This window comes from Shinella kummerowiae, from assembly GCF_009827055.1.
In the GTDB taxonomy this organism is placed as follows: domain Bacteria; phylum Pseudomonadota; class Alphaproteobacteria; order Rhizobiales; family Rhizobiaceae; genus Shinella; species Shinella kummerowiae.
Window position 1 is genome coordinate 1 of record NZ_WUMK01000018.1, and the last position, 56357, is coordinate 56357.

The following is a 56357-nucleotide window of genomic DNA, read 5'->3' on the forward strand; positions in this document are numbered from 1 at the left end:
AGCGCAGAGGATCAGGGTCAAGGCGGACAGCACCGAGCCAATCGCCATGACGGTCGCTGCGCCGACGCCATCCATCTGCCGGCCGATATAGGGTGCCGAGAGACCGCCGACGAACAGTGACGCGGAGAAGATGGCAAACACCTGCGCGACGCTGATGCCGAGATCCGTCGCCATGCCGGGCGCCAGAATACTGAAGCTGTAATATAGTGTGCCGTAGCCGATGATCTGGGTCAGGCCGAGCGCGGCGACAACGCCAACGGGAACGCCTGGATTACGCAACGATGTCGCCCTCGCTCCGGGCAGCATCCGTCTTGCAGCAGCCAGTGGGGCGCTCAACGCCTTCACGAATGATCGGATGCCCTGCGCAGCAGTCGTCCATCAGGAATTTCACGAGATCGGCCAAGGTATCGTAGCTGGCGCTATAGACGATCGAACGGGATTCCCGTCGCTGCGTGATCAGGCCCGATCGCTCCAGTTCCTTCAGATGGAAAGACACATTCGACGGCGAGACGCCCATGCGCTCGGCGATCAGGCCGGCGGCAAGTCCTTCCGGTCCGGCGACAACCAGTGTGCGGACGATGGCGAGGCGCGTTTCCTGCGACAGGGCCGCGAATGACGTAAGGGCTTGACGCTCGTCCATATTTCAATAATCCTTGAATCATTGAACAATAGGAGTAGCGCACATGACCGCAATCGACAAGGCCGTTTCCTCCGATGTCACGCTTGGCCAGCTTCTCGATGGGCTGGCGACCGCGCCGGAAGCGCCGCTGGTGTTTCTGTACGAAGGGCAGCCAGTGAAGGCAGGCTACCATGTCACCGAGGTCAAGGCGGGCGCGTTCTCGGCACTCGACTGTGGCGCCAACCCGGAAGCTTGGTCGGAGATGTTCATCCAGCTCTGGGATATCGATGAGGACGGCCGGAGCCATATGCCAGCGGGCAAGTTCTCCGCGATCATCCGCAAGGTTTCCGATCACGTTCGGCTCGATCCAGCGGCCAAGCTGACCTTTGAAGTTAGTGACGGAAATCGACCGATGGCCCTCTACTGCGCATCGTCGACGCGCATGGTCGAGGACAAAATCGAGGTGACGCTGGCCGCACGACCGGCAAGCTGCAAACCCCGTGATCGGTGGCTGACGGAGAACTCCGCAGCAACAAATTCCTTCTGCGGTCCGGCAACAACCAGTTCCAAGTGTTGCGCCTGAAGAGCAGAAAAGCTCTTGAAGTGATACGAACCGAAAATCCACCAGTTCGGAAAAAACCTCGATATCTCTGATCAATAGCAGAGTACGCTCATCCAATTAGCGTTGGCTACTAAAGCACCGATAAACTGTTGCCGAGACCACGCTTGTGCTTGCCCAGCATTAACGTATCGCTGTCAGGGGCGATAAGTGCTGAAATCGGCAATGTGGCCGCTCCAACGGGAGAGGCCGTCGCACCGAACTGCCCGCTTATGATCTCGGGCGGAACGATGCCTACGGCACCAGCGCGTGTGAATTCGCGCTGAACCCTGCTCAGCAGATCGAGATGTATGGTTCTAGGCAAAATACTGTCGAGAATGATCGCTTCGAGGTCGATTATCGAAGTGATGGCGATGATCGCCTCAGCCAGCGCGCCGGCGCAATCGTCCATCCACTCGACGAGCGGTTCACGGGCCAAGCTTGCCAAGGGCTCCAGCTCGCGCACCCGGTTAATCTCAACGCCGTGAGCGCGCAGATGGTTGACCAGGACATAGATGGATGCTCGGTGCAAGAGGCTGCGAAAGCGAGTGTGCTGTCCGGCCACGGAATTTAGGTTTGAAGCTGAAACCGGCAAGGGGCCCAAAGCTGCACTATTGCCGTGCGCTCCAGTGTGAAGTTGACCGTTCTGAACGAGACCCCCGCCAACGAAAGTATCGATCGAAATATGCATGAAATCCTTGAAGCCGGAACCGACGCCGAGATTGAGTTCGGCCAAGGCCGCAGCCGAGGCATCATTTTCGACGAATACAGGGAGCTTTTTATCGACTTCAAAAAAAGCTGCTAGATCCACGCGAGTCCACCGAGTATCCAAATCTCCAGGAAAGCCAAGCTCCTCGCTCCAGCCGCCAAGAAAATACGGCGCCCCGATACCCAGCCCAGCGATTTCCGTTTCCATGGACCGATCTGCCTGATGCATCAACGTTGCGAGCGCAGCATTTCCAACCTTCAAGACAACAGTTGGATCGGGAAAGTCGTATTCATGCTCCTCCCAACCCTGAACCTCGCCTTCCAGATCAATCATGACCGCCTGCAGCGCCCGGCGGCCAATCTTGATGCCGATACTGTTGAGACGCTTGGGATTAAGCCTGTACAGGATCGAGGGCGTGCCACGCTGCCCAAATCTTTTGCCAACCTGCTTTACAAATCCGGCGGCCTCCAGCCTATCGACGATTGCGGCAACGGCGGCCGGCGTCAAACTCGCGGCGCGCGCCAGCTCAGATTTCGAGGCCTCGCGCAGACGGCGAATGGCATCGAGAACGAACCGCTCATTATAGTGTCTGAGCTTGACGGAATTGCTTCCTTTTCCCGACAAGTTGGCACTCCCTGCATGCTCACGCCCGTTGCGCACTCGGCACGCGGCACGACTATCGGCGTAAAGCGCCATACGGGTCAAGGCTTGCTTGTTCCTCGGTCAGAACGCAGCACAGAGAATGTTGGCAGCTGTGGCTTGACAATCTTTATTATATCAACTTAAAAAAATATTGCCTAGCAAGAGGAGATCGACGTACACGCGTTGAGCTGGGCAGCCATTTTTAAAGGGAGGGTTCATGCAAAATGCGCCTATAAACCTGTCTCAGGCATCAACCGATGCGGTTGTGAGACTTGATGGCATTTCGAAAATATTTGGCGGTACAGTTGCTGTGGAGGGCGTGAGTTTCAGCTTGCGCGCCGGCGAGGTCCTCGCCCTGCTTGGGGAAAACGGCGCGGGAAAAAGCACCTGCGTTAAATTGCTGGCCGGTGTCTATTCCCCGACCATCGGCACAATCGAAGTCGATGGCAAAGCGCAGGTGTTTAATTCACCCGCAGATGCGCAAAAGCTCGGTATCGCGGTCATGCACCAGCATCCGGGCCTGTTTCCCGACCTCTCGGTCGCAGAGAACATCTTTATTGGACATATGCCCAGGGGCCGCGGCGGGATCATCGATCTGTCGACTATGGTGTCGGAAGCCCGGAAGGTCCTCGCGATGGTGGGGCTGCGTGTCACAGCGGAGACCAGGCTCGGCGAGCTCAGCACTTCCGAGCAGCAACTCGTCGAAATCGCTCGTGCGCTTTCACTCAAAGCGCGTGTCCTGATCATGGACGAACCAACAGCAGCCCTTTCACAGCGCGAAGTAGAACAACTCTTCGAAGTGGTCGACGACCTGCGGACCCGTGGCGTTGCCATGATGTTCGTCGGCCACCGCATGGACGAGATCTATCGCGTTTCCGATCGCATTGCTGTTCTGCGAGACGGAAAAATGGTCGGCGTCGAACACATCTCGGACGTGAGCCGTGAGCGCGCTATCAAGATGATGGTCGGGCGAGAAATGAAGGCAATCTACCCCGACCGGCCTTCCAAATTCGGCGACGTGGTGCTGGATGTGCATGGACTGACCCGCGCCGGCGCTTTTCGCGACATCAGCTTCCAGGTTCGCGCCGGCGAAATTGTGGGGTTCGGAGGTCTGGTCGGCAGCGGAAGAACCGAGATCGCTCGCGTCCTTTTTGGCATCGACCACGCGAGTGAGGGCACGATAGAATTTTCCGGGCAGAGCGTGACCTTTGCGGCACCGAAAGAGGCAATCGCAGCAGGCATCGCCTACGTTTCAGAAGACAGGCTCGGCCAGAGCCTTGTTATGGACTTCTCTATTCTCGACAATGCCAGCCTTGCGGTGCTCGATCAGGCTTCCCCGCGTGGCTTCTACAGCCGCAGATCGGCCATCGAGCTGGTTGGCGATGAATTGAAACGGCTTTCCCTGCGCTTTCGGAGCTTCGATCAGCCTGTAAAGGAGTTGTCCGGAGGCAACCAGCAGAAGGTCGTGCTGTCCAAATGGCTCGCGACGAAGCCGAAGCTTCTCATCCTCGATGAGCCGACCCAGGGCATCGACGTCAACAGCAAGGCGGAAGTACAGGCGATGATCGCTAGCCTCGCTTCAGACGGCATTGCTATTATTCTCATATCCTCGGAAATGCCGGAACTGCTCGGCATGTGCAACCGAATCATCGTGCTACGCGAAGGCCAGCAGACAGCGGAGTTTGTGGGTGGAGAAGCCACGCAGGAATCCGTACTGTTGGCAGCGACCGCGGACGAAACGGGCACCGTAACCCAAAACCAGGTCACTGCCCGGAAACACGCTAACCACTGGCTCGATATTTTCAAGCGCCGTGAAATGGGCCTCGTCGCCGCCATTGCCGCGATCGTTATCCCGGTGGCAATGATCAATCCCCGCATCTTCAGCACAGCGAACCTGACCGCAGTATCGATGGATGTCAGCCTGCTCATGCTGGCTGCGCTTGGACAAATGCTGATTCTGCTGACGCGGAGCATCGATTTGTCGATCGCCTCCACGATCGGCCTCGCAGCCTATGCATCCGCAAGCACGATAGCAGCCTACCCGGAAATCGGCGTTGTTGGTGGCGTCCTCACAGGAAGCGCCGTTGGCATCATAGCGGGATTGTTCAACGGCGCTATCATCACCTTCGGACGGATTCCCGCAATCGTCGCGACACTCGCCACGTTATCGCTTTACCGAGGTTTCAACAGCCTGTGGGCAGCAGGCGACCAGATCAGTGCCGATGAAGTGCCCGCCGCGTGGCTCGCAATGACCGGCTACAAGCTATTCGGCGTTCCGCTCGTTGTCATCATCGTCCTTGTTATCATGCTCGTGGCCTCATTTCTTCTGAACCGCACGACGATTGGCCGTGAGCTGTTCGCCACGGGATCAAACCCGGATGGAGCCGCACTGATCGGTATCCCAGTCAAGAGAAGGATCTTCCTTGCTTTTGGCTTATGCGGTCTGCTTGCCGGCATCTGCGGAGTCCTTTGGGCATCCCGCTACGCGACGGTGGATGCGCGTGTCGCAACTGGTTTCGAACTCACGGTGATCGCGTCGGCAGTGGTCGGTGGGGTCGCAATACGAGGAGGAGCCGGTTCCCTGTTCGGGATCGCCCTTGGCGCCATAACCCTGCTCGTCATTCGCAACGGCCTCACGCTGGTGCGTGTCGATCCTCTTTGGTTACAGGGCATCTACGGTCTGGTCATTCTGGTTGCCATCAGCATCGACGCTGCGATCGTCAAGCGGTCGCGACGCGCCGGGGCGCATTGAGGAGGCGAGAAAATGGGAAAACTGTTCGCATTCATCGACCCGTTGGACGCGCTTCTCGCCACCGTCTGCATTCTGGTCGTCGTCTTTGGCGCACTCTTCGTGCCGAACTTTCTCTCGGAATTCAATATCTCGCAAATGATGGCAAGCGCGGCCGAGAAGGCGCTGATCATGTTGCCGATGACACTGTTGATCATAACTCGCGAAATCGATATTTCTGTCGCATCAATCCTTGGCCTGACCAGTGTTCTCTTCGGCCTCATGATCCAGGCCGAGCTCCCGCTGGTGCTCGCCCTGCTGCTTACCGTCGCCTGCGGCGCGGCGCTCGGGCTGCTTAATGGATATCTGGTCGCCTATATCGGCCTTCCATCCCTGGTGGTGACGCTCGGCACCATGGCGATGTTTCGCGGCGTTGGCTACATCCTGCTTGGCACAGGATCTATCAACGTCCTTCCGGATGCCCTTGTCGACTTCGGCATCAACAATGTTCCCGGCACGCCCATTCCCTGGGTGCTGACACCGTTTCTCGTGCTCGCGCCCATCATGGCAATCGTTCTGCAGCGCATGGCCACAGGGCGTCGCATCTATGCAGTCGGCGGAAATCCCGATGTCGCCATCTATTCGGGTATCCCTTCACGGCGCTTGATCACAGCTTTGTTTATCGTAACAGGTGCCATCTGCGCCATCGCGGCGATCGTCTACACAGCCCGTCTGTCGAATGCACGAGCAAACAACGGACTGGGAATGGAGCTCGACGTCATCACGATCGTGCTTCTCGGCGGGGTCAGTGTCTTCGGCGGAAAGGGAAAGCTCACCGGCGTTCTGCTGGCACTGATCCTAATTGCCGCGATCCGCAACATTCTTGCGCTCAACCAGATCGGCGGCGACATCCAGGGCATGGTGATCGGCATTCTTCTGATCGGTTCACTGCTGCTCGGTAATTTCTCGACCGCCGTCATGTCGGTCATCGCGCCGCCGGCGCGACGGGAAAACAAGGTTGGCGCTGAAATATCATCACATTGATAGCGCCCCGACAAAGCTCACAAACCAAGGAGGACTGACATGAATGCAATCAAGCTTGCACTGCTCGCAACCGCTTTGCTCATACCCCAGGGCGTGACGGCTCTGGCGCAGGAATGCTCCAGCGAACCCGTTACGGTCGGCTTTTTGCCGAAACTGGATACGGACCCCTACTTCCAGGTCGCGAAGACCGGCGCAGAGGAGGCGCAGAAGGAAATCGGGGGCAACCTGATCCAGGTTGCCCCCTCACAGGGCACGGCGGAAGCGCAGGTTGAGTTCATAAACAGCCTCGTCTCCCAACAGGTCGGGGTGATTGCGATCTCCGCTAACGACGCCAACGCCGTCGCCCCTGCCCTCAAACGCGCTGCAGCCAATGGCGCTCGTGTCATCTCTTACGATTCCGACGTCCAGACGAGCGCCCGATCGATCTTTGTGAACCAGGCCAAGGGTGACAGTCTTGCGGAAATGATGCTCGAAAGCGCCTACAATCTCATAGACGGCGAAGGGGAGTTTGCGATTCTCTCTTCTACACCGACCGCGACGAACCAGAATGCCTGGATCGACCTGATGAAGTCGAAGATTGCAAATGACCCGAAATTCGCCAAGCTGAAACTTGTACAGGTCGCCTATGGCGAAGAAAGCGAGCAGATCAACCAACAGCAGGCGCTTGCATTGGTTCAGGCCTTCCCGAACCTCAAGGCAATCATCGTTCCCGCCGGTATCGGCCTTCCGGCCGCAGCACGGGCGCTCGATGAAGCTGGCCTCATTGGCAAGGTGAAGTTGACAGGGCTGGCACCTGCAACCCTAATCTCGAAATACATCAAGGACGGCTCAGCGCAGGATATCTGGTGGAATGTTGCTGACCTCGGGTATCTGACTTACCACACGGCCCAGGCCCTCGCACAGTGCAAGATCACCGGCAAGGAAGGCGAAACCTTTGCCGCCGGACGCCTTGGCGAATATACGATCGGCGCCGACGGCGAACTTGTTCTCGGACCAGCGAAGATCGTAACGCCTGAGAACCTGGCCGAGTTCAAGTTCTGAGCGCGAGAACGCTTACGCGTCAGCATTTCATACGTCGTTCTGCTTCAATTTGCTAAAGAGGCGAATGTGGCACCTCCCGAACAATTCGCCTCCTGGGCGGCCGCAAGGCCGCCCAGCCAGTTTGACATGGTCGAAACAGCCAAACAGGTGGTCGGTCGATACGTCTTCGCCGCATCCCGGATTGCAAATAATCGCAACAAAGACAGCGTCATCAATTTCAGATTACCCATTTACCCGATCACAATTTTTCGCCTGCAGAGTAGAACTAGCGTAATTTGCAGTTCATCCCTTATGCTATCGGGCGGGAGCCGAAATCATTTCATGGTTAGGCGAAAAGCGATTGATACAAGGAATACTCCAGAGCACGGGAACATCATACATCACGACGCGCCGGAGAGAGCAGGGTTTCGCACAACCAGACAACCTCATCCTTTGTTCATGAAGTACGAAGAATCGTTTCTCATAAGACAACTGATCGATAATGCTCCTGATTATCTGTTTATCAAAGACACCGAAAGCAGGTTCGTCATTGTGAACGACGCTATCGCAACGGATCTTGGCCTCAAGAAGATTGAAGAAGCCCTCCGCCACCGCATTGTCATGGCAGTTGCCGCGTCGGCTCATCGAGTGAACCAGATTGCGGTGCTTGAGGAACGAGGCCCAGTCCATGCTGGTGAACTGCGTACCCTGATCCGAATGAACCAGCACTTTGTCCTTCGGCTTTCGATTCCCCACCGCCATGAGCAGAGCCTTCGATACGACGTCCGTGGTCTGGCGGCTCTGCATCGCCCGGCCGAAGACCCGGCGAGAATAGAGGTCGATGACGACCGCAAGGTAAGCGAAGCCCTCGCAGGTTCGGATGTAGGTGATACATGTCCGGCCGTCAGCGATGTGCGCGCCCTCGCTTACGGGTTCACGGCGGGGGCGTGCCATGCTTCGATTTTTCAGCGAGATATTCCGCTCGCCGACGATGCAAATCGCAAATGATCGTAGGATAACACCGGGTTAAGTTTCCCCGCGCGGGCGTTGAACCGAAGACGTGGTCCGCCGACGGCCGCCGCTCCCGTTCACCGAAAGATTTGGAATAGAGCTCCCTAAGCGGCTGTCGGGTCGTCTGATGCGAGAGCTGCGCCGTGCGGGTCGTTTCCGACAGGGCGTTCACCTCCACGGCCGGAAGCGGACGACCCGGATACCACGCTGACGTGACAAGCCGTCCCGTTTAGCGACTTTGTACTGGAGGCGTAGGCGGATTATGGTGCGTTGACCCCTGCAAACCGAACGCCGACCGCTTGCGCACACCGCGCTCGCCGTGGCCTTTACTTATGACACACGGCCTAGAGAGGGAGCGGCCCAAAAATGCGCGGCAATGGCGCCCTTGTTGACTTTGATAGGAAACAGCAGCCGCTCACACGGCTGATGCCAAGCAGGTATGGGCGTCGCCGCTGACGAAGACACTCATATTTTCGTTACTTCACCATCGGGGCCGAGTGGGTCGCAGCAACGGAAATGCCCTGATGCAGCTGGCGAAGCCATTCTTCCTCCTTAAGAAGGTGCGCCTGCGCCGCCACCAGGATTTCATCGGCAATGTTCAGCGGCACGACGACGACACCGTCATCGTCGCCCAAAACGATGTCCCCCGGCGAAACGGCGACACCCCCGACCGAGACCAGACCGTCGACGTCACCACCGAAGCCGGTATGCGGCCCGCGTGGCACGATTGCCCGGCAATACATGGCAAAGCCGCGCTTGCGCATGTCAGCGACATCACGGATCGCGCCATCGACAACCGCACCGCCGAGATTGCGCAGGAAGGCTTCCTCCGCCATCACGCCGCCCCAGACGGCCGTGTCCTCGACGCCACCGGCATCGACGACGATGACTTCACCGGGCTGAGCGGTGGCGATGAGCACGCAGATCGCCACACAGTCGCCGGCCATGGTGGAAACCGTGCGCGCCTGACCGCACAAGGTTGCGCCTTGCGAGATGGACTTGATCGCCGCCTTCATGACCTGGGTACGGTTCATGCAGTCGGATGCGACGGCGGGTGGTATCTTGCGCCAGGCATCGAGTTCGTCGGCGCTCAGCTGGCGGAAAGTGACATCATTCTTTTTCAGGGCCATGGTTCTGGTTCCAGATTGCAATGGGTGGTGAAGGGGTCAGGCTGCAGACCTGTCCCAGCCCGGATTGACGTTGTTGCGTAGCCGTCCCGTCACGAGATAGTCGCGCAGGATTTCCGCGGCGAAGGTCCGCATGTCGATGTAGCCGGCCTCCGAATAGAAGGCGGCGTGAGGCGTCACAATGAGGCGGCCGGCCAGCCAGTCGGCATTGCTCTGCCAGGCTTCGACGAGCTTCGGCGGCGGGAACGGCGGCTCCTTGGGCAGCACGTCGAGACCGGCGGCCGCGAGATGGCCGCTCTTCAGCGCCGCGTAGACCGCGTCGACATCCACGAGACCGCCGCGGGCGATGTTGAGGAGGATGCCCCCCGGCTGCATCGACGCAAGCTCGACCGCACCGATCAGGTTGCGCGTTTCTGCCGACAGGGGGACGTGCACGCTGACGATCTCCGAGCGTTGCAGAAGCTCCTCCTGCGACTGCACCCGCTCGATACCCAGCCCCAGTTCATGACCTTCGGAAGCGAAGGGATCGTAGTAAATCACCTTCATGTCGAACGCGGCAGCCCGGCGTGCGACGGCAGTTCCGATGCGTCCCATGCCGATCGCGCCGAAGGTGGTGCCACGGATGCGACGCACGACCGGAACATTCTCCGCAAGGAAGCCGGCAACGAGATCGGCCTTCAGCCGGTTCTCGTAAGTGCCGAGGCCGCGCACGAGATGCAGCAGCATGGCAAGCGCATGGTCTGCGACCTCCGTCGTGCCGTAGTTCGGAACGTTGGAAACCGGGATGCCGCGCTCGCGGCAGGCCTTACTGTCGACATTGTCGAAGCCGACGCCGACGCGCACGACGAGACGGCAGCGATCGAGCTTGGCGACGACATCCGCCGTCAGTTTCATGCGGTGCCAGATGAGGATGGCATCGCAGCTTCGCCACATCTCGTCGGGGATTGTGGCCGGATCGATCTCGTCGAAATGGACGAAATCGAGCTGGTCGCCGGTGACGCTGCGTTCGAGGTCGAGATCGCTGATATGCGCGTCGGGCACCAGTACTTTGAATCGGGTCATTTCACTGCTTCCTTGTGTTCACAGGACCTTATCGAGGAAGTCCTTCAGTCGGGGATCGTTGGGGGACTGGAAAAGCTGTTTCGGCGGGCCACGCTCCACGATGACGCCGCGATCTGTGAAGAAGACCTCGTCGGCGACCTCCTGCGCGAAGCGCATCTCGTGCGTGACGAGCACGCAGGTCATGCCCTCGCCGGCAAGGTCGCGGATTACGTTCAGCACTTCGCTCACCATTTCCGGATCGAGCGCCGCCGTCACCTCGTCGAAGAGAATGACGCGCGGCTGCATGGCGAGCGCACGAGCGATGGCGACACGCTGCTGCTGTCCGCCGGACAGCTGGCTCGGATAGGCGTCTTCCTTGCCGGTCAGGCGCACCTTGGCGAGAAGCTTCAACGCACGTTCGCGCACGTCGGCCGGGTTTTCCTTCAGGACCTGGATCGGCGCCATCGTCAGGTTCTGCATGACGGTGCGGTGCGGAAAGAGATTGTACTGCTGGAAGACCATCGCCACCTGATGGCGCAGGGCGATCAACTCGCGGTCCGTCTTCATGGCCTCGACGGCAAAATCGCCGACGCGGATCGTGCCGCTGTTGACGGGGATGAGCCCATTGATGCAGCGCAGGATCGTGGATTTACCCGAACCGGACGGGCCGATGATGCAGACGACACCTCCCTCCCGCACGTCGAGCGCGATGCCATTGAGGACGTCATAGGTTCCAAACGACTTGCGCACGTCGCGCATCTCGATCAGGGGCTTGGTGGTGCTGGTCGTGGTCATGGATGGCTGGTTCCTACGCGATGCTCCAGACGGCGCGTCAAAATCGCGATCGGAAAGCAGAACAGGAAGAAGAGAAGGAGGACGAAGATGTAGATTGCGGTCGCTACCGCATCGCCATCGACGGCGATGATGGTGCGGGCCACCGACAGCACATCATTGGCGCCCGTGACGACGACGAGGCTGGTGCCGATGAAAAGCATTGAATACATCGTCATGAGGTTGGGCACCATGAGCGGCAGCGCCTGCGGAATGACGACGTGGCGCAGGATCTGGAGCCGGCGATAACCGAGCGAGCTTGCCGATTCCCACTGGCCGCTCGGAATAGCCTGCACGCCGCCGCGGAAGATTTCCGCGATGTTGGCGGTGACGGGAAGCGCCAGACCGATGACCGCCTTGACCGCCGGAGAGAGCGAAACGGTAAACCCGAAAATCTCGATTTCGAACGGCAGCAGGTAGAGCATCGCGAAGAGCACAACGAGCCATGGCGAATTGCGCAGCAGATTCATGACCAGCGAGGACGGCAGCCGCACGAAGGCGCTGCGGGCAATGAGCCCGGTCCCGAGCATCGCACCCGTCACGATGGCAATCGCCATGGACCACAGGCTGATCAAGATGTTGGCGACGAAGCCGCCTTCGAGACTGCTGAAATCGGCAGAGCCGGTGAGGAGCATCGGAACGCGCGGCAGGATGCGTGCGATGATCGCGCCCGCTTGCTCGCCGTAGACGGTGAGGAAGACCAGTGCCAGCAGGGCGGGCACGCCGATCATGCCGAGAATGAAGGTGCGCATCTGCATGCTCATGCCACGGCTCCGTATCCAGGGATGCGGATCAGCCGATCGATATAGCGCATGGCGACGACGGCAAGGCTGGACAGGGCGACATAGACCACCCAGACGAAGATCATGACTTCGAGATTGCGGAAATTCTCCAGCATGATCTGCGTGGCCGTATACATGATGTCGGCCACGGCCACGAGCGCCGCCTGGTTCGACGTCTTTATGAGGCTGACGACATTGTTGGTCATCGCCGGCATCGAAAGACGCAGGCCGATCGGCAGCTCGATGTAGCGAAACGTCTGGACACGGGAATAGCCAAGCGAACGCGCGCCCTCGACCGTCTGCGAAGGCACTGCTAGCAGTCCGGAACGGATGATCTCGATTGCCAGCGCACCATTGTAGAGACCGAGCGACAGCACGGCGCAGGTGAAGCCCGAAAAGATCGGGATCCTCTGCCCGGTGGCCGGATCGGTCAGCGTCAGCCCCATCTCCGACAGCATGAAGTAGAGAAAGAACAGCTGTACGAGCGGCGGCGTGTTGCGGAACATTTCCACGAAGAGCGTGGTCCATGTCGCCAGCACCGGCACCCGCAGATGGATGATGAGGGCGCCAGCAATGCCGATCACCATCATCAGCACGAGACCGAGCACGCTCATGAGGATCGTGGTGCCGAGCCCTCGCAGCAGCCAGTACTGGTAGTACGGGTCGGCAAGCCAACTGAAATCGAGATTCATCTTTGCATCGTCACGGTTGAAGGCCGAATCGTCACCGGATCAGGAGACGGAGCCCCTGACCCGGCCTGTCGATAGCGGGCGTCAGTTCGCCTTGGCTTTTGCCTCTTCGGCGCGCTTGGCGACATACTCCGACGCGCCCATGTTGAAGGTCTTCTCCGATGCGACGAGCACACCTTTGGCCTCCGCATCCGTGATCGCCTTGTTGACGGCTTCGAGGAAGGCCACTTCGCCCTTGCGCACGCCGCCCGCGATGGGATTGAAGGCAAAGGCCCCGACGGCGATCTTGTACTTGTCCTTCCAGCCGTCTTCCGCAACCTTCATGTTAAGGATCGGCCCGTCGAAGGCGATACCCTCGCAGCGGTTGTCCTGGAATGCCTTAAACATTTCGGCCGTGCCGGCAAACAGCACCGTCTCAGCGCCGAACTTCTCCGTCAGGGTGCGGTTGTAGAGGTTGCCCTGGATACCGCAGAGCTTCTTGCCCTTCACCTCTTCCCAGGCCGTTATGGCGCTGTCCTTGGACGTCAGCAGCACCATGCCTTCCATCTGGTAATATTCATGCGTGAAATCGATGATCTTGGCACGATCGGGATTGGTGCCGAGCGTTGCGAAGATGGCGTCGATACGGCCGGCATTCAGAAGCTCGATACGGTTGGAGGCCACGACCGGCACGAGCTCGATCGCGTCGGCCGAGCCCAAAAGCTCCTTGGCGACGAACTTGGCAATATCGATCTCAAAGCCCTTCACCTGGCCGTCCGCGCCGAGGTAGCCGAACGGCGGGTAATCCGTCTTGATGCCGACGACGAGCTTGCCGCGCTCCTTAACCTTCTCCAGCTGGTCGGCCTTGGCCGGTATCGCCGTCGCACCGATGGCGCAGGCGAGCGAGACGAGGGAGGCGAGCTGCCATTTCCGCCGGGACTTCGGCGCATTGACCCGGGTGACTGCGGTGACCATTGGAACCCCTTTATTTGATGATGTTTTCGACGGGCTTTCCCTGCCCGTTCGCTTTTACGGAGGCCAGCATCACCGCGATTGCCTACATTTTCAAATAGATTATCATAGCCCCAGCATAACTGAAACTTATGAAAGTACGGCAATGAATGCGCGCCAGATCGAAGCCTTCCAGGCCGTGATGACGACGGGAAGCCTAACGCGCGCCGGTGAGCGCATGCTCATCTCCCAGCCGGCGGTCAGCCAGCTTGTCGCCCAGTTCGAACGAAGCTGCGGCTTTTCGCTGTTCGAGCGCACGGGCAACAAGATCGTCCCCACGCGGGAGGCCGAGGCGCTCTTCATCGAAGTGCAGCGCATGTTCACCGGCGTCGGCCAGATTTCACGAGTTGCGACCGCGCTGCGCGACCGGACCTGGGGATCGCTCAGCATCGCCGCCTTCCCCGCGATCGCGCGGCGCGTCGTGCCAGAGATCATGTGGGGCTTCTGCAAGGACCGTCCCGAGACGCGCATTCGTGTGGAAAGCATGCGCTCACGCGGCATGATCGATGCTGCCGCAGCGCAGCAGATCGACATCGGCCTCAGCGTATTGCCGAGCGACCGCCCGGAGGTCGAATGCACTCTGCTGCACAGCCTGCGCGGAGTCTGCATTCTGCCCCTGGGCCACCCGCTCGCGGCACAGGAGACGGTGCGGGCGACGGACATGGCCGATCAGGATTTCGTCTCCCTCGGCCCGCAGGATCAGACGCGCTTTATGGTCGATCGCATTTTCGATCAGCAGGGCCTGTCGCGCCGACTGCGCATCGAGGTAGGACAGGCCGAAACCGCCTTCACCTTCGTGGCGGCCGGCGCCGGCATTGCTGTGATCGATCCCGTCAGCGCCTACAACAACCGAGGTGCCGGAATCGTCATCCGCCGCTTCGAGCCGGCCGTCCATTTCGACATCTGGCTTCTCAGGCCGAAAGTTGTCCGGCCTTTCAACCTCATCGACGCCGCTCTCGATTTCATAGTCGAGCGCCTAAAGCAGTTTGCGGTACTTTGCGAGGCGCTCCCAGACCTCCCCGTACCGGATCGCCCGCCGCTCTTGAGCGAAACCTTTCTTCACCTTCTTAGAAGGCAAAATCACGCGCCTTGATGAGAGCCGAACCCTCGACCCTTACATTCGATCACGCTTGTCTTAAGACTGGGCCTCAAAAGACAACTAACTCCCGTTTCTTATTCGTCACCCAACGATTTCGGCTTCTACGCGCCGCGCTCCGTCCCGGTCCATTCGCGCCAGTGCCCGCGCACGGCGCGAGCTGCCATTGAGAAACTGGCGACCTGTCGATCACCTGGAAAGGCATCAATTTGCCAATGATTAGAGTCGCGCATCGCCCCGGTAGACGTTCGGCTTGGCGCCCGTCAGCCGGCCAAATATCTTCCGAAATGCGGCTGGATCTGAATAACCGACTGTATATGCGATGCTCTCGACCGACGCATTTGTCGTCTCAAGCAATTGCCGCGCCTTCATGATGCGCACGTTTTGCAGATATTCGGTTAGCTTCAGCCGCGTCGCACGGTGGAATCGTCGCTGGAGCGTCCTCTCTGAAAGATGCACGCTCTCCGCCAACTCGCCAATCGATTTCTGTAGCTCTGGTCTCGCGTGGAACTGGTGCTGGATCTGCACGACCTCTTTATCGCCGTGATCGAACTGCGGCAGAAAGGCCTTGTATGGGCTCTGACTGCGACGCGGCGGATCGACGACCAGAAAGCGAGCCGTTTCCAGCATCACGGCCTGTCCGAGCAGCTTCTCGACAAGCAGCAGGCCGAGATCCGCCCAGGCGAGAATGCCGCCCGCGGTGATCACGTCACCATCTTCGATAATCATATTGTCCGGTGAGACGTCGATATTGGGAAACTGTTCGGCAAGCCTTTTGGCGAAAGCCCAATGGGTGGTGGCGCGCCGGCCGTCGATGAGGCCCGTCTCGGCAAGGACAAATGCTCCGGCACAGATCGAACAGACGGTGACACCGCGTGCGTGCTGGTGTGCGAGCCATTGCGACGCGAGGCTCATGCTCTGCATTTTCTCCGGCATGATGATGCTCGGTGGCGCGATAACGTAGCTCAGAGCGTGAGGGATTCCAGGGTGCGTATCCCATGTGCACGACACATCACCGTCCTCCATCTTCCAATAGCTGACGCGGATATTGCGAAGGCTTGTCGGCATCTGCAGACCCGTCGACCAGTCGCTGGCGACGCGGAACAGATCCGTCAATCCGTAGACAGCAGCCAATTGGCAGTCTGGGTAGATCAGCAACCCTACCTCTATGAACTCAGCTTCTTTGCGTTTTGCCACTTTTGCCTCGGATAAAGTCATTTCCGCCACGTGCTTATGTCAGAAGATGGCGATACTTTCTCTTTATCAAATACGACTTCGCAAACACAGCGCGACAGGAGAAATGCAATGGCATCCGATACAGATCAGTTCTTCGTGTCGAGACGCAGCGTACTGATCGGAGGCATCGCACTTGCCAGCGTGAGCATTCCAGCGCTTGCCTTCTCACACAACTCTTCCACAAACAGTTCATCGCAAGGAGATATCGACATGGGCTTTGTAACAACCAAGGACGGCGCTGAAATCTTTTACAAGGACTGGGGTCCGAAGGACGCACAGGCGATCGTCTTCCACCACGGCTGGCCGCTGTCGTCGGACGACTGGGACGCACAGATGCTGTTCTTCCTCTCCAAGGGATATCGCGTCGTCGCTCACGACCGGCGTGGCCATGGCCGCTCTGCCCAGGTCGCCGACGGTCACGACATGGATCACTATGCAGCCGACGCATTCGCCGTCGTCCAGGCACTCGACCTGAAGAATGCCATCCATATCGGCCATTCCACCGGCGGCGGTGAAGTTGCCCGCTATGTCGCAAAGTTCGGCCAGAAGGCCGGCCGTGTTGCCAAGGCTATCCTCGTCTCCGCCGTCCCACCGCTGATGGTCAAGACCGCCGCCAATCCTGAAGGCCTGCCGATCGACGTCTTCGACGGCTTCCGTTCAGCGCTTGCCGCCAACCGTGCGCAGTTTTTCCGCGATGTTCCGGCCGGCCCATTCTACGGTTTCAACCGTGACGGCGCCAAGGTTCAGGAAGGCGTGATCCAGAACTGGTGGCGTCAGGGCATGATGGGCGGCGCGAAGGCTCATTATGACGGCATCAAGGCCTTCTCCGAAACGGATCAGACCGAGGACCTGAAGGCGATCACTGTCCCGACACTCGTCCTCCATGGCGAAGACGACCAGATCGTGCCGATTGCCGATGCAGCCAGGAAGTCGATCAAGCTTCTGGTGAACGGCCAGATCAAGACCTATCCGGGCTTCTCGCATGGCATGCTTACCGTCAACGCCGACGTGCTGAACGAGGATCTGCTGGCATTTATCAAGGGCTGATCCGAATCTGGCGTGGATGAACCATGCCACGGCCGTTTGTGGCCGATCGACAGATAAAAGGGGCGTCTGCGCCCCTTTTTCCGATCCTCGCCCCGCAGGCCGCGCTCGCCTCGCAATGTTCTCCGTACCGATTGCTACGCATAACCGGCGCAGTCGTGGAGGGGCTTACATCGTTGAACGGGCCTTCGGGGTTGGTCCAAACGCTATCCGAGGTGGTGGTAATGCTCGAAGAGAACTTCGATGCCAAACCCGTCTGATCGCACCCTAGAAAGCTTCGTCGCTGCCGTCTGAAATATTTGCGACAGAGGCATCGAGCCTGCCTCATCCTCCTTGCGCAGTATGAGTATTCCGCCAGCAGACGGGCACTGCGAGCATCCTGACTATGGCGAGGCACCCGCACCCACAACCCGTTTTCTGATCTCATTTTCCGAATTGTGAGGACACGACGCGATTGGGATTGACACCAGCCTAATCGTAGATATTTTATATCCATGATTAGGAGATGCAACATGAAACTGAGCGAAGGCGTAGAGCAGGCTATCCACTGCACGGCGTTCCTGGCGGGATTGTCTGAAGACGGCGTCCTTTCGGCGGCAGCTCTGGCCGAACTGCACGGCGTATCGACGAGCTATCTGCTGAAGCACCTGCAGGCGCTGTCCGGCGCGGGCATTGTTGCGACGACGCCGGGGCCGAAGGGTGGCTATCGGCTGGCCAAGGCGCCTAAGGACATTAGCTTTCTCGACATCGTCCTTGCGGTAGAAGGACCGGCGCCAGCTTTCCGCTGCGCGGAAATCCGCCAGCGGGGGCCGAACCCGCTGCCGCAGCGCTACTTTACCAAGCCCTGCCAGATCAACGCCGCGATGCTGAAGGCTGAGAAGGCCTATCGCGCAGAACTCGCCAATGTGTCCGTTGCGGACCTTCTGGCGGATCTCGGTGCAGACGACGACGGCGGAATCGCCGCACGAGGATGCGCCTTCCTCGAACTCCACGAACGCAAGACGGGCAATCGCGCCTCGTCATAGGAGAAAGCACCATGACCAAGATGAAGAAAGTCGTCGTCATCGGCGGCACGGGCCTGATCGGGTCGAAGGCAGTGAAACTGCTGCAGGACGCCGGTCACGAAGCCATCGTCGCAAGCTCCCGCAACGGCATCAACGCCTACACGGGCGAAGGACTGGCTGAAGCCCTCGCGGGCGCTGACGCCGTCATCGACGTGTCGAACATGATGTCCTTCGACAAGGCCGTCATCACCGACTTCTTCGACACGTCGAGCCGCAATCTGACGAGCGCCGAACAGGCCGCGGGCGTGCGTCATCACGTCGTCCTCTCGATCGTCAACGCGGACCGCCTGGCCGCTAACCCATACATGGCCGGCAAACTCGCCCAGGAAGAGGCCGTCGCAGCATCGGGCCAGGCCTACACCATCGTGCGTGCGACACAGTTCCACGAATTCACGGAGACGCTGGTGGGCGCGTACTCGGCCGACGGCGCGGTCAAAGTGCCGGATATAGACTTCCAGCCGATCGCGGCCGACGACGTCGCCGCCGCTTTGGTGGAAGCCGCGCTCGGCGAGCCGAAGAATGGACCCGTCGATCTTGCCGGACCCGAACGGGGACCGTTCGGATCCTTCATCCGGGCCTATCTCAATGCCAAGGGCGACACTCGTCCGGTCGAGGCCGACGCGGCCGTCGAATACTTCGGCGCTCCCGTTGTCACCGGCTCACTGGTTCCCGGCGGAGACTCCATCAAGGGCGCGATCACGATCGCCGAGTGGCTCAGAGCATAGGAGGGAAAGAATGATGAAAGCCATGCTCTATGCCGCTACAGCACTTGCGGTCTCTCTGGCCACAGCTTCCGCTCATGACGTCGCCAATCCTGGACTTGCATATGACACGAAGGACGCGAAGGTGAGGCTGGTTTACGACCATCCCCTCCCGGACGTTCCCGGCAAGAGCGTGAAGGGCGTTCTCGTCGAGTACGGCCCCGGCGGCTACAGTTCCGCTCATACGCATGCAAAATCCGCCTTGATCTATGCGACGGTTCTCGAAGGTGCGATCCTAAGCGCCGTGAACGGTGGCGAGACGAAGACCTTCACTGCCGGCCAGAACTTCACAGAGCTGCCGGGCGACCGCCACGACGTCAGCGCCAACGCCAGCAAGACCGAGCCGGCGAAGCTGCTCGCCGTCTTTGTCGTCGATACCGATGACACCGCCCTGACGACGCCGCGCAAGCCGTAGCGCTACCTACCAGATCCACCCCCTCACCTACCGCACAAGCAACGACGGTTTCTCCGGCGAACGGAGAACCGTGTCCACGAGAAAGGAAAACAATATGTCCCGCATGAACTGGTCCGAAGTCGCCCCCGAGGGTGCGAAAGCGCTCTTCGGCGTCCATCACTACGTCACCAAGAAAACGAACCTACCTGAAGAGCTGATTCATCTCGTCTTCCTGCGCGTGTCGCAGATCAACGGCTGCGCCCATTGCATCGACATGCATAGTCGCGATCTGCGCAAGACGATGTCCGTAGACAAGATCACTCTGCTGCCGGTCTGGGACGAGGTGCCTCACCTGTTCAGCGAGCAGGAACGAGTAGCGCTGGCCTGGGCTGAAGAAGTCACGAATGTCAGCCAGACCCACGCCTCCGACGAGGCCTATGCCGCCGCCGCCGGCGTATTCGAACCGAAGGATCTCGTCGATCTGACGATCACCATCGCCGCGATGAACGCCTTCAACCGGCTCGGCGCCCCGTTCCGGCTTCCGGTGGCGGCCAAGGCCTGATCGCGCTAGCAGCGCAACGCATAGACACCTCCCTGCCGGGCCGTCGAGGTCCGACAGGGTGTTTCGGCCTGCAGTGGCGATGCGACCATCCGCGTCGCCATCTCCTAGAGGCGAAAAGGCATTATCCGGATCGACCACGTCATTAGGTTTTTGAAGGTAAGCCGCTGTTTTACCTTTGCGTGATACCGACCGACCAGGACGTAGCCGGTCTTCGACAGCCCGAATTCCTCGCCCTGGCAACCGCAAAACGCTCCTGTGCCGATATGTGCTCAGCCTCGACGATCACCTACTGACAAGCCGGTCAACTGTTCCGAAAGCAGCCACAGCCGTTCAGCAGCCTGTGGATCCATGACCCAAGGTGCCACACCTCTAGTCCCATCCGTCTCCTTCTGCGGCAGGGCGACTTCGCAATCTTCGCAGTAGACGCCGCCGATACCGTCGAGTTCGGGCCGCGTTGCTGCCCACACGCTTGTTGCTGCGCCTTGTTCCGGCGTCTTGAGGTCAAGTGCGGGGTCGACCCGACGATTGCCATTCTCGTCGTAGACATCAAAAGAGTTGATCTCGTCTTCGGTAAGATGGCGGGCGAGATCGGTCAGGATGACGCCGGGGTGCAACGAAAATGCCCGCACGCCAAGCGCGGCTCCGCGGCGATCAAGTTCCAGCGCGAACAATGCATTTGCCGTCTTTGCCTGGCCATAGGCCTGCCACTTGTCATAGGCGCGCGTCCGGAAATCAATGTCGTCGAAATCGACCGGCCCGATTTGGTGGCCGCGCGATGACACAGAGACCACCCGCGCGCCGTCTGCCTTGACAAGTGCTGGCCACAGGCCTGCAACCAACCGGAAATGACCAAGATGATTGGTGGCGAACTGGCTTTCGTGGCCGTCCTGATCGCGCGCAAGCGGCGTTGCCATGATGCCGGCGCTGTTGACCAGAATTGAGATCGGCATGCCCGCCGCAACGATCCTGCCGGCAAAGGCGGCAACCGATGCGGGATCCGCAAGATCCATCGCTTCGATAACGACATTGTCGATACCGGCAAGCGTGCGTTCGGCCTTTTCGCGATTGCGAGCCGGTACGATGACACGAGCGCCGGCACCAGCGAGCGCCCGCGTCGTCTCGACGCCGAGACCGGAATAGCCGCCCGTGACGATCGCCGTCTTGCCGGAAAGGTCAATACCCTCGGTAACCTTGCGTGCCGCGCTGGATGCGCTGAAACGAGATCCAATAGGTTTCTGTTCGGACATGTTGTTACTCCTTCATTTGTGACGCTGGTGTCCGTCCCCTATATCGGGTAGTTTCTCGGAGCCCCCAGCCTGCAGGATCCGGATTTCTGTCGTGATCGTCCAAAACGTACAGGATCCCTTGTCCGACGTGCTCAGCGCCATCGATGCGCGCGCGCTGTTCTCCGTGCGTTTTGCAGCCGGAGGCGCGTGGTCTGTTGCTTTTCCACCACCGGGCTACCTCAAGTTCAATGCAGTCCGTGAAGGCTTTGCCTGGCTGATCTCGGAGGGAGACGCACCCTTGCGCATTGAAGCCGGCGACTGTCTTGTGGTCAGCGGCAAGGCGTTTACGCTTTGCAGCGATCCCAACGTGAAGCCGATAGCGGCGGCAGAGGTATTCGCTGGGGGCAATCTCGATGTCTCAGTGGGCGATGGTCGGGATTTCGTGCTCCTCGGCGGCAGCGTCAACCTCGATACCGTCGATGGCTCACTCCTCACCGACGCCCTGCCGCCTGTTGTAGTGATTGAGCACGAAGAGGCCGGACCGATTGGCTGGCTGCTCGAACAGTTGGACCTGGAGTGGAACAGCGCAGCACCGGGCGCCCGCGTCGCCTGCAACGACCTGCTGCGGCTGGTCTTTATCCATGTACTACGTGCTTACATGGCACGCCAGACAGCCCAGCATCCCGGCTGGCTCGCCGGCCTTGCGGATGCCCGTCTGGCGCCGGCACTGCGGGCCATCCACGCCGATCCATCGCGCCGCTGGACAGTGGAGGCGCTGGCGTCTCTTGCCGGCCAGTCCCGCTCCGGATTTGCCGAAAGATTTCGTGCCACCGTTGGAGCATCGCCGATCGACTATCTCGCGGGTTGGAGGATGCGGCTTGCCGCAGCTCGGCTGAGGCGTGGCAACGAGCCGGTGCCACGGATTGCACAGGCGCTCGGCTACGCGTCCGACAGTGCTTTTGCAGCCAGCTTCCGCCGCGTCCTAGGGCAATCGCCCGCGCGTTACCGCAGTCTTTATCGTGACAAGATGCGGAGTGAGGTTGCCAACTCGTGATTGCTGCCTTGCCCCGTCGAATACAAAGGCAAAGCAAGTCGGCACTATCCGTGACCGCTTCCGGTCCGAAACCCGTGCCGCCACATAGGCACTGGTATGAACCGAACCGCTGGACATCGACCAAGTCTCCGACTGCGATACCACTGCCCGCCACAAGACTCTTTTATGGCAACCAGTCCACAAGCGTTCCGGAGCAGGCGTGGCAGGCTTCCAGAACAACCAGATTCCGGCGCAAATCGATGGATGCTAAAGGGTGAAGCTTCCAGCAACCAGTACGGCAGTTGCCGGAAGCCAGCGGCGTTTTACTTCGCGACCTTGCGATCAAGGAAGCTTCGAATGAGCGGCGCCATCTCGTCCAGCTTGTCTTCAAGCGCAAAATGTCCCGTGTCGATCAGATGGAACTCAGCTTCAGGAAGGTCACGCAGATAGGGATGTGCGCCTTCTTCCGGGAAGATCTGGTCGTTCTTGCCCCAGACGATCAGCGTCGGCGGCTTACGGTCGCGGAAGAAGGCCTGGATCTGCGGATAAAGAGGCAGGTTGGTGCGGTAGTCATAGAACAGGTCGAGCTGGATATCGTTGTTGCCAGGCCGGTCAAGTAGAGCCTGATCATGGACCCAGTTGTCGGGGCTGACGCGGGTCAGGTCCTTGACGCCGTCGGTGTACTGGAATTTGGTCGTTTCAGGTGAGACAAGCACGGAGAGCGCTTCGCGGTCCTTCTTCGCGCCCGATTTCCAGTAGGCGCGGATCGGGTTCCAGAAATCACGAATGCCTTCATCATAGGCATTGCCGTTCTGGACGATCAGGCCGGTGACGCGGTCCGGGTGCTTGAGCGCCAGCCGGTAGCCGACAGGTGCACCGTAATCCATGACATACATCGAATATTTGGCAGCACCGCGCCTGGTCAGCAGCGTATCGACGATATCGGCATAGTGGCCGAAGGAATATTCGAATTTTGTGTGGTCCGGCGCATCGCTCTGGCCGAAGCCCGGATAGTCAGGGGCGATGACGCGGTAGCGATCTGCGAGCAACGGGATCAGGTTGCGAAACATGTGGGACGATGTCGGAAAGCCGTGAAGCAGCACGACGACGGGGCCATCGGCCGGGCCGGCTTCGCGATAGAAGACGTTGACGCCATCGATCTTCATGGAGCGATAATGGATCGTTGCAGGCGCCTGGTGCGTGATGGCGGGTGTTTCGGCGAAGGCTATCGTGGCTGGAGCGAAAGCAAAGATGCTGGCGGATGCGAGAAGCAGTGCGGCGAGAGTCCGAGACATTGTGGTTCTCCTCAGGAGTGATTGCGGGCGGCTTGTTGCCTGCAGCCACCATCGCTCTTTCGGCCTGGAGGGAGAATGCTCGTACTCGACAAGGGATTATTGCATCACGTGATATGAGTGCGGCGCAATGGGCGTGGCACGGGCAACCCGAGCGGCGACTGTTTGACCCAGAATAGGCAGATATCAATTCAAAAGCCGGTTCTCGCGTAATCTGCTTGCCGCCATGTCAACGAAGGCGCGGACCTTTGCTGGGGCATGCCGTCCTTCAGGGTGGAGTATATGAATTGGCAAAGCGGGTTCTTCGAACTCGCTGAGGACGATCTGCAGTTCTCCAGCGACGAGGGCTGGACCAATCTGGTAGTTGAGAACCCTGGTCAGCCCCCATCCCTCACGTGCGGACTGTATCGCCGCTTCGTTCGTGTTGCATTGCAGAGCCGCATCGACAAATACGCGCAGATCGTTGCCAAAATTCCACTCAGGTGAAGCCCATGCCGCTGTCGATGCAGCGATGCGATGGTCTTTCAGATCGTCTGGCGAATTCGGAACGCCGTAGCGCTCGAAATATTTCGGCGAACCGCACATGACGCGTCGGACACTTCCGACCTTGACGGCAGAGAGATTTGAATCCGGGAGATGGCCGATACGCACAGCGACATCGATCCCCTCCTCCACGATGTTGACCGGTCGATCGATGAAGAGGGTCTTGGCTTTCATGGTCGCGTATGTGTCGAGATAGCTCGTCACGATCGGGAGGACGTACATTTGGCCGAACAGCGCTGACGCGGTTATCGACAGAGTTCCCGTCGGCGTAGCATAGGAGCCGCCGGCGGCGGCCTCTGCTTCAGCGATATCGGCCAAAATCCGGCGGCAGTCTTCGAAATAACGAACGCCCGCTTCGGTCATCTTCACCGAGCGGGTGGTTCGCACAAGAAGTCGCGCGCCAATCAGGTCTTCGAGCGAGGCAACCGCTCTAGTGACGGCAGGCGCGCTCATGAACATCTGGCGAGCGGTGTCTGCGAAGCTCTCGGTTTCGGCGACCTTCACAAAGATCCTCATTGCCTGCCACCGATCCATCCGCATCCCCAATCACGTTTGTTTCCAGCACCTTAAGTGCTCGGAACCGAAGCCTCAAGAGGCAACTGACGTTCAGGCGGTCTGCGCACGAAGAGAAAGTGCGAGGCATTCTATTTCCTCACAGGTTTCCTTGGAAAAGCCGGCGTCTCGCGCGCGCTGGCGCGTTTCGCGACAGGCATGCAGAGCAAGTGACACAGCGATCGATGTATGGAAGTCGAAGCTTGAACCGCGCCTTGCCACGTCCATCTCGGCGCCAGTCATGCCAAGGGCACGACCGGCTTCTTCTTGTTTCGCGAATTGGCTCGGCATCGCATTGTTTGCGGTTAGGGCGAGCTCTATCGAGAGCCTCACGCGAGGATCGATTGGCGACCTGCCCATTGTTTCATCTCCTCGAGTTAGGCCTTAAAAGCCGAAATCGCTGAGGCCAGGGTGATCATCAGGCCGGCGGCCCAGCGGCCAACGAAACTTGCGATCGGCTTCCGCGATCGGGTGTTCGTTGATGCTGGCGTGACGTTCCCGCATCAGGCCGTCTTCGGCGAATTCCCAGTTCTCGTTGCCATAGGCGCGAAACCACTGGCCGCTGTAATCGCGATACTCATAGGCATACCGGACGGCAATGCGATTTCCAGTGAAGGCCCAGAGTTCCTTGATGAGACGATAGTCGAGTTCCTTGTTCCACTTGCGGGTCAGGAAGGCCTCCGCCTCGGCGCGGTTCTTTGCGAACTCGGCGCGGTTGCGCCAGCGCGTGTCGAGCGTATAGGCGAGCGCTACCTTGGCAGGATCGCGACTATTCCAGCCATCTTCGGCAAGCCGGACCTTTTCGATGGCACTCTCTCTGGTGAATGGGGGAAGCGGCGGACGAGACATGGAAAAGTTCCTCTGGGGTTGATGGTTGACCTTCGGGCCGGAGGCGGTACGTCTTGCATCGCCTCAAGGCCAGACGTCAGGCAGCCGCGCGATTAATGCTAGGGAAGTCGATTTCTGTGTCGAGGGCCTCGTTCACATAATTCGTGAAGGTATTGAGGGCGACATGCGCGATGATCTCGACGAGCTCGGCGTCGCTGTACCCTGCATCACGGACCTTGGCGATTTCTGCTGGCGCGACGGAACCGCGAGCCACTGTCAGTGCCCGGGCAAATTCGACGGCAGCCGCCGCCTTGGGGTCGTTCGACGTGCCGTTGCGGTTGGCGGCGATCTCGCTCTCGTCGAGCTTGGCGAACTTCGTGCCCGTGAAGGTGTGGGCCGAGAGGCAGTAGTCACAACCGTTGGCTTCCGCCATGGCGAGCGCAATGCGTTCACGGGTGGCCGGCGGCAGCTTGCCCTTGCCGAGTGCCCCCTGGAGCGACGTCAGGCCCGTCAATGCGGCAGGGCTGTTGGACACCAGCCGGAAGATGTTCGGAACGGAGCCGGTCTGCTTCTGGATGATCTCGAGGATCGGACGGGACGCTTCCGGAGCGTCTTCGATGGTGGCCGGGGTAGGAATGCGTGACATTGTAATCTCCTTTTTCGGTTGAGAGAGACGTTGCTCTCTTGAGATTGAATATGATCCGGTGGCGCAACTTGCTGAAGATCGAAAGGAAACAAGGAACTGTTACGCTGGACGCAGCAATCGCCTCTCACACAGCAAGCTGCAGGCCGCCTCCCTGTTCGGCTGGAACGGCGCAGCAGAGCAGCACTTCGTCGGTGTCGATCTTCGCGGTGGGCTGCTTGACATAAGCGACGGCACCCTTGACGACCTTTGTCCGGCATGTCCCGCAATTGCCTTCGCGGCAACTGAATTCGGGCTCGAGGCCTCGCGCCTCGGCGAACTCCAGGAGAGTGCCGGAATCAGGTGTCCACCGTGCTTCTTTCAGGGAGTTCGTGAATATGACGGGCACGGGCTTTTCGGACGGCTGCGTGGTGAAAGACACGGCTGCTGGTGTGGGTTGCCCCGTGCGGATCAGCGACGACGGACCGAAGGCTTCAGCCTGGATGCGATCATCAGCAATGTTGAGAGCCCGCAGCCCGTCATAGAGGCCTTGCGTGAACTGGGCAGGTCCGCAGATATAGAAATCATAGTCGTTGAAGGGGAGGAACCGCGTCAGCATCGCCATATCGATCCGACCTGCGGCGTCGTAATGCCTGCCCTCTTCAGCATCCGTGGCGTCGCTGAGGACCCTGATCAAGCGCACGGCGCCTTTTGTCGCACCGATAAGGTCGGCGATCTCCTTGTCGAACGGTCGATCGGCCTTGGAGCGAGCCGCGTAGAACAACGTGACCGGGCGAACACGCTGCTTGCGCAGCCCCTCGTAAACGATATGACGGAGCATTGCGAGCAGCGGCGTGATGCCGACGCCGCCTGCGAGAAGAACCGCCGGACGGGTCGACCGGGCGTCAATGCTGAAGTCGCCGGCCGGCGCGCGCACCTCGATGACATCGCCGACGGCAACCTTATCGTGCAAGAACTGCGAAACCCGGCCGTCGCGTTTGACGCTGATGCGGTAAATCCCGTCTGATGGTGCGACTGAGAGCGTATAGGTGCGGATGATCGACTTATCTTCGCCTGGCAGCTTTATGCGTATGGGGAGATGCTGACCGGCCACGTGAGGTAGTAGCCCTGCGCCATCGCCGGGCTGCAGATGGAAAGACTTGATCGTCGCGCTTTCATCGACAATCGCGGTGACGGTCATTGGCCGCCAGCTTGTGGCAAGCTCTGTCGCACGGAGACGGTCGGCCGCTTGGCTCCAGCTGCCTGTCATGAGGGAGCTCGGCGACCACCCGTCCTTCTGAAATGCCCATCTCAGAGCCAGGGCATTTCGGCGACGGACGATACGCGTCGGTTTGAATGTCCAAAACCGCTCCGCGCCTTGGAAGGCCGCGATCTCCGGCGAGTCAAAAATGAGGTCGGCTTTGCCCGTCATTTGCAGCATGTCGCCTGTTGCAAAATTTACGAACAGCAGCCCGGCCTTTCCATTCAGCAGGATGTTGCCAAGCGTGGCGAAGAAGAGATTTCCGTCGAAGTCGGGGATCGTCAGGACGCCGTCGTTGCCGACGCGAACAAATCCGGCATTCCCGCCACGGTGGGAGACATCCACCTGGCGCCGGTCTTCGCGATCGACGTAAGACGCAACGAAAAACGCATCGGCTTCCTGGATGATCGTGCGTGCCTGATCGTCGAGCACAGGCAGTTCTTCCACCTTACCTTGGAACGGTGTTCCCGGCTGATGCTCGAAAGCGAAGTCGCGCAGCTGAATGTAGCGCGGGCAGTTTCCAAAACTCTGGTCAACATCGACGCGGAAACCGCCCTCGATCGTCGAGACAAAACCGTTCATACGGTTGCGGCGACGCGTGTGCATCTCGATACCCAGGAGACCGATCGGCATGCCGTCCGCCATTCCTTCGCTTGCCGGGTCGCTCGGATCACGGTGTGCGAGAATGTCCAAGACAACAGGCGAAGGCGACGACATGAACCCCGGCTTGCCTTCGACGAACGTCGCCCAGGCGTCGCCTGCCGGATCGACGCTTCCCAGGACAATGAAGGGGAGCTGAGCGTAAAAATCCCGGTGCTGGTCCGGCATGTAATCGCGAATTACCCGCTGGCCGACTGAGGCCATGCGTTCCTTTACGCCAAGCTTTTCCTGGATAAAGGTCTCGCCTTCATGCCACGTCGGCAGTTTTGTGAGATTCACGGACATCTGCGTTCTCCAGGGGAAAGAGGCGAAGGGCGCGCGATGCATCGCACGCCCTATTGGGCTCAGGCGGCAAGGCCGACCGGCGTCTTGACGAAGTCGACGAAGCCTGGAAGTTGTTCGACCCGGCGAAGCAGAGCGTTGACGGACGGATAGGCGCTCAGATCGACATTGCCTTCCGGAGCACGCGCGACATAGCTGTAGATTGCGACATCGGCGATCGTCGGGTGATTGCCCACCAGCCATTCCCGCCCTTGCAGCTGGCTCTCGATCCGGCCGAGAATGGTGTGTGCTCGGCCAATGACCTCTTCCGGATTGAACTTGGCCCCGAAGACCGTCACCAGGCGGGCAGCTGCCGGGCCGTAGGCGATCTCACCGGCTGCGACCGAAAGCCAGCGCTGGACATCGGCCGCGCCTTTCGCATCTTCCGGCAGCCATTCGGTCTGACCGGATTTCTTGGCGAGGTAGACCAGGATCGCGTTGGAATCCGAGATGAACACATCGCCATCCGCCAGCACTGGCACCTGCCCGAACGGGTTCATCTTGAGGAAATCTGGCTGCTTGTGGGCTCCAGCTTTCAGATCGACTTCCACAAGCTCGTGGGGAAGCCCGATCAGCGAGATAAAGAGCCGGGCACGGTGCGCGTGGCCCGACAGCGGATGGTGATAAAGTTTCATGTGATCGCTCCTGATTGAAGGTCGGGTCCGTTCCCGATCCCATGCCCAAAGGATGCAACGGACGATCAGCGGGCTGAATACTCATGTTTGACAGTGCAGCGTTACGCTGGATGCAACAGTGCTTGGAGCCGCTTCGCGTGGTGAGCTCACTTCGCAAGCATCGCATAGACGGCTGGGCCTGCTAAAGCCTCCGGGTTACGGAAGCCCTGGCGAGACATTCATCAGTCCTGAAGCGGGCTCTCACCGTGGCTGCCGTGCCGAACGTCCTTGATGAGATCGACGAACCGCCGCAGTTTGGCGGGGATATTTCGTCTTCCGGGATAATAAAGGCAGAGTCCCGGATAGGGCGGGGTCCAGTCGGCGAGGACCTGCTCCAGCCTTCCAGCGGCAACGTCGTCTGATACCTGCCATTCATTCAGATAGGCAAGTCCGGCTCCGTCCCGGGCCGCCCGGAGCATCAGGTCGCTGTCGTCGAGCGTGAGCTTGCCGGGAACGTCGAGCGTGAAGCTCTCCCCGCGCTTTTCGAACTCCCAGCGATAGAGTGTGCCACTCGCCATTCTGGCCCGAATACACTCGTGGTTTTGAAGATCTGCCGGGACCTGCGGCTTTCCATGCTGGCGGAAATATTCGACCGAACCGACGATGGCCGGACGGACGCTGTCGCCGATTGGAACAACGATCATGTCGGGGGGAACGGCTTCCCGAATCCTTATCCCTGCGTCAAAGCCCTTGGCATTCACATCGACCAGCGCACCCTCCGTGACAATCTCCACCGCCATCTGCGGGTTTCTCTGCATGTATTCCAGGATCAGCGGCGTGAGGATCATCCGGGTCGCACCCACCGATGTGTTGATGCGCAGAGTACCCGTGGCTTCGGCACGATGCTCGTCGACATGCTCAACGGCGTTGCGAATGGCCTCCATCGCCGGACCGACGCTCGCCACGAATTGCTCGCCCGCGGCGGAAAGGACGACGCTCCGCGTAGAGCGGTTGAACAGTCTGACGCCCATGCGCGTCTCTAGCGCGGCGATCTGTTGGCTGAGCGACGACGACGAGACCCCCAACTCGCGCGCTGCGGCCCGAAACCCGCCTCTGGAAGACACCGCGAGAACTGCTTCGAGTTCGGCGAGCGAGCCACGCATCATTGTCCGTAATCCCTTATTAGGCTGAGCGCTTTTCGCGAGCTTACCAGGACAATGGAGAAATGCCAGATAAGCCTGACAGTCGAAAGGAGTTTCAAATGCGCAACATCGACAAGATCTACCTCGATGGCCAATTCGTCACGCCAAAGGGCACCGAGATGGCCGATCTCCATAATCCGTCCACGGAAGAGAAGATCGGCACGGTCCGGCTTGCCGGCGTCGAGGATACCTGGGAAGCCGTCGCCGCGGCAAAGCGCGCCTTCCCCGCCTTTTCCCGCACGTCGAAGGCCGAGCGCATCGACATGCTGAAGCGCTTGAACGCCGCGGTCGCCGCGCGCGTCTCAGATATCACCGAAGCGATGGCGCTCGAATATGGCGCTCCGCAGACCTTCACGAGCTTTGCTGTTCCTCATGCTGCGTCGAGCTTTCTCACCATGGCGTCTGTTCTGGAGGACTATGAATTCGAGCGCCAAATGGGCCGCGCCCGCGTGGTCATGCAGCCGTCTGGTGTCGCCGCGGCCATCACACCCTGGAACAGCAACATCGGCTTCATCACCTCGAAGCTCGCAACCGCCATCGCCGCTGGTTCGACCATCGTCATCAAGCCAAGCGAGATGAGCGCGATCCAGACGCAAATCCTCACCGAGTGCCTTCATGAAGCGGGTTTGCCGAAAGGTGTGTTCAACGTCGTCAACGGCTATGGCAATGTCGTCGGCGCGGAACTCAGCCGGCATCCAGACATCGCGAAAGTGACCTTCACGGGCTCCACCGCGGTCGGCCGCGAAATCCTGCGCAGTGCAGCCGATACCTTCAAGCGCGTCACGTTGGAGCTTGGCGGCAAGGGTCCGAACATCATTCTCGACGACGCAGATCTTGACGTCGCCATTCCCGCCGTCTTGCGGATGGGTTTCATCAACAGCGGTCAGGCCTGCATCGCCGGCACCCGTATTCTGGTTCCAGACCAGTTGCTCGACGACGCCCTGGTCAGTCTGAAGAAGGAGATCGAAACGTTCAAGGTGGGAGCACCCAACGATCCGGACGCGATGATCGGGCCGATGGTCAGTCGCAAGCAGTACGATCGTGTCCAGTCCTACATCGAAATGGGAACACAGGAAGGCGCCCGCCTCCTAACGGGCGGCATGGGGCGGCCCGCTGGCCTGGATCGCGGCTGGTTTACGAAGCCGACGATCTTTTTTGGCGTGGAAAACCAGATGCGCATCGCGCGCGAAGAAATCTTCGGTCCGGTCCTCTCGGTCATCGGCTACGGCGACGAAGAGGAAGCCGTGTCCATCGCGAACGACACCCAATACGGCCTTCAGGCCTATCTGCATGGCACCGACGCCGCACGCATGCAGGCGCTTGCGGATCGTCTCGATTGCGGGCGGGTGGTCATCAATGGCGCTCCGCATGAACCACTCGCTCCCTTTGGCGGGTTCAAGCAGTCAGGGATCGGTCGCGAATATGGCGTGTTCGGCCTCGAGGCGTTTCTGGAACCGAAAGCCGTTATCGTCTGATAAGCTGAGTTTCAGCGGACCGCGTCACGGATTCCGAATTTGCACGAGGACCTTTCCGACAGCCTTGCCGCTCAGATCACATAGGTTTCCAGTGTGGACGGGTGGAACAGTTCCTCGATCGCCACCATGCGGGCAGACAGGCTCTGACGGTGATGGGAAGCCGTAAAGTATTCCAGCACATGCCGGTTCGGACCGACGCCGTAGGGCCAGAAATCCCGTCCCATCAGGGAGATTGCACGGCGCAGTTGCTCTTCCACGAAGGGCAGCGTGATCTTGGTGGCCGAGGTTTCCGAAAGATGCTCGAGCGCGATCGCCTTGGACTGGGCGAACGCCTTGTAGACCGCCATCGGCAGCCAGGGATGTTGTTCGGCAAGAGCCTTGCGGATGCCGATGACGTGCATGATCGGGAAGATCTTCGTTTTCTCGTAATAGGCCATCGCCTCGGCGGTCGGGTCGGCAAAGAGCCAGCGCAGGCCCTTGTTCGATGGAACGAACGTGGTCGGCGCGCGCGGTCCCATGAAGGCGTCGATCCGGCCATCGGCCAGCATGTCGCGTAGCGTGTCTGTCGCCCCGATTTCCTCGATCCGCACCCCGTCCGGCAGATCGAGCTTGACCTTCTCAACCCGCCCCGCCTCTTCCAGTCCGCCGCGCACCCACTGGATGTCCTGGGGTGCCACGCCATATTCGTCCTGCAACAATGCGCGGATCCAGACATTCGCCGTCAGCTGCCATTCGGGAATACCGACACGACGTCCCTTAAGCTGGGACGGTTCGGTAATGCCGCTGTCAGCGCGCACGATGATGCCGGTATGTCGGAAGGCACGGGAGACGAAGGCGGGAACCGCGATATAGGGCGCATCCCCTCGCGCCGTGCGCAAGGTATGCGAAGACAGCGACAGCTCGCAGATGTCGAAGGCCTCGTGCCGCATGGCGCGGAAGAACATTTCTTCCGGCGTCAGCGTCATGACGATCGGATCGACGCCATCGATTTTGGCGCGCCCGTCGATCAGCGGACGGTTGCGGTCATAGTCGCCGATGGCGACGGAAAGCTGCATCATTTCTTTTCTCCCGCATGGCGGTTCAGCGAGGCCGTCATGGCCGGTGTGTAGCCCGGCTCGACCCGCACATCGACGACGGCGACACCGCCCGCCTCGACATGGGCGAGCGCCTTGGCGAAGACCTCGACCAGTTGATCTGCCGATTTCACAGGCCCGAACCCGGCAGCACCCTGCGCTTCCGCTATGCCGGCGATGCTGATTTCCGGATCGTCCATGCGCATTCCGATCCACTTGTTCTCCACCGGCCGCCCGCGCATCCGCGCCACGCGCTCCTGATGCACCTCGTCGTTGAAAAAGGATTGGTTGTTGCCGACGATATACAGCAGCGGGATGCGGTAATGCACGGCTGTCCAGATGGCGGTTACGCCCATCAGGAAGTCGCCGTCGCCGCCGACGCAGACAGGCAGTCGGTCCATGTCCTTGAGCGCCAGCGCCGCCCCGACCGCAATGCCCGGACCACCGCCGATGCCGCCGCCGCCATCCGAACCGAGAAAATCAAGCGGATGGCGAAAATGCCAGAAGGCGCCATCCCATCCCAGCGGCAGATGCACGAAGGAAACATCATGCCGGGCGGTCACCTCAGCCAGGGCATGAGCGAGTTGTCCCATGATGATCGGCCCGGCAACGAGTGCCGGATAATCCGGCGATGGCTTCGTCTCCGTGACGATGCCGGATGTTTGCGTCACACCCAGCGCCTTGCAGAGACCGCCGAGAATTTGATCCGGATCCGCTGACAGCATCAGATCGATCGCCGGAAGGGCCTGATAGTCCATGTTCCAGCCACGATGCATCATGTGGTCCTGCGAGATCTGGATGACTTTGGCCGTGGGCGCACTGCCCTGAAAGGCTGCATCCAGCGTCCCACCCAGATCGACCCAGTCGAGCGACAGGATCACGTCCGCTGCCGCAATCGCCGCGCGGGCTTCCGGCACGGCATAGATGCCCGGCGCGCCGGCGTGAAGCGGATGGTCCGTCGGAAAACTCGCGCCGATCTTCAGGTCGGTCACTACCCTGGCGCCTAGCGCTTCGGCCAGCGTCACCCGCTGCGCCCAGGCCTGCGGATCGCGCGATGCACGGCCGGCGAGTATCACCGGATTTTTCGCGCCGGAGAGAATATTCGCCACTTCGGCGAGCTGCGCCTCGTTGGCCCCCGCGCTGACCGGCGGCCGAAACCGTGCGCCCGGCGTTTCGGCCGAAGGCGCGGACAGTTCGGCCTCCTGCAGGCCGGCATCCAGATTGACGTAGACAGGCCCTTTTGGCGCCGTATTGGCGATCCAGTCCGCGCGGAAGATCGCCTCGCGCGAGGCGAGCGCCGAACCCGGCTGGTCGTCCCATTTGGTGTAGTCGCGCACCAGCGCGCCCTGATCGCGCGAGGTGTGGATCCACTCGATCCACGGGCGCCGCTTCGAGGCATCGACGGGGCCGGTCGCGCCCAGCACGACAACCGGCATCCGGTCGCACCAGGCGTTGAAGATCGCCATGGTCGCGTGCATCAGGCCGACATTGGAATGCGCGATGGCGGCCATCGCCTTGCCGGTAACCTTGGCCCAGCCATGGGCGATAGCGACGGCATGCTCCTCGTGCAGGCAGAGCAGCATCTGCGGCCCCTTGTTGCCGAGATAGTTGACGAGGCTGTCGTGGAGCCCGCGATAGCTGGCGCCGGGATTCAGCGCGACATAACGGATGTCGAGGTCCCGGATGGCATCGGCCATCACGTCGCTGCCGAAGATCGCGTCGAAGCGCTCCTGCAGGACGGGCTGTTCGACATCGGACGGTGATCCATGAGCCTGCAGGCCTGTGGGCTGATCCTTCATTGCCGGGCTTCCTTCCTTATTTTTCGTCTTCTATGTCCACCGGCAGACCGGTGAGTTCAAATACCGTCGCCTTGGGCCAGCGGTAGCGTTTGCTTTGGGCTCCCTTGGCAGGAGCATGGGCGCAGGTTTCCTGGCGTCGTCCCGTGAGACGACGCAGGTAATGCAGAGCCGACAGGGTTTATTGCTCGTCGAACACTTCGCGGTTGCGGCGGAAGGTCGGCAGCGTCACCACGGCGATCAGCGCGACGATCAGGAGCATGATCGTCAGTGAGATCGGGCGGGTCACGAAGACCGTCGCATCGCCGCCCGAGATCGCCATGGCCCGGCGCAGGTTTTCTTCCGCCAGCGGTCCGAGGATGTAGCCGAGCAGCAGTGGCACCGGTGGGAAGCCGAAGGCGACCAGCAGCACGCCCGCGCCGGCGAAGGCCGAGAGTGCCATCAGGTCCACCGCCGAGAACTCCAGGGAGTAGGCGCCGATGCAGCAGATCGTCAGGATGACCGGAAACAGAATCCGGTAGGGAACGCGCAGCAGCTGAACCCAGAGCCCGATCAGCGGCAGGTTGATGATGACCAGCATGACGTTGCCGATGAGCATGGAGGCGATCAGGCCCCAAAAAAGGTCCGGCCGCGCCACCATGACCTCCGGGCCCGGCTGGATGCCCTGCATGACCATGGCGCCCAGCATCAGCGCCAGTGTCGGCGTCGTCGGAATGCCGAGCGTCAGCAGCGGAATGAAGGAGGTCTGCGCAGCGGCATTGTTGGCGGCCTCGGGAGCAGCCAACCCTTCGACTGCGCCTTTGCCGAAGATCTCCGGTGTCTTGGAAATCTTCTGCTCGAACATGTAGGCGACGAAAGTGGACAGGACAACGCCGCCGCCCGGCAACACGCCGAGAAGAGAGCCGATCAGCGTTCCGCGCGCCGCCGCCGGCGCCGCCCGCCCGGCTTCCTCGCGGGAAGGCCAGAGCCGACCGATCTTCGCCTGCATCACCTCGCGGCTGTCGGACTTGGAGATGTTCATGATGATTTCCGAAAGGCCGAAGAGCCCCATCGACAGCGCGACCATGCCGATGCCCTCGCTCAGTTCCGGCAGGCCGAAGGTAAAGCGGGACGCGCCCGTCTCGACATCGGTGCCGACACAGCCGAGCAGAACGCCGAGGCAGGCCATCGCCAGCGCCTTGGACATCTTGGCGCCGGAAAACACGACCGCCGCCATCAGCCCGAGCAGCATCAGGGCAAAATATTCCGGTGCGTTGAAGCGCAGGGCGAAATTCGACAGGACCGGCGCGAAGAGCGCGATCACGATCGTGGCGCAGACACCGGCAAAAAGCGAGGCGAGTGCGGCGACGGCGAGTGCCGCCCCGGCCCGCCCCTTCCGCGCCATCTGGTGTCCGTCGAGAACCGTGACGACGGCCGAGGCCTCGCCGGGAAGATTGCACAGGATCGCCGTGGTGGAACCGCCATACTGCGCGCCGTAGAAGATGCCGGCCAGCATGACGAGCGACGACAGCGGGTCGAGATAGATCGTCATCGACAGCAGCATGGAAATTGTCGCAAGCGGACCGACGCCCGGCAGGACGCCGATCAGTGTGCCGAGCAGACAGCCGACGAGCGCGAAGCCGAGGTTCTGCCAGGTGCCGGCAAGGCTGAAGCCGTAGAGAATTGTGTCTTGCATAGGTGTCTCCTCCCAATGCGCGTCCGTCCGGTCAGAAGGCCGGGATTGCGACCCCGAGGAAGTCGATGAAGATGAACACGCCGACGGCTGCGAGGCCGATCGGCACGAGGACGAGGTCCCAGCCCCACTTCAGCGGCTCGGCCATGCGTGCGAGAACGGCCGTGACCAGAACCGTGGGCACCATGCCCGCCCATTCGATCATCAGCGAAAAAACGATCGGGCAGGCGATGACGACAAGAAACGGCCGCAGCTTCGGCAATTCGGGAACGGCCGTTTCACCTTTGAGCCCTTCCAGCGCCACCACCGCGCCAAGCACGACCAGTCCGATCGCGGCGCACACGGGCAGAAAACCCGGCCCCATGCGCGTCAGAGAGCCGAATGTCAGCTGCGATCCCACGACAAGGAACAAGAGGGCGATGAGGATCATCGCCCCGCCGGCCACAACATCCCAGCGGAAGTCTTCGAATTTCGATTGCATGGTATCCTCCCCGATCTCCGTCAGACGGCGCGCTTGCCGTAACGGATATGGATATTCTTCTCCCGCGTGAAGCTCATCAGTTCGGCAAGGCACTCCTCCCGCCCCAGACCCGAGAGCTTGACGCCGCCGAAGGGCGCGCCAAGGAAATGTCGGCTGACCTCGTTGACCCAGACATAGCCGACCTCGACAGAGGCCGAGATTCGCAGCGCCGCCGCAAGATCGTTCGTCCAGATGGCGCAGGTCAGGCCGACCTCCACCGCATTGACGTCGCGCAGCATGGCCGCCTCGTCCGACCATTTCAGCACGGAAAGGATCGGCCCGAAGATTTCTTCGCGCGCGATGGTCATGTCCTGCGTCACGTCGGTAAAGACCGTCGGCTCGATGAAAAGCCCGTCTTTCGTGTCCTCGCCGGATGGGATCTTTCCGCCGGTCACGAGCGTCGCGCCCTCCGACTTGGCGGTCTCGATATAGGTGAGAATGCGGCCGTGCTGGACCTTGGAAATGATCGCACCCATGGTGGTCGACCAGTCCTCCGGACGGCCCGGCTGGAAACGGCTGATCTTCTGGACCAGCGCCTCAATGACCGCATCGTGCAGGCTTTCATGCAGGAAGGCGCGGCTGGTCGAGCCGCAGGACTGGCCGCACCATGCGAAGTTCATGCCGGCGATCATCGCATCGGCCACCTCGGCGGGATCAGCGTCCGGGAAGGCGATCAGCGCATTCTTGCCGCCGAGTTCGAGCAGCAGCGGCTTGACCCGATCGGCAGCACTTCGCATGACGCCCTGCCCTGCGCCGACCGATCCGATCAGCGCGACGCTGTCGGTGTCCGGATGCGCGACCAGCGCCTGTCCGGTTTCTCGTCCCGCCCCGGTCACGACATTGAAGACACCCGGCGGCAGCACGTCCTCGAGCAGTTCCGCCAGCCGCAGCGCCGAGAGAGGCGCCTGTTCGGGCGGCTTGACGACGATCGTATTGCCGGCCGCAAGCGGCGCCGCCGATTTGCCGGCTGCGAACATGAAGGGATGATTGAACGGCACGATGCGCGCCACGACCCCGAGCGGCTCGCGCACGGAGGTGTTCAGCCGGTCCGGACCCATCGGAATGGAAGCGCCCTTCATTTCCGTGACCAGTCCGGCGAAAAAATCGATCTGCGCTGCCGCGATCGCCGCATCGCCCACCATGGCCGCCGCCGGATTGCCGCAGTCCAGCGCATCGAGCAGGGCGAGCTCGCGGGCATTGTCGCGCACGATCTGCGCCATGCGGCGCAGGAGGCGGGCGCGCTCCAGCGGCGCCGTGTCGCGCCAGCCCGGAAAGGCGGCGCGTGCGGCAGCGACGGCGGCATCGACATCCGCCACGGACGCATCCGCGACCACACCCAGCGACCGGCCGTTACCGGGGCTCTTCACCTCGAACGTCCGGCCACCCACGGCCTTGTGCCAGGCGCCGCCGTAGAAGAGGCCGCGCCTGTCCGGCAGGACCGACTCCGGGTCGATCCGCGGCGCGTCCTTGATCGCAGTCAGCTGTGCCATGTGTTCCTCCTCATCATTGGCATTGAGGTAGGCCAGTCCCGGCCAGCCGTCCAAAACTGCCTTTTTGGCTCAGCCATAGCGGAACGGTCTGACAGGCGCGGCCAACGGAAATGCTTGGACAGGCAAGCTGAAATACACTTGGACCGGACCGAAACGCTGCATCATCCTTTGCTTGTGAAGGGCGGATGATCGCGAGGAGGAACCGACGGTGCGGCCGGGCGGTGGTGCGCTTTCCTGCCCTATTTTCCAAGGGAGGATATCATGAGCATTTCCAGCCTGACCCGACGCGGTTTCCTGTTCACGACGGCGGCTGCCGGCGCGACACTCGCGTCGCCTGCGATCCTGCGGGCGCAATCCTTCGCCACGCAGCCGATCACCATCATCGTCGGCAACGCCGCCGGCGGTGCCAACGACACGCTCGCACGCCTCATCCAGCCGACTCTGCAGGCCGAACTCGGCCAGCCCGTTCTAGTCGAGAACCGGCCGGGCGCCGCCGGCAATATCGGCCTCGGGCTGGCACTGAAGGCGAAGCCGGACGGCCACACCCTGTTCTGCTCCTCGTCCGTCATGCTGGCCACGGCGCACACGCATATCAATGCGCCCGGCAATCCGGTCGAGGGGCTCGAACACATCACGATGATCGGTGACGGCAATTTCACCTATACGGCGCCGGCCGCGACCGGCGCGAAGAACTACGAGGAGTTCAAGGCGCTGGTGAAGGCCGGCCCCGGCAATTTCCGCCATGGCACGCCAGGCGCCGGCGGCAACATCCATCTGTCGGCAGAACTGCTGAAGCTGCGCGAAAAGCTCGACATGCCGGCGATCCACTACAAGGCTGCCGGAGACCTGATCACCGATCTCCTGTCGAACCAGATCCAGATGGCGATCAACGCCATCCAGCTCACCGAACCACATATCCGCTCCGGCAAGCTCGTCCCGCTGTTCACGGCTTCGAAGGTCCGCGAGACAAGGGTCGAGGGCATCCCGACCTCCGCCGAACTCGGCATCCCCGACATGGACCGCATCACCAACTGGTTCGGCCTCCATGCTCCGAAGGGCACGCCGGAAGACATCATGGCGCAGCTACACGCCGCAGCGGTCAAGGGCGTCAAGGCGCAAGCCGCCGTCGAGAAGATGACGGCCGGCGGCTGGACGCCGATCGGCTACAGCCGCGAGGAATTCAAGGCGCGCCTTGTGTCGGACGACGCCATCTTCGGCGAGGTCGCGCGCGAAACGGGCATCCGCATTGGCTGACGCGGCCCTCGTTGCCCGGCTTCGGGCCATCCCGGTTGCGGAAATGAGCGACACGCTTGCCGCAGCCGGCCTGCCGGATCAGGTTCTTTCCTCTGAATTCAGGCCGGTTTCCACACCATTCGCCTTTTCCGGTCCGGCCGTCTGCCTGAAAGGCGAAGCCTCGACCGACGCCGGCCTGAACATTACCGCGACCGATTCAGCGATCCTGCCCGGTTGCATCATCATCGTCGGCCCCGGCTGCGCCTGTACCGGCGCCCTTGTCGGCGGCAACATGATCACCTCCTGGCGCCGGCTGGGATGCGCCGGGGCTGTCATCGACGGCCTCATCCGGGACAGTGCAGCCTTCGATGGCCTGCCCGCGCTCGCCAGCGGACAGACCCCGATGAACAACAGGGGCCGCTGGCGTTTCGTTTCGGTTGAAGAGCCAATTGATCTGCCGGGCCAGACTGCCCCCGTGACCGTCCATCCCGGCGACTGGCTGCATGGCGACGCCGACGGCACCGTCGTCCTGCCACAGGACTATCTGCAACAGATCGTCGAGGATGCCGAGGAGCTTGGCCGCATAGAACGGCGGATGCGTACGCGCATTCTTGCCGGCGATTGCCGACAGGCGGTCTATGACGGACACGACCGCTTCGGCCACGTTCGTTCGGTATAGTCGGGCTCCGCAGCCTATTCGCGGAAATTGCGGGCGTCGGGCCGCGGGAATTCGCTGAGCGGCCGATCCGTCGCCAGAAAGTCGAGGCTGGCGCGGTCGGTGACGACACGCTTCAGCACGCGCCGCGTCACCTCGTCGGCCAGGGCGAGCGGAATGATGCAGACGGCGCTGTCATCGGCGCAGACGATATCGCCGGGATGAACCGGAACGCCGCGAATTGTCACCGGCCCGTTGATCTCCACGGTTTCCTGCCGCCAGCGGCCGGTCCGCGCCGTGATATCGCTGCACCAGACCGGATAGCCGATGCGGCGCGAATGGCGCACGTCGCGGATGCCGCCGTCGATGACTGCACCGAGCCCCCCTTGGCGCTTGCCCATGGTCGCGGAAATGCCGCCGAGATTTGAAATGCCTTGCCGGCCCTCGATCACCAGTACGTCGCCCGGCCTTGTGAGATTATGCGCCTCGAAATCCGCCTGCCGGTTCATATGACCTTCCCGCGCCACGACGAAGGGATCGGCCTCCAGCGGCCGGTTGCGCAGCGTGATGGCCGGCCCGACCATGGTCGCCCCGGCGATGGTCGGTCGCAGGACGGAGGCGGCAATGACGCCGTCGAAGCCGAGATCGTCCAGCGCGTCGGAAACCAGTTCGCAGGGCCCGTCGATGGCCGCCAGCGCCACCACCACGCCCTCGGGCGCTGCCGGCAGATCGAAAAGCCGGATCAGGCGCGGATCGATCCGGCCCATGGTTTCGCGTGTCATGCGCTCGCCTCCGCCTGCAGTGTGGCTAGAAAGGCTTCGGTCTCGACGCGGGCGATGCGCGCCCTTTGCGCCGGCGGCAAGCCTGCATAGACGGTGTTCGGCGCTTCCACCTCGACCTCGATGTCCCGGGGAAGCGCCCGCAGGAGACCGGGCAGGTCGAATACACCCTGCCCCGCCATCAGCCGCCCGCCCCGCATCTCCGCATAGAGCGCATCCCCGACAGGCGCCTGCGACGGGCCGTCGCAGAGCTGAACCGACAGGAGCAGCGACGGATCCACGGTTTCGAGATCGACGGGCGATCCGCCCGAGCGCCAGAGATGCAGCGCATCGATGACCAGCCCGACATTGTCGCGGCCGGTCGCCCCGGCGATCCGTGCGGCCTGTTCCAAGGTCTTGACGGCACTGACGGGGATGAATTCGAGCGCCAGCCGGATCCCGAACGGCGCCGCCAGATCGGCAATGGCCGCGAGCTTCGATACGATCACCGCCTCCTCCGTCGCGGAGGAGTTGCAGATCAGCGTTGCGATCCCAAGCGCGCTGCAGGCCATCAGCACAGGTCCGTAGGCAGCCGGATCGACATCGGCGGTGACACGGTAGGTACAGGCGTTGACGAGCCGGACGCCGGCTTGTTCCATGACGGCGCGCATCCGCGTGATATCCGCCTCGCTCTGCGGATCGAACGGCCACGAATCGCCGGGCCGGTGGCCGGTCAGGCGAATGCCGCTGGCCTTGAAGCCGCCCTCTCCGGCAGCGCGCACCATCTCGAACGGGTCGAGATCGCCGAGCATCAGATAGCCCATCACGAGATCGCTCATGCCAGCGGCCTTGCACCCGGCACGCCGCCGAACAACGCCCATGCCTGGCTGATCGTGGTGCCGGTATCGACCAGAAGATTGGCGCCGGTGATGCCGGAGGCCTTGTCCGACAGCAGGAAGGAAACGGCATCCGCGACCTCCTGCGAGGTCACCAGCCGGCCGAGCGCCGTCATTTCTATCGGGTTGGTTGTGTAGCGCGTGCCGGTCCGGATCCGCTCGGCGACCCGCTCGGTCATCACCACGCCCGGCGAAACCGCATTGAAACGGACACCGCTCCGGCCCCATTCCATCGCCATGCCTTCGACCAGAAGGTTCACCGCCGCCTTGGAGCTGCAATAGGCGTGCATCCGCGCCGACCGCAGCCCGTTCCAGGACGACAGGGCCACGAAGGAACCCTGCCCCCTTGCGGCCATGCGTTTGGCGAAAGCGACCGAGACGAGATAGGTGCCGCGATGCACGAGCCCGGTGATCCTGTCCCAGTCTTCGACGGAAACCTCCTCTGCCGGCTTCAGTTCGCCGAACGTCGCAGCTGAGTGCACGACGCCGGCAACCGGTCCGATCTCGGCGTCGATGGCGGCGGCAAGATCCTCGATGCCCTTCGGGTCGGTGATGTCGAGAAAGCGGGCATGGCCGCGAACCTCGGCCGCCACCGTTTTCGCTCCCTCGACATTGAGGTCGCAGACGACCACCGTCCATCCCTCTTGTGCCAGTGTTCGGCAGATGACCTGGCCGATGCCGCCGGCCCCGCCGGTCACCACTGCTATCCTCCTCATGAAGTCCTCCCTTTTTGTCTGGCTGGCGCTCCGGCTCACGCCCCGGCGCGAAAATCGACCGGCGACAGCGCCATTGCCACGGCGTCCAGCGCCATCAGATAACCGCCCGGCCCGAAACCGGCTATCACGCCTGTTGCGACGGGGCGCACGAGGGAGACGTGGCGATTGGTCTTTGCCGGATCGCGGTGCACATTTGCGAAATGCAATTCGATCACCGGGCATGTCAGGATGCCGAGCGCATCCGCGATCGCGAGCGAGGTCTGGGTGTAGGCCGCCGGGTTGATGATCACACCCGCGACCCGTTCGTGCGCTTCATGGATCCAGTCGACCAGCACACCCTCATGGCTGGATTGACGGAACTCGAGATCGATCCCCATGCTCGCGGCCTTGGCCCGCATGACGCGCTCGATATCGGCCAGCCGCGCCCCGCCATAGGCCTGCGGGTTGCGGATACCAAGCATGTTGAGGTTCGGGCCGTTCAGGACCAGGACAACGGGATCTGGCATGTCTCCTCCTCCGCCGGATTGTGTTCCGGGCTCGATGAAGGATTAGGCAGCGGCAGCCTCCCTGTCCAAAGCCGCTTGTCTTCGCCAGACCAAAGCGGAATGGCTTACCGGCGGCGGCGGAAACCAGCGGCGCCCGTGCCGGCGACGGCAAGGCCGAGCAGCAAGAAGACGGCGCCGGCCTGCGCGGCCGCGATCAGCCCCGCGACAAGCGGAATGGCAAACTGCCCGGCGCGGTTTATCGCCAGCCGCAGCCCGAGGCTGGTCGACCGCGCACCCGGCGGCGCGAGGCGCATCGTCAGCGCGACGGAGGCCGTGATCGCGAAACCGAGACAGAAGCCGGAGGTTGCAAGCGCGACCGCGAGGAGGAGGACGTTCACCGGCAAGGCCAGCGCGGCCGTCGAGAAACCCGTGCCGAGCACCGATCCCCACAGAAGAAGCGTCGGCCCGAACCGGGCAGCCGCAGGCTCGTGTAAAGCGCGCGAGAGCATCTGTGTCACTGCAAACAGCATCAACAAGGCCCCGACGACGACCGGCGGGACAGACCGCGTCTCGCCCACCACCGGCAGATAGATCAGGGTGAGATCCTGCACGGCGACGCACAAGCTGCCACCGGCGATCACCCAGGCAAGACCCGGGACACCGGCTATGGAGCGAAGGGAGGCAGGCGTTTCCACCGACCGCGGCGGCGCGGCGTTGCGATACAGCAGGATGGACGTCATCGCGCCGAAGGCCGCGAGGGTAGTGGCGACAATGGCCAGATTGCCCGGCAGATTGCCGCCGCGAAGGGCCACGAGGCTCAGAAGCAAAGGTGCGCCGATCTGCCCGACCGCCTGCCAGAGCATCAGCCCGCCGACCATACGCTCGCGATGGGTCTGAACACGAAGCGAACCGATTTCGGCCTGCAGGGCGGTCAGTTGCAGCGTCTGGCCGAGCCCGAGAAGGACGGAAGCCAGCACCAGCCAGGCCATGGTTGCAAGGGGCAGAAGCAGGGCCGCGCAACCGCTGGCTAGAAGAACGGCGCCGGCGAGCGCCGCACCCCCGGCACCCTGACGATCATTGTAGCGGCCCATGCCGACCGCGAGAAAGGCGGGAAGCAGCGCAAAGGCGGAGGACAGCACGAGAACCTGCGCCGGCGAAAGCCCCGCCTCGGTTGCGCGATAACTGGTCGCGATGCGCGCTAGCGGCACGATGACCTGCGCCAGAAAGGCGACGGCCAGCAGGGGACGCGCCAGCCGCCAGACGAGACCCTTGCCGCGCACCTATTCCGCCGCGAGCGCGCTCGCGCGCAGGAAGCTAAGCGTCACGCGCCCCGCATCCATCACCCGGTCCTCGACCGTCCAGCCCTGCTGGTCGCGATGCGGCGCCTCCAGCGAAACCGAGCAATCTTCCGGCAAAAGCGCCAGCATCTCGCGAAGCGGCAGGCCGCCCTGCCCCGGATAGAGCCGCGCCTCGCGGCTCTCCGCCATCTTCGCGGCGTCGCCGGGCGGTATCGCGGCCGGTGCGTCGCAGATGTGGAAATGGCCGATGATCGAGCGATCGGGAATGGCCGCGAGATCGGCGACACTCGCGCCGCTTCGGCTGAGATGAACCGCATCGATCAGCAGCCGCGCATTCGGATGGCCGACCTTGGCATGAACCGACAGGGCATCGGCAAGCGTCTTCATGCCGCGATAGGGCATGAATTCCATCGCCATGCGGATACCGTAGCCTGCCGAGGCCTCCGCCTGCCAGCGATAGTTCTCCGCCAGCCGCTCGAGATTATCGTCGATGCCGGCCGAGACGATGACGCCGGCGTTCAGGGCCTTTGCCGCTTCCAACGCCCGGGCATAGTCGTCGCGGTTGAAATCCGGCCCGATGCCGAAGGATTCGGCCTCGAAGATGCGGACGCCCTGATCCTCCGCCCGGGCCCGAAGGCTGCGGATACGATTCCAGTCACCGGTGACCGGATACTGATCCGGCGCATGGCGCGGCGGAAAGATCCGCAGGCCGACACCCTGGAAGCCGGCCTTCGCGGCCGCATCGACCATGCGCTCCGGCTCGGCGTCCAGCGCCGTCATATGGGAAACACAGATCATGACGCCTCAGAAGGTAAGATTGGAATCCTTGATGATCTTGCCGTAGAGCGCATGATCGGCATTGAGCTTGGCCATGAATTCTTCGGGCGTCGAGCCGACGGGGGTCAGGCCGGCCTTTGCCATGCGGTCGGTCAGATCCGGATTGGCATAGCTGTCCTTGATCGCCTTCTGCAGCGCCTGGATGATTTCCGGCGGCGTGCCCTTGGGCGCCGAGGCGCTGATCCAGAAGGACATCTGGTCGACATCGGCGAGGCCGAATTCCGTTGAAGCCGGCGTGTCGGGCAGTTGTTCGGCCCGCTTGGGCGCGCAGTTGAGAATGGCCTTCAGCTGTCCTGCCTTGACATAGGGCTCTGCCTGTCCGACCGAGATGAAGGTGCACTGCGCCTGATTGGCCAGAAGGTCCGTCATGGCCGGCGCGCCGCCCTTGTACTGCACGGTGTTCAGCTGGATTCCGGCGCGCTGCGACAGAAGCTCGCCGAGAAGATGGTTGACGGAGCCTACGCCGGCACAGGCGTGGACCAGCTTGCCCGGCTCGGTCTTCGCCAGCGCGACGAACTCGTCCCAGCTGTTGGCAGGCGTCTCCTTGTTGACGAGCAGGACATAGCTCGACTGCGTCGCCAGCGTGATATGCTCAAGATCGGCGATCGGGTTGAACGAAAGATCGGGAAACGCATAGGACGCCGCCGCCATTGCGGATGCGGTGCTGAACAGAACCGTATAACCGTCGGCCTTCGCCTCGACGACCTTCTGCGTCGCGATATTGCCGTTGGCACCGGTGCGGTTCTCGACGAGGATCTGCGTGCCGAGCTTTTCCGACAGGAAGGGCGAGAGAAGCCGCACATAGGCGTCAAGGCCGCCGCCGGCCGGGAAGCCGAGAACGGCAGTGATCGGCCGTGCCGGCCAGGTTGCTGCCGAAGAAAGGCGCGGCATGGCGAGCAGAGCAGCGCCTGCGGCGGCGCCGCCCAGAAGATGGCGGCGGGTTATGCTGGTGGTCATGGTATCCTCCCGATACGGCACCGTGTTTCTCTTTGGGCGTATTCTGCCGATCGGCACCGCTCAATTCAAATAACGAATGCCTTCGACAGACCGAAGCAATTTGTCTTGATCGACGCTTTGGGCGGACCACGGCCGATCCAAGCAAAACATATGACAGACAACGGCTTTTAACTCTGGACGGTTTCCGGGGTGCCGCCTATCAACACCCCTGAACCGGGCCATCGCCCGGCCGATGCGACAAGGGAGGAGCGCCATGACCCAGCCGAAGATCCTGTGCCTGAACGGGCCGAACCTCAACATGCTGGGTGTTCGCGAACCGGAGCTTTACGGGCGCCAGACGCTGGCGGACGTCGAGGCGGCCGTGCGAACCAAGGCCTGTACGCTCAATTTCGACATCGATTTCCGCCAGTCGAATTTCGAGGGCGAACTCGTCACCTGGATCCAGCAGGCCCACGGCAGTATCGACGGCGTGATCATCAACCCCGCCGCCTATACCCACACCTCGATCGCCATTGCCGATGCCCTGCGCATCCTGACCGTGCCGATCATCGAGCTGCACTTCAACAATTCCTATCGCTACGCCGACCGCGCCTTCCGCCAGCTTTCCCATGTCCGCCCGGTCGCGACCGGCGTGATCTTCGGCTTCGGCGCGGCGGGCTACATTGTCGCCGTCGAGGCCATGCACAATCTGCTGAACCCGCCTTTTCCCAAGGGCTGAGTTCCCGGCGCCGCTTCGCCGGCCCAATCCCGCAACAGTCCGTTTCAGGAGGAAAAATCATGGGCACTCCCGTCAGGATCGCCTTCATCGGCGCCGGCGTCATGGGCCGCCACCACCTGTCGGTGGCAGAGCGCAACCCCGACATCGAGATCGCCGGCGTCGCCGAATTCAGCCAGGACACCCGTGAAAAACTCGAGGCCAAAGGCATCGCGACCTTTGCCGATCACAAGGAGATGCTGGCCACCGTCAAGCCGGACGGCGTCGTGATCTCCACGCCGAATGCCTATCACGCGCCGGCGGCGATCGATTGCATCGAGGCCGGCGCCGTGCCGCTGATCGAAAAGCCGGTCGCCGATACGCTGGCGGCCGGCCTGCGGCTTCGCAAGGCTCTTGCCGGCGCTGACCTGCCGGCGCTTGTCGGCCATCACCGCCGCCACAATCCGATCATCGCGGCAGCAGCAGCGCATGTGCGCGCAGGTGGGCTCGGCCGCGTCCTCGCGCTGAACGGCATGTGGCTGCGGCGCAAGCCAGACGAATATTACAAGGAAGCCTGGAAAACCGATCCGGCGCTCGGCGGCGGCACGCTGCTGATCAACGCGATCCACGATTTCGACAGCCTGCGTGCCATCTGCGGCGAGATCGAAAGTGTCCAGGCCGTGACCTCATCGGCCTCGCGCGGTTTCGCGGTCGAGGATACCGCGGCGGTGCTGCTGAAATTCGAAAGCGGCGCGCTCGGTACATTCGTCATCTCCGACAATGTCGTGGCACCCTGGTGTTGGGAGATGACCTCGCAGGAGGATCCGCGCTTTGCCTGGCAGCCGGAGGATTGCTACGTAATCTGCGGCACGGAAGGTTCGCTTGCCGTACCGACGCTCGAAACCTGGACCAACGCGCCGAACGGCGGACGCGACGCGACGTTCATCCGCCGCAAGCTCTACCACGTCGCCGCCGAGTCCATGGAGTTGCAGATGGCCCATTTCGTGCGCGTCATCCGCCGCGAGGAGGAGCCGCTGGTCAGCGTCGATTCCGCACTCGGCACGCTCGCAGCGACGCTCGCCGTCTCGCTTTCGGCAAAGGACGGCAAACCGGTGCGGATTGCGGACCTGCTCGCTTGAGCCCACGCAACGGGCTTGCGAGCGCGACCTCGCTTGCTTATCCTCCTTGACCGAGGAGATTTTTCACCATGAATTTGCGGCAGTTACGCTATTTCGCCCAGACGGTCGAAGCCGGCAACATCACGCGCGCGGCCGAGCAGCTCTATGTCGCCCAGCCGGCGCTCGGCCTGCAGATCCGCCAGCTCGAGGAAGAACTCGGCGTGCCGCTGCTGATCCGCCATTCGCGTGGGGTCACCGCAACGGAAGTCGGCAAGATCCTTTACGATCGCGCCCGCGAGGTACTGCGTCAGGTCGACCTGATCAAGCAGGAGGTGATGACCCACAAGGGCACGGCTGCCGAAAGCATCACGCTCGGCCTGACGCCGGGCCTCGGCAAGCTCTTCGGCGCCGGCCTCATGGTGCGCGTCCGCGACGACATGCAGGGTGTCAGCCTCAGCGTCGTCGAGGAAATGTCCTTCGTGCTGATCGATGCGATCGAGCGCGACGAGGTGCATCTGGCGCTCGCCTACGAGGTTCCCGAGCGGCCGGGCCTTGCCCGTGTCCCCTTGTTCGAAGAGGAACTGCTGTTCGTCACCTCCGACATGTCGGAACCGGGACCGATCGCGCTGACGGACGTGCTGAAACAGCCGATGGTGCTGGCCGGCGAGCGCGATCATGTCTACCAGCTGGTGATGCAGGCGGCGGAAAAGCTCGGCATCGAGCCGATCATCGGCTTCGAGGCATCCTCCGTCAGCATCATGAAATCGCTGGTCGTCGAGGGTTCCGCTGTCAGCATCATGCCCTATGGCAGTGTCATCGGCGAGTTGCAGCGCGGCGAGCTGGCAGGCCGCAAGATTGCTGACGGGCAGCTGGTGCGCACCCTCTACCTCATTCACTCCTCGCGCCGCGTGCCGCTGATCCATGAGGACGAACTGGTCGAGCTGATCAAGCTCCACATCCGCGGCGCGCTGCGCAAGGTCGAGCCGATGGTCAACCCGCGCGAGGGACTTGCGCCAAAGCTCAGCGACTGAGCATCCGCCAAGCAATCCCGGCTTCGCACGGAAACACAGACGCTATTGGACCTCCGCACTCCGCCCCGCCTAGATGGGGGCAGAGGAGACAACGGCCGATCGCCGCCAGGCACCAGTGCCCCGGCCACCGCGACCGCCGTCAGTGGAGCAGACGACATGTTGGACGATTTCATTCCGGCGGAGGACGAACGCCGGATCCACCGGCTCTATGCGCTGTACTGCCATCATTTCAATCACGGCAACGCGGAAAACTGGGTCGGCCTGTTCGCCCCGGACGGATCTTTCACCCGGCTGAACCCGAGCAGTGCTGTGCCCGGCAAGACGGCCAATCCGGCCGGCACGACGACCGGCCACGACGCGCTGCTGGAACTGGCCATGGCCCGCCGCGAGATGTTCCGCGGCCTCGTCCGCCACCAGCAGACCGATATCGTGCTGACCTCCGGCAAGGATGCCGACCATGCCGACGGCATCTCCTTCATCTTGTTGACGGACTGGCGCGACGGCCAGGGCCTGTTGCGCGCCGTCGGCGATTGCCGGGCGTCCTTCGTGCGCCTGCCGCAGGGCTGGCGGTTCCAGTCGATCGAGTTGTCCACATTGCCGCGCCCCTGACGCGGTCTTTTTCGAGGAGGAAAGAAAATGAGATTTGCAGTCATCGGATCGCTGGGCTGGGCCGGATCGCGGCATGTCAACGCGCTGGCCGAAATGGGCCAGGACATCGTCGCGCTGGTCGATCCCGGCGAAGGCTGCGCCGCGCAGGCGGTCAAGGTCGGTGCGAAGGCACTCAGGTCGTTCGACGAACTCGACCTGGACACCATCGACGCCGCGACGCTGGCGCTGCCGCCGCATCTGCACCCGGAGTTCACCCGCCGCCTCGCCCGCGCCGGAAAACATGTCATGTGCGAGAAGCCCATCGCCCCGGACAGCACGGAAGCCATGGCGCTTGTCGAATTTGCCAAAACCGTTCCGGTCACGATCATGCCTGGCTATCTGCTGCGCACCAATCCGCACATCAGGGGTTTTCTCGACGCCCTGCGCGGCATGGGCAGCCTGCGCCGCGTCCATCTGTCGACCAATGTCCGCAAGCCGTCCATGGCCGGCTGGCGCAGCGAACCTGTCATCGGCGGCGCGCTTCTCGTCAATGCCATTCACCAGATGGATCTCGCCACCTGGTTCGTCGGCGAAACGCTGACGCCCCGCTTCGCCCAGCTCGACAACGTGCATTTCGAGGCACCGACGGAAGACCTGTTCTTCACCTCGCTGGTTTCCCCCTCGGGCGTTACGGCCTCGATCCTCAGCAGCTGGTCGCCGAACCCGCCGATCTGCGACGACGGCCTGATGATCACCGATGCTGGCCGGCTGCGCATCGAGGCGGAAACCGACGAGGGGTCCATCATCCTGACCGGAACCGGTTATCGCAAGAACGGCGAGGACGTGGCTCTCCCGGGCGTCGTTGGCGTCAACCAGTTCATCAAGGAACTGGAGCATTTCATCGATTCCATCGAGAACGGCACGCCCCTCTGGGTGACGGTCAAGGACAATTACGATGTTCAGAAGCTGATCGAGGATTGCCGCGCCGTCGCGATCGCCCCGGCCGGCCGGGTGGCGAAAAGGGTGGCATGACGGTGCCCACGGGACAGACCGGCACATCGGAACCTGATGAGGCGATCTGCCCTGCGGAAACCGATGTCATCGTCATCGGCGCCGGTGCTGCCGGACTGGCCGCCGCCGTTGCTGCGAAGGATCTCGGCCTCGATGTCGTGGTCCTTGAGAAGGAACGGCACTTCGGCGGCACCTCGGCCCTGTCGGGCGCGGCGATCTGGATCCCGCTCCACGACGGCGGCAAGGCCGACGACGCGGCCAGCATTCTCGCCTACCTCGACGCCCTCGCCGAACCCTGCGACCGGTCCCGGCGGGAGGCCTTCGTGCGTCACGCCGGCGCGGCACTGTCCTTCTTCCAGCATTGCGGCGCGCTGCGCTACACACCACGCGCGATCGCGCCGGACTATCATCCCGAGCTTGCCGGCGCCGTTGCGACGGGCCGGGTACTGGATGTCGCTCCCTTCGACGGCCGCTCGCTTGGCCTGCGCCTGAACGACCTGCGCCCGCCGCTCGCCAGTCATCTCGTCTTCGGCGGGATGATGGTCAATCGCGCCGACGTGCAGACCCTGCTGGCTTTCGGTCGCGAATGGATACCGACACGACGCAGCCTCGCTCTGCTCGGCCGCTATTGTCGCGACAGACTGACCGGCTGGAAGCGCGGTACTCGGCTCGTCGTCGGCAGCGCCCTCGTGGCACAGCTCGCATCCGCGCTTTTCGGCCGCGGCATACCACTGGTCCTGAACGCAAGAGTCCTGCAACTGACCTTGGCGGATGGTCAGGTGAGCGGCGCCGATGTCGCGGTCGGCGATGGAAAGCGACACATCCGCGCCCGCCTGGCGGTCATCCTCGCGACGGGCGGGTTTCCGGGCAATCCCGCGATGTCGCTTGCCGAACGCGATCCCGATATCCCGCATCTCAGCATGGCCAGCGCCTCCTCCGATGGCGGCGGCATCGCGCTGGCGCAGGCCGTCGGCGGGCAACTGGCAGAAACCGGCTCCAGCGCCTTCTTCCGCGCACCCGTCTCCGTTCATCGCCGAGGCGACGAGGAGATCGGCCGCATCGCCCACCTCGTGCTCGATCGGGCCAAGCCCGGTGTCATCGCCGTGAACAAGGACGGCCGCCGCTTCACCAACGAGGCGGATTCCTATCACCGTTTCGGCACGGCGCTCAGCCGGCTGACACCATCCGCTCCTCAACGCCCGCCCGCCTGGCTGATCTGCGACGCACGGGCGCTGCGGCGCTATGGGCTCGGGCTTGCACGGCCCTTTCCCGCGCATCTCGGCAACTGCCGCCTGATCCGCGATGGCTATATGATCGAGGCGCCGACGATCAATGCCCTGGCGAAGAAGCTCGGCCTGCCCGGGGACACGCTCTCGGAAACGCTGGCACGCCACGCCGAGGCCGCAGCTAACGGCAGGGATCCGGATTTCGGCAAGGGCGGCAGCGGACACAACCGGGCGCTGGGCGACCCCGCCATCCACCCCAATCCCTGCCTCGCACCGCTCAACCGCCCGCCCTTCTATGCCGTCGGCGTTGTCAGCGGCGACCTCGGCACGGCGCGTGGATTGCGGACCGACGCCTCGGCCCGGGTCCTGAACGCCGAAGGGGATGCGGTTCCCGGCCTCTATGCCGTCGGCAACGACATGCATTCGATCATGGGCGGCTCCTATCCCGGTCCCGGCACCACGCTCGGCCCGGCGCTCGTCTTCGCCTGGATCGTCGCCAACGCCATTGCCAAGGGAGATGCACCATGAACCCCGCAAATGTATCGCTCGCCCAGCTCGGCATGAACGACGAGGGTCCGGTCGCCCTGATCGCCGCGGCGGCGGAGGCCGGCTTCGGCGCTGTCGGCCTGCCGCTGCGGTCCGGCGCACTCCGGAACCTGAAGGTCGAGATCGTCGGCAACGCCCCGCTCCTGCGTGAAATCACCGCCGCCTGCCGGGATACGGAAGTCGGTGTCTTCGATGTCGAGGCACTGGTGCTTGGCCACTTGCCGCCTGACGATGTCCTCGAACGCATTCTGGAGACGGCGGCAAAACTCGGGGCCTCCCGCATATCCTGCCTCGGCTACGAGCCGCTGCATGGTCCGGGCGATATCCCGCCCGGCGGAGAGGCGGAGAAACTGTCAGACATCTGCGCGCTGGCGACCCGGTTCGGGCTACAGGTGGGTGTCGAGTTCATGGCTTTCCGGTCCATCGACAGCCTGTCCGCTGCCGTCGACATCATCACGGCGTCCGGTGCTGACAATGCCGGCATCGTGCTTGACGCCCTGCATGTCCAGCGCACCGGCGCCCGTCCGGGCGACATAGCGGCTCTGCCATCCGGCATCGTCTCGCATCTGCAGATCTGTGATGCCAGCGCATCGGCACCCGCGCGGGAAGACCTGCCGCAGGAGGCCCGCGGTGGCCGCCTTCTGCCGGGCGAAGGCGTCATTCCACTGGCGGCGATCATCGCCGCCCTGCCGGCGGGCACGGCGATGTCGCTCGAAATTCCGGTGGCGGCACTGGCAAGCGAAAGCGTCGCCGAGCGAGCGCGCATCGGCGCCGCATCGATCGCCTGGCTCTGAGGGAGGAGCGCATGAACAGCACGAAGAGAGTGGCCCTGGTCACCGGAGCCGCCCGCGGTCTTGGCTTCGCGACGGCGGAGCGTCTCGCTCAGGACGGCATCGGCGTCGCGCTGGCCGACATCAACGGCGAAGGCGCGGAAGACAGTGCAGCCCGTCTCCGCAACCGGGGCATCGACGCACACGGCTACAGGCTCGACGTAACCGATCCGGCCTCGATCGGGACGGCCGTCGCGGCGGTCGAGCGCGATTTCGGACGGCTCGATATCCTCGTCAACTGCGCTGGCATCCTGCCCCGCGTCAACGGCCGAAACCCGACCGTCGCCGACATGCCGCTCGATCTCTGGAACGCGACGATTGCTGTCAACCTGACCGGACCGATGCTGATGGCGCAGGCCTGTGTTCCTGCCATGCGCCGGGGCCGGTTCGGACGGATAATCACCATTTCCTCGCGCTCCGGGCGCATGCGCACTTTCGGCAACGCGCATTATTCCGCCTCCAAGGCCGGCCTGTTCGGACTGTCGCGGATTCTGGCGGGCGAGGTCGGCCCGGACGGCATCACCGTCAACTGCATCGCCCCCTCGCGGATCGACACGGAGCTCAACCGCGCCATGCCCGGCAACGAGGCGACGCTGCAGGCCGCGTTAAAGGAAACGCCGATAGGACGCATCGGGCAGCCGGAGGATATCGCCGCCGCCGTCGCCTATCTCGCCTCGGATGCAGCGGGCTTCGTAACCGGCGCGATCCTCGACGTCACCGGCGGGTCCTATATGCCGTGAATCCCGATCATTCCCCCGTCCTGCGCGGCGTTCTCGTCGGCATCGCCGCGCAATCGGTCTTCTCGGTGCACGACGCCTGCGCCAAATGGCTGACGCAGAGCTATTCGGTGTTTCAGGTCATCTCGATGCAGGCGATGGTCTCGGGCACGCTCGTCGCCCTGGCGCTGATCCTGTCCGGCCAGGCAAAACGCACGGCCATCCGCGACCCACGCGGCCTTGCCCTGCGCGGCACGCTGGCGGCGACCGGCGCGCTCGCCAGCTTTTACGCCTATACGGTGCTGCCGCTCGCCGACGTCTATGCCATCATCTTCTGCGCACCGCTGATGGTGACGGCCGTCAGCGCGCCCTTGCTCGGTGAGCGGGTCAAGGGAAAGGAGTGGCTCGCCATCGCGGCAGGGTTCTGCGGTGTGCTGATCGTCATCAATCCGGCCGGCCAGGCACTGTCGCTCGGTCATGCGGCAGCGCTCGTCTGCGCGTTCGTCAGCGTGGCCGTCACGCTGCTGCTGCGCAGTTCGGCCAATCAGGGCTCGCGCTTCATGTTGGTCGGGGCGGTCTCCGTCGGCCATTTTCTCGTTGGCCTGCCGGGCTTCATGCTGTCTGCAAGACCACCCGCCGCCGGCGACCTGCCCGTCATCATTCTCGGCGGCGCGGCGATGGCCGGCGCGCAGTTCCTGATGGTGCAATCGCTGAGAATGGCACCGGCGGCACTGGTCGCGCCGGCGCAATATCTCAAGCTGGTCTGGGGGCTGATCTTCGGCTTCCTCGTCTTCGGCGATTATCCGAAGCTGCATATGCTCGCCGGTGCCGCGATCGTGATCCTGTCGGTCCTCTACCTGCTTGGCCGATCCCGCGCGCCGCAGGTTTAGGGTCACAACTCAATCAGGATATGCGGCCTGCCCGAAGGGTTGACTGTGACGGGCCGCCTGATCGCAAACAATGCTCGACAAGACCTTCGGGTCTTGCCTTGCGCTTGTTTGCTTCCATCCAATCCCGTCACGGTCAACAGAACCTATATCCCGATTGAGTTGTGACCCTATAGGCCGACGCTGAAACCAGCGCCGGCCGGAAAAACTATTCGATACGGATACCACCGGTGTTGACCACTTCGGTCATGACAGCGACGTCCTTTTGCAGCCGCGCCGCAAGATCCTGCGAACTGCCCGGAACGGCGAAGAACCCGGCCGCCGCCATCCCTTCCTCAACCTTAGGATCTTTCAGCGCCGTCTGCAGCATGCCGTTCAGTTCGGCGGCGATCTGCGGATCGAGACCCTTCGGCCCATGCAGGCCGAACCAGTTGCTGATACCCTCGAGCCCGCCGACACCGGCCTCCGCGCCGGTCGGAAGGTCCGGGAAGAGCGTCGTCCGCTCTGTTCCCGCGATAAACAAGGGCCGCAGCGCGCCGGACTTGATCTGCTGCGAGAGGACGGCGGCGCCGGCGATGCCGAGCTGGGTCTGGTTAGCGAGAAGTTCGGTCAGCCGCATCCCGGCATTGGCATACTGGATCACGGTCATTTCCGTCCCGGTCTTCTGCTGGAACAGCGCGCCCGACAGATGGATACCACCGCCCGTACCCGTCGCGCCGTAGCGGATCTTGCCAGGCTCCGATTTCAGGAGCGTGATGAACTCCTCCGTCGTTTTTGCAGGGACGTCCTTGTGCACGGCATAGATGAAGGCACCGTCGCAAATCATGCCGATATGCGAGAGATCGTCCACGAGGCTCGGCGGCTTCGTCGCGCTGGCGATATAGGTAGCGACCGCGGCCGAACTCGATACAAGCAGCGTGTGCCCGTCGGGACGCGCATTGGCGACGAGGCCGACCGACATGGTCGTGGCGCCGCCCGGCCGGTTCTCGACCGCGACGGGCTGGCCCAGCATTTTCTCGAGCGGCACCGCGATGAGCCGCGCCACGAGATCGTTGCTGCCCGCCGCCGCCGTGCCGACGAAGAGACGGACCGGATGGGTCGCGAAGCTTTTCGCCCGCAAGATCGAGGGCGCGGCCAGCGTCGCAGTCAGCGCCGCGCCCGCGCCCAGGAATATCCGCCTTGTCACCATGGGTTTTTGCATGTCTTTCCTCCCTGAAGATCGTCGATGCCGCGTCGGCCGGTTTCCCGGCAGCTCCCTCCCGGAGCGCGCAGCCATCTTCAGGGTGGTCAAAACCCCTTGACCAAGTCTAATACCGATTGCCTTCATCTGCCCGATACGGGACGTCTTGCAAGCGATTGCTCAGACAAGGGCATTTCTTCGGAGGCAGCTGTTCCTCAGGCAAGAATGCCGGACAGCTCCCTGGCCACCATTTGCAGGGGCTGGAGATATGTCTCGACAAGCGCCGTCATCGGCACGGCTGAGGCGGCAAGGCCCGTATTCAGCGCCGCGACCACGATACCTCGCGCACCGCGCAGCGGGACGGCGAGGGAGCGCAGGCCAAGCTCCACCTCCTGATCGACCGTCGCGTAACCGCGCAACCGCGTCTCCCGCAGCTCTGCGATCACCGCATCCATTGCCGTCAGCGTATGCGGCGTTCGGGCCGGCATCGGATGACTTTCGAGAACCTTTCGCGCCTGCTCCTCCGG

55 protein-coding genes and 2 pseudogenes (1 of these 57 running past the window's edge) are annotated in these 56357 nt (G+C 62.3%); 23 read left to right on the plus strand and 34 right to left on the minus strand.

What is annotated here, in order from left to right; genetic code table 11:
* Both GR138_RS28885 and GR138_RS28890 read right to left on the minus strand, forming a co-directional pair.
* Nucleotides 1-306: pseudogene (locus GR138_RS28885) on the minus strand (arsenite efflux MFS transporter ArsK); the annotation flags it as partial.
* Nucleotides 272-640 (minus strand): ArsR/SmtB family transcription factor, encoded by a 369-nt coding sequence (locus GR138_RS28890; RefSeq protein ID WP_160862728.1) that lies wholly within the window; start codon nt 638-640, stop codon nt 272-274. The pseudogene GR138_RS28885 and the gene GR138_RS28890, both read right to left, overlap by 35 nt.
* 43 nt (nt 641-683) lie before the next feature.
* Between GR138_RS28890 and GR138_RS28895 the strand changes: the two genes are divergently transcribed.
* Nucleotides 684-1202 (plus strand): DUF6428 family protein, encoded by a 519-nt coding sequence (locus tag GR138_RS28895; protein ID WP_160862729.1) that lies wholly within the window; start codon nt 684-686, stop codon nt 1200-1202.
* A 109-nt stretch (nt 1203-1311) separates the two neighbouring features.
* On the opposite strand, the gene GR138_RS28900 is transcribed toward GR138_RS28895, so the two are convergent.
* Nucleotides 1312-2622, minus strand: a complete 1311-nt coding sequence (locus tag GR138_RS28900; RefSeq protein ID WP_246200820.1) for an ROK family transcriptional regulator — start codon at nt 2620-2622, stop codon at nt 1312-1314.
* Nucleotides 2623-2785: 163 nt separating this feature from the next.
* Between GR138_RS28900 and GR138_RS28905 the strand changes: the two genes are divergently transcribed.
* From GR138_RS28905 to GR138_RS28915, 3 genes are read left to right on the plus strand one after another with little or no spacing between them, the layout of a single operon-like run.
* On the plus strand, nt 2786-5320 hold the full coding sequence (locus GR138_RS28905; protein ID WP_160862730.1) for an ATP-binding cassette domain-containing protein: 2535 nt from the start codon (nt 2786-2788) through the stop codon (nt 5318-5320).
* 42 nt (nt 5321-5362) lie between these two features.
* Nucleotides 5363-6340, plus strand: coding sequence for an ABC transporter permease (locus tag GR138_RS28910; RefSeq protein WP_246200818.1), 978 nt, complete (start codon nt 5363-5365; stop codon nt 6338-6340).
* A 39-nt stretch (nt 6341-6379) separates the two neighbouring features.
* Nucleotides 6380-7381, plus strand: coding sequence for a rhamnose ABC transporter substrate-binding protein (locus GR138_RS28915; RefSeq protein ID WP_160862732.1), 1002 nt, complete (start codon nt 6380-6382; stop codon nt 7379-7381).
* A 561-nt stretch (nt 7382-7942) separates the two neighbouring features.
* Here GR138_RS28915 and GR138_RS28920 read toward each other — a convergent pair.
* The 7 genes and pseudogenes from GR138_RS28920 to GR138_RS28950 all read right to left on the minus strand — a co-directional run.
* Nucleotides 7943-8257 (minus strand): annotated as a pseudogene (locus GR138_RS28920) (DDE-type integrase/transposase/recombinase); the annotation flags it as partial.
* Between the two features lie 590 nt (nt 8258-8847).
* Nucleotides 8848-9501 carry an RraA family protein gene (locus GR138_RS28925; RefSeq protein ID WP_160862733.1) on the minus strand — a complete coding sequence of 218 codons (654 nt, stop codon included), beginning with the start codon at nt 9499-9501 and terminating at the stop codon, nt 8848-8850.
* Between the two features lie 36 nt (nt 9502-9537).
* The gene (locus GR138_RS28930) at nt 9538-10560 is read right to left on the minus strand and encodes a C-terminal binding protein (protein WP_160862734.1); all 1023 of its coding nucleotides are present in this window, start codon (nt 10558-10560) and stop codon (nt 9538-9540) included.
* Between the two features lie 18 nt (nt 10561-10578).
* Nucleotides 10579-11334 (minus strand): amino acid ABC transporter ATP-binding protein, encoded by a 756-nt coding sequence (locus tag GR138_RS28935; RefSeq protein WP_160862735.1) that lies wholly within the window; start codon nt 11332-11334, stop codon nt 10579-10581.
* A complete protein-coding gene (locus tag GR138_RS28940; protein ID WP_160862736.1) occupies nt 11331-12134 on the minus strand; it encodes an amino acid ABC transporter permease in 804 nt (267 codons plus the stop codon). Before GR138_RS28940 ends, GR138_RS28935 begins: the two co-directional genes overlap by 4 nt.
* Nucleotides 12131-12844 carry an amino acid ABC transporter permease gene (locus GR138_RS28945; protein WP_160862737.1) on the minus strand — a complete coding sequence of 238 codons (714 nt, stop codon included), beginning with the start codon at nt 12842-12844 and terminating at the stop codon, nt 12131-12133. The genes GR138_RS28940 and GR138_RS28945 overlap by 4 nt, the downstream gene beginning before the upstream one ends.
* Nucleotides 12845-12925: 81 nt before the next feature.
* A complete protein-coding gene (locus GR138_RS28950; RefSeq protein WP_160862738.1) occupies nt 12926-13795 on the minus strand; it encodes a transporter substrate-binding domain-containing protein in 870 nt (289 codons plus the stop codon).
* Between GR138_RS28950 and GR138_RS28955 the strand changes: the two genes are divergently transcribed.
* A complete protein-coding gene (locus GR138_RS28955) occupies nt 13788-14924 on the plus strand; it encodes a LysR substrate-binding domain-containing protein (RefSeq protein WP_160862739.1) in 1137 nt (378 codons plus the stop codon). The two genes, GR138_RS28950 and GR138_RS28955, sit on opposite strands and share 8 nt — an antisense overlap.
* A 222-nt stretch (nt 14925-15146) precedes the next feature.
* Here the strand turns inward: GR138_RS28955 and GR138_RS28960 are convergent, their stop codons facing one another.
* Nucleotides 15147-16145, minus strand: a complete 999-nt coding sequence (locus GR138_RS28960; RefSeq protein ID WP_160862778.1) for a GlxA family transcriptional regulator — start codon at nt 16143-16145, stop codon at nt 15147-15149.
* Between the two features lie 228 nt (nt 16146-16373).
* On the opposite strand from GR138_RS28960, the gene GR138_RS28965 reads away from it, so the two are divergent.
* The 5 genes from GR138_RS28965 (at nt 16374) to GR138_RS28985 (ending at nt 19988) form a co-directional block, all read left to right on the plus strand.
* Nucleotides 16374-17210, plus strand: coding sequence for an alpha/beta fold hydrolase (locus GR138_RS28965; RefSeq protein ID WP_160862779.1), 837 nt, complete (start codon nt 16374-16376; stop codon nt 17208-17210).
* 509 nt (nt 17211-17719) lie between these two features.
* Nucleotides 17720-18232, plus strand: a complete 513-nt coding sequence (locus GR138_RS28970; RefSeq protein ID WP_160862740.1) for an RrF2 family transcriptional regulator — start codon at nt 17720-17722, stop codon at nt 18230-18232.
* Between the two features lie 11 nt (nt 18233-18243).
* Nucleotides 18244-18996, plus strand: coding sequence for an SDR family oxidoreductase (locus tag GR138_RS28975; RefSeq protein WP_160862741.1), 753 nt, complete (start codon nt 18244-18246; stop codon nt 18994-18996).
* 10 nt (nt 18997-19006) lie between these two features.
* Nucleotides 19007-19447, plus strand: a complete 441-nt coding sequence (locus GR138_RS28980) for a cupin domain-containing protein (protein WP_420853736.1) — start codon at nt 19007-19009, stop codon at nt 19445-19447.
* 94 nt (nt 19448-19541) lie between these two features.
* Entirely contained in the window at nt 19542-19988 is a 447-nt protein-coding gene (locus tag GR138_RS28985; RefSeq protein ID WP_160862742.1) for a carboxymuconolactone decarboxylase family protein, read from the plus strand.
* 269 nt (nt 19989-20257) lie between these two features.
* Here the strand turns inward: GR138_RS28985 and GR138_RS28990 are convergent, their stop codons facing one another.
* A complete protein-coding gene (locus GR138_RS28990) occupies nt 20258-21235 on the minus strand; it encodes an oxidoreductase (protein ID WP_160862743.1) in 978 nt (325 codons plus the stop codon).
* A 91-nt stretch (nt 21236-21326) separates the two neighbouring features.
* Between GR138_RS28990 and GR138_RS28995 the strand changes: the two genes are divergently transcribed.
* Nucleotides 21327-22268: a cupin domain-containing protein gene (locus GR138_RS28995; protein WP_160862744.1), complete on the plus strand. Its 942-nt coding sequence runs from the start codon at nt 21327-21329 to the stop codon at nt 22266-22268.
* A gap of 302 nt (nt 22269-22570) precedes the next feature.
* On the opposite strand, the gene GR138_RS29000 is transcribed toward GR138_RS28995, so the two are convergent.
* The 8 genes from GR138_RS29000 to GR138_RS29035 all read right to left on the minus strand — a co-directional run bounded on the left by GR138_RS29000 (nt 22571) and on the right by GR138_RS29035 (nt 30103).
* Entirely contained in the window at nt 22571-23542 is a 972-nt protein-coding gene (locus GR138_RS29000) for an alpha/beta fold hydrolase (RefSeq protein ID WP_160862745.1), read from the minus strand.
* Nucleotides 23543-23725: 183 nt separating this feature from the next.
* Entirely contained in the window at nt 23726-24616 is an 891-nt protein-coding gene (locus GR138_RS29005; RefSeq protein WP_160862746.1) for a LysR family transcriptional regulator, read from the minus strand.
* A 72-nt stretch (nt 24617-24688) separates the two neighbouring features.
* A complete protein-coding gene (locus GR138_RS29010; RefSeq protein ID WP_160862747.1) occupies nt 24689-24994 on the minus strand; it encodes a hypothetical protein in 306 nt (101 codons plus the stop codon).
* A 24-nt stretch (nt 24995-25018) separates the two neighbouring features.
* The gene (locus GR138_RS29015; RefSeq protein ID WP_160862748.1) at nt 25019-25483 is read right to left on the minus strand and encodes a nuclear transport factor 2 family protein; all 465 of its coding nucleotides are present in this window, start codon (nt 25481-25483) and stop codon (nt 25019-25021) included.
* Between the two features lie 76 nt (nt 25484-25559).
* Nucleotides 25560-26108: a carboxymuconolactone decarboxylase family protein gene (locus GR138_RS29020; protein WP_160862749.1), complete on the minus strand. Its 549-nt coding sequence runs from the start codon at nt 26106-26108 to the stop codon at nt 25560-25562.
* A 124-nt stretch (nt 26109-26232) separates the two neighbouring features.
* Nucleotides 26233-28290 carry a 2Fe-2S iron-sulfur cluster-binding protein gene (locus GR138_RS29025; RefSeq protein ID WP_160862750.1) on the minus strand — a complete coding sequence of 686 codons (2058 nt, stop codon included), beginning with the start codon at nt 28288-28290 and terminating at the stop codon, nt 26233-26235.
* A gap of 59 nt (nt 28291-28349) precedes the next feature.
* On the minus strand, nt 28350-28961 hold the full coding sequence (locus tag GR138_RS29030) for a glutathione S-transferase family protein (RefSeq protein WP_160862751.1): 612 nt from the start codon (nt 28959-28961) through the stop codon (nt 28350-28352).
* A gap of 221 nt (nt 28962-29182) precedes the next feature.
* Nucleotides 29183-30103 carry a LysR family transcriptional regulator gene (locus tag GR138_RS29035; RefSeq protein WP_202402911.1) on the minus strand — a complete coding sequence of 307 codons (921 nt, stop codon included), beginning with the start codon at nt 30101-30103 and terminating at the stop codon, nt 29183-29185.
* A 98-nt stretch (nt 30104-30201) separates the two neighbouring features.
* On the opposite strand from GR138_RS29035, the gene GR138_RS29040 reads away from it, so the two are divergent.
* Entirely contained in the window at nt 30202-31617 is a 1416-nt protein-coding gene (locus GR138_RS29040; protein WP_160862753.1) for an aldehyde dehydrogenase family protein, read from the plus strand.
* A 71-nt stretch (nt 31618-31688) separates the two neighbouring features.
* Here GR138_RS29040 and GR138_RS29045 read toward each other — a convergent pair whose 3' ends face one another.
* The 5 genes from GR138_RS29045 to GR138_RS29065 all read right to left on the minus strand — a co-directional run bounded on the left by GR138_RS29045 (nt 31689) and on the right by GR138_RS29065 (nt 38168).
* Nucleotides 31689-32675 carry an ABC transporter substrate-binding protein gene (locus GR138_RS29045; RefSeq protein WP_160862754.1) on the minus strand — a complete coding sequence of 329 codons (987 nt, stop codon included), beginning with the start codon at nt 32673-32675 and terminating at the stop codon, nt 31689-31691.
* Entirely contained in the window at nt 32672-34489 is a 1818-nt protein-coding gene (locus GR138_RS29050; protein ID WP_160862755.1) for a thiamine pyrophosphate-binding protein, read from the minus strand. Before GR138_RS29050 ends, GR138_RS29045 begins: the two co-directional genes overlap by 4 nt.
* Before the next feature lie 178 nt (nt 34490-34667).
* The gene (locus GR138_RS29055; RefSeq protein WP_160862756.1) at nt 34668-36161 is read right to left on the minus strand and encodes a tripartite tricarboxylate transporter permease; all 1494 of its coding nucleotides are present in this window, start codon (nt 36159-36161) and stop codon (nt 34668-34670) included.
* Nucleotides 36162-36192: 31 nt separating this feature from the next.
* Nucleotides 36193-36639, minus strand: coding sequence for a tripartite tricarboxylate transporter TctB family protein (locus tag GR138_RS29060; protein WP_160862757.1), 447 nt, complete (start codon nt 36637-36639; stop codon nt 36193-36195).
* A 20-nt stretch (nt 36640-36659) separates the two neighbouring features.
* Entirely contained in the window at nt 36660-38168 is a 1509-nt protein-coding gene (locus GR138_RS29065) for an aldehyde dehydrogenase family protein (protein WP_113106992.1), read from the minus strand.
* Between the two features lie 261 nt (nt 38169-38429).
* On the opposite strand from GR138_RS29065, the gene GR138_RS29070 reads away from it, so the two are divergent.
* Nucleotides 38430-39422 carry a Bug family tripartite tricarboxylate transporter substrate binding protein gene (locus GR138_RS29070; protein ID WP_160862758.1) on the plus strand — a complete coding sequence of 331 codons (993 nt, stop codon included), beginning with the start codon at nt 38430-38432 and terminating at the stop codon, nt 39420-39422.
* Nucleotides 39415-40080 carry an RraA family protein gene (locus GR138_RS29075; protein WP_160862759.1) on the plus strand — a complete coding sequence of 222 codons (666 nt, stop codon included), beginning with the start codon at nt 39415-39417 and terminating at the stop codon, nt 40078-40080. The genes GR138_RS29070 and GR138_RS29075 overlap by 8 nt, the downstream gene beginning before the upstream one ends.
* A 14-nt stretch (nt 40081-40094) precedes the next feature.
* Here the strand turns inward: GR138_RS29075 and GR138_RS29080 are convergent, their stop codons facing one another.
* The 7 genes from GR138_RS29080 to GR138_RS29110 all read right to left on the minus strand — a co-directional run bounded on the left by GR138_RS29080 (nt 40095) and on the right by GR138_RS29110 (nt 46003).
* On the minus strand, nt 40095-40838 hold the full coding sequence (locus GR138_RS29080; protein WP_160862760.1) for an RraA family protein: 744 nt from the start codon (nt 40836-40838) through the stop codon (nt 40095-40097).
* Nucleotides 40835-41653, minus strand: a complete 819-nt coding sequence (locus tag GR138_RS29085) for a sugar phosphate isomerase/epimerase family protein (protein ID WP_160862761.1) — start codon at nt 41651-41653, stop codon at nt 40835-40837. The genes GR138_RS29080 and GR138_RS29085 overlap by 4 nt, the downstream gene beginning before the upstream one ends.
* Nucleotides 41650-42426 carry an SDR family NAD(P)-dependent oxidoreductase gene (locus GR138_RS29090; RefSeq protein ID WP_160862762.1) on the minus strand — a complete coding sequence of 259 codons (777 nt, stop codon included), beginning with the start codon at nt 42424-42426 and terminating at the stop codon, nt 41650-41652. Before GR138_RS29090 ends, GR138_RS29085 begins: the two co-directional genes overlap by 4 nt.
* A 35-nt stretch (nt 42427-42461) precedes the next feature.
* Nucleotides 42462-42932, minus strand: coding sequence for a type II 3-dehydroquinate dehydratase (locus GR138_RS29095; RefSeq protein WP_160862763.1), 471 nt, complete (start codon nt 42930-42932; stop codon nt 42462-42464).
* Nucleotides 42933-43036: 104 nt separating this feature from the next.
* The gene (locus GR138_RS29100) at nt 43037-44191 is read right to left on the minus strand and encodes an MFS transporter (protein WP_160862764.1); all 1155 of its coding nucleotides are present in this window, start codon (nt 44189-44191) and stop codon (nt 43037-43039) included.
* Nucleotides 44192-45007, minus strand: coding sequence for a sugar phosphate isomerase/epimerase family protein (locus GR138_RS29105; protein ID WP_160862765.1), 816 nt, complete (start codon nt 45005-45007; stop codon nt 44192-44194).
* A 6-nt stretch (nt 45008-45013) separates the two neighbouring features.
* Nucleotides 45014-46003, minus strand: coding sequence for a Bug family tripartite tricarboxylate transporter substrate binding protein (locus GR138_RS29110; protein ID WP_160862766.1), 990 nt, complete (start codon nt 46001-46003; stop codon nt 45014-45016).
* 253 nt (nt 46004-46256) lie between these two features.
* Between GR138_RS29110 and aroQ the strand changes: the two genes are divergently transcribed.
* From aroQ to GR138_RS29155, 9 genes are all read left to right on the plus strand, one after another.
* Nucleotides 46257-46721, plus strand: coding sequence for a type II 3-dehydroquinate dehydratase (gene aroQ / locus GR138_RS29115; RefSeq protein WP_160862767.1), 465 nt, complete (start codon nt 46257-46259; stop codon nt 46719-46721).
* A gap of 59 nt (nt 46722-46780) precedes the next feature.
* Nucleotides 46781-47836 carry a Gfo/Idh/MocA family protein gene (locus tag GR138_RS29120; RefSeq protein ID WP_113580723.1) on the plus strand — a complete coding sequence of 352 codons (1056 nt, stop codon included), beginning with the start codon at nt 46781-46783 and terminating at the stop codon, nt 47834-47836.
* Between the two features lie 68 nt (nt 47837-47904).
* Nucleotides 47905-48846, plus strand: a complete 942-nt coding sequence (locus GR138_RS29125; RefSeq protein WP_160862768.1) for a LysR family transcriptional regulator — start codon at nt 47905-47907, stop codon at nt 48844-48846.
* Nucleotides 48847-49002: 156 nt separating this feature from the next.
* Nucleotides 49003-49455 carry a nuclear transport factor 2 family protein gene (locus GR138_RS29130; RefSeq protein ID WP_160862769.1) on the plus strand — a complete coding sequence of 151 codons (453 nt, stop codon included), beginning with the start codon at nt 49003-49005 and terminating at the stop codon, nt 49453-49455.
* A gap of 27 nt (nt 49456-49482) precedes the next feature.
* Nucleotides 49483-50466, plus strand: coding sequence for a Gfo/Idh/MocA family protein (locus GR138_RS29135; protein WP_160862770.1), 984 nt, complete (start codon nt 49483-49485; stop codon nt 50464-50466).
* A complete protein-coding gene (locus GR138_RS29140; protein WP_160862771.1) occupies nt 50463-52199 on the plus strand; it encodes an FAD-dependent oxidoreductase in 1737 nt (578 codons plus the stop codon). The genes GR138_RS29135 and GR138_RS29140 overlap by 4 nt, the downstream gene beginning before the upstream one ends.
* Nucleotides 52196-53011: a sugar phosphate isomerase/epimerase family protein gene (locus GR138_RS29145; protein WP_160862772.1), complete on the plus strand. Its 816-nt coding sequence runs from the start codon at nt 52196-52198 to the stop codon at nt 53009-53011. Before GR138_RS29140 ends, GR138_RS29145 begins: the two co-directional genes overlap by 4 nt.
* An 11-nt stretch (nt 53012-53022) precedes the next feature.
* Nucleotides 53023-53787: an SDR family NAD(P)-dependent oxidoreductase gene (locus GR138_RS29150; protein WP_160862773.1), complete on the plus strand. Its 765-nt coding sequence runs from the start codon at nt 53023-53025 to the stop codon at nt 53785-53787.
* Nucleotides 53784-54653 (plus strand): EamA family transporter, encoded by an 870-nt coding sequence (locus GR138_RS29155; protein WP_160862774.1) that lies wholly within the window; start codon nt 53784-53786, stop codon nt 54651-54653. The genes GR138_RS29150 and GR138_RS29155 overlap by 4 nt, the downstream gene beginning before the upstream one ends.
* Before the next feature lie 205 nt (nt 54654-54858).
* Here the strand turns inward: GR138_RS29155 and GR138_RS29160 are convergent, their stop codons facing one another.
* Nucleotides 54859-55851 carry a Bug family tripartite tricarboxylate transporter substrate binding protein gene (locus GR138_RS29160; RefSeq protein ID WP_160862775.1) on the minus strand — a complete coding sequence of 331 codons (993 nt, stop codon included), beginning with the start codon at nt 55849-55851 and terminating at the stop codon, nt 54859-54861.
* A 194-nt stretch (nt 55852-56045) separates the two neighbouring features.
* A protein-coding gene (locus GR138_RS29165; protein WP_160862776.1) for an IclR family transcriptional regulator domain-containing protein crosses the window boundary here: on the minus strand, nt 56046-56357 show its 3' portion. The gene runs 78 nt beyond the window's last position; the window shows 312 of its 390 coding nt (coding positions 79-390); the start codon falls outside the window, past its right edge — the gene reads right to left on this strand; it ends in the stop codon at nt 56046-56048.

What these genes read in the sequence shown, in the direction of transcription:
- GR138_RS28890 (WP_160862728.1), bottom strand. Translation starts at nt 640, where the DNA reads ATGGACGAGCGTCAAGCCCTTACGTCATTCGCGGCCCTGTCGCAGGAA.
- GR138_RS28895 (WP_160862729.1), top strand. Translation starts at nt 684, where the DNA reads ATGACCGCAATCGACAAGGCCGTTTCCTCCGATGTCACGCTTGGCCAG.
- GR138_RS28900 (WP_246200820.1), bottom strand. Translation starts at nt 2,622, where the DNA reads ATGGCGCTTTACGCCGATAGTCGTGCCGCGTGCCGAGTGCGCAACGGG.
- GR138_RS28905 (WP_160862730.1), top strand. Translation starts at nt 2,786, where the DNA reads ATGCAAAATGCGCCTATAAACCTGTCTCAGGCATCAACCGATGCGGTT.
- GR138_RS28915 (WP_160862732.1), top strand. Translation starts at nt 6,380, where the DNA reads ATGAATGCAATCAAGCTTGCACTGCTCGCAACCGCTTTGCTCATACCC.
- GR138_RS28925 (WP_160862733.1), bottom strand. Translation starts at nt 9,501, where the DNA reads ATGGCCCTGAAAAAGAATGATGTCACTTTCCGCCAGCTGAGCGCCGAC.
- GR138_RS28930 (WP_160862734.1), bottom strand. Translation starts at nt 10,560, where the DNA reads ATGACCCGATTCAAAGTACTGGTGCCCGACGCGCATATCAGCGATCTC.
- GR138_RS28935 (WP_160862735.1), bottom strand. Translation starts at nt 11,334, where the DNA reads ATGACCACGACCAGCACCACCAAGCCCCTGATCGAGATGCGCGACGTG.
- GR138_RS28940 (WP_160862736.1), bottom strand. Translation starts at nt 12,134, where the DNA reads ATGAGCATGCAGATGCGCACCTTCATTCTCGGCATGATCGGCGTGCCC.
- GR138_RS28945 (WP_160862737.1), bottom strand. Translation starts at nt 12,844, where the DNA reads ATGAATCTCGATTTCAGTTGGCTTGCCGACCCGTACTACCAGTACTGG.
- GR138_RS28950 (WP_160862738.1), bottom strand. Translation starts at nt 13,795, where the DNA reads ATGGTCACCGCAGTCACCCGGGTCAATGCGCCGAAGTCCCGGCGGAAA.
- GR138_RS28960 (WP_160862778.1), bottom strand. Translation starts at nt 16,145, where the DNA reads ATGACTTTATCCGAGGCAAAAGTGGCAAAACGCAAAGAAGCTGAGTTC.
- GR138_RS28965 (WP_160862779.1), top strand. Translation starts at nt 16,374, where the DNA reads ATGGGCTTTGTAACAACCAAGGACGGCGCTGAAATCTTTTACAAGGAC.
- GR138_RS28970 (WP_160862740.1), top strand. Translation starts at nt 17,720, where the DNA reads ATGAAACTGAGCGAAGGCGTAGAGCAGGCTATCCACTGCACGGCGTTC.
- GR138_RS28975 (WP_160862741.1), top strand. Translation starts at nt 18,244, where the DNA reads ATGACCAAGATGAAGAAAGTCGTCGTCATCGGCGGCACGGGCCTGATC.
- GR138_RS28980 (WP_420853736.1), top strand. Translation starts at nt 19,007, where the DNA reads ATGATGAAAGCCATGCTCTATGCCGCTACAGCACTTGCGGTCTCTCTG.
- GR138_RS28985 (WP_160862742.1), top strand. Translation starts at nt 19,542, where the DNA reads ATGTCCCGCATGAACTGGTCCGAAGTCGCCCCCGAGGGTGCGAAAGCG.
- GR138_RS28990 (WP_160862743.1), bottom strand. Translation starts at nt 21,235, where the DNA reads ATGTCCGAACAGAAACCTATTGGATCTCGTTTCAGCGCATCCAGCGCG.
- GR138_RS29000 (WP_160862745.1), bottom strand. Translation starts at nt 23,542, where the DNA reads ATGTCTCGGACTCTCGCCGCACTGCTTCTCGCATCCGCCAGCATCTTT.
- GR138_RS29005 (WP_160862746.1), bottom strand. Translation starts at nt 24,616, where the DNA reads ATGGATCGGTGGCAGGCAATGAGGATCTTTGTGAAGGTCGCCGAAACC.
- GR138_RS29010 (WP_160862747.1), bottom strand. Translation starts at nt 24,994, where the DNA reads ATGGGCAGGTCGCCAATCGATCCTCGCGTGAGGCTCTCGATAGAGCTC.
- GR138_RS29015 (WP_160862748.1), bottom strand. Translation starts at nt 25,483, where the DNA reads ATGTCTCGTCCGCCGCTTCCCCCATTCACCAGAGAGAGTGCCATCGAA.
- GR138_RS29020 (WP_160862749.1), bottom strand. Translation starts at nt 26,108, where the DNA reads ATGTCACGCATTCCTACCCCGGCCACCATCGAAGACGCTCCGGAAGCG.
- GR138_RS29025 (WP_160862750.1), bottom strand. Translation starts at nt 28,290, where the DNA reads ATGTCCGTGAATCTCACAAAACTGCCGACGTGGCATGAAGGCGAGACC.
- GR138_RS29030 (WP_160862751.1), bottom strand. Translation starts at nt 28,961, where the DNA reads ATGAAACTTTATCACCATCCGCTGTCGGGCCACGCGCACCGTGCCCGG.
- GR138_RS29035 (WP_202402911.1), bottom strand. Translation starts at nt 30,103, where the DNA reads ATGCGTGGCTCGCTCGCCGAACTCGAAGCAGTTCTCGCGGTGTCTTCC.
- GR138_RS29040 (WP_160862753.1), top strand. Translation starts at nt 30,202, where the DNA reads ATGCGCAACATCGACAAGATCTACCTCGATGGCCAATTCGTCACGCCA.
- GR138_RS29045 (WP_160862754.1), bottom strand. Translation starts at nt 32,675, where the DNA reads ATGATGCAGCTTTCCGTCGCCATCGGCGACTATGACCGCAACCGTCCG.
- GR138_RS29050 (WP_160862755.1), bottom strand. Translation starts at nt 34,489, where the DNA reads ATGAAGGATCAGCCCACAGGCCTGCAGGCTCATGGATCACCGTCCGAT.
- GR138_RS29055 (WP_160862756.1), bottom strand. Translation starts at nt 36,161, where the DNA reads ATGCAAGACACAATTCTCTACGGCTTCAGCCTTGCCGGCACCTGGCAG.
- GR138_RS29060 (WP_160862757.1), bottom strand. Translation starts at nt 36,639, where the DNA reads ATGCAATCGAAATTCGAAGACTTCCGCTGGGATGTTGTGGCCGGCGGG.
- GR138_RS29065 (WP_113106992.1), bottom strand. Translation starts at nt 38,168, where the DNA reads ATGGCACAGCTGACTGCGATCAAGGACGCGCCGCGGATCGACCCGGAG.
- GR138_RS29070 (WP_160862758.1), top strand. Translation starts at nt 38,430, where the DNA reads ATGAGCATTTCCAGCCTGACCCGACGCGGTTTCCTGTTCACGACGGCG.
- GR138_RS29080 (WP_160862760.1), bottom strand. Translation starts at nt 40,838, where the DNA reads ATGACACGCGAAACCATGGGCCGGATCGATCCGCGCCTGATCCGGCTT.
- GR138_RS29085 (WP_160862761.1), bottom strand. Translation starts at nt 41,653, where the DNA reads ATGAGCGATCTCGTGATGGGCTATCTGATGCTCGGCGATCTCGACCCG.
- GR138_RS29090 (WP_160862762.1), bottom strand. Translation starts at nt 42,426, where the DNA reads ATGAGGAGGATAGCAGTGGTGACCGGCGGGGCCGGCGGCATCGGCCAG.
- GR138_RS29095 (WP_160862763.1), bottom strand. Translation starts at nt 42,932, where the DNA reads ATGCCAGATCCCGTTGTCCTGGTCCTGAACGGCCCGAACCTCAACATG.
- GR138_RS29105 (WP_160862765.1), bottom strand. Translation starts at nt 45,007, where the DNA reads ATGATCTGTGTTTCCCATATGACGGCGCTGGACGCCGAGCCGGAGCGC.
- GR138_RS29110 (WP_160862766.1), bottom strand. Translation starts at nt 46,003, where the DNA reads ATGACCACCAGCATAACCCGCCGCCATCTTCTGGGCGGCGCCGCCGCA.
- aroQ (WP_160862767.1), top strand. Translation starts at nt 46,257, where the DNA reads ATGACCCAGCCGAAGATCCTGTGCCTGAACGGGCCGAACCTCAACATG.
- GR138_RS29120 (WP_113580723.1), top strand. Translation starts at nt 46,781, where the DNA reads ATGGGCACTCCCGTCAGGATCGCCTTCATCGGCGCCGGCGTCATGGGC.
- GR138_RS29125 (WP_160862768.1), top strand. Translation starts at nt 47,905, where the DNA reads ATGAATTTGCGGCAGTTACGCTATTTCGCCCAGACGGTCGAAGCCGGC.
- GR138_RS29130 (WP_160862769.1), top strand. Translation starts at nt 49,003, where the DNA reads ATGTTGGACGATTTCATTCCGGCGGAGGACGAACGCCGGATCCACCGG.
- GR138_RS29135 (WP_160862770.1), top strand. Translation starts at nt 49,483, where the DNA reads ATGAGATTTGCAGTCATCGGATCGCTGGGCTGGGCCGGATCGCGGCAT.
- GR138_RS29140 (WP_160862771.1), top strand. Translation starts at nt 50,463, where the DNA reads ATGACGGTGCCCACGGGACAGACCGGCACATCGGAACCTGATGAGGCG.
- GR138_RS29145 (WP_160862772.1), top strand. Translation starts at nt 52,196, where the DNA reads ATGAACCCCGCAAATGTATCGCTCGCCCAGCTCGGCATGAACGACGAG.
- GR138_RS29150 (WP_160862773.1), top strand. Translation starts at nt 53,023, where the DNA reads ATGAACAGCACGAAGAGAGTGGCCCTGGTCACCGGAGCCGCCCGCGGT.
- GR138_RS29160 (WP_160862775.1), bottom strand. Translation starts at nt 55,851, where the DNA reads ATGCAAAAACCCATGGTGACAAGGCGGATATTCCTGGGCGCGGGCGCG.